Annotated in this window: 45 protein-coding genes and 1 tRNA gene; 6 read left to right on the forward strand and 40 right to left on the reverse strand. The window is 71.1% G+C overall.

Annotation, left to right across the window (positions count from 1 at the left end; genetic code table 11):
* Nucleotides 1–49 precede the first annotated feature (49 nt).
* From nusB to ACFVIU_RS21645, 13 genes are all read right to left on the reverse strand, one after another.
* A complete protein-coding gene (gene nusB / locus ACFVIU_RS21585; protein WP_385844359.1) occupies nucleotides 50–484 on the reverse strand; it encodes a transcription antitermination factor NusB in 435 nt (144 codons plus the stop codon).
* Between the two features lie 2 nt (nucleotides 485–486).
* A complete protein-coding gene (gene efp, locus ACFVIU_RS21590) occupies nucleotides 487–1,053 on the reverse strand; it encodes an elongation factor P (RefSeq protein ID WP_385844360.1) in 567 nt (188 codons plus the stop codon).
* A 49-nt stretch (nucleotides 1,054–1,102) separates the two neighbouring features.
* Nucleotides 1,103–2,206, reverse strand: coding sequence for a M24 family metallopeptidase (locus ACFVIU_RS21595; RefSeq protein ID WP_385844362.1), 1,104 nt, complete (start codon nucleotides 2,204–2,206; stop codon nucleotides 1,103–1,105).
* A 69-nt stretch (nucleotides 2,207–2,275) separates the two neighbouring features.
* Entirely contained in the window at nucleotides 2,276–3,232 is a 957-nt protein-coding gene (locus ACFVIU_RS21600; protein WP_385844363.1) for an AAA family ATPase, read from the reverse strand.
* Nucleotides 3,233–3,390: 158 nt separating this feature from the next.
* Complete coding sequence (aroB, locus tag ACFVIU_RS21605) at nucleotides 3,391–4,482, reverse strand: 3-dehydroquinate synthase (protein WP_385844365.1); 1,092 nt, start codon at nucleotides 4,480–4,482, stop codon at nucleotides 3,391–3,393.
* Complete coding sequence (locus ACFVIU_RS21610; protein WP_385844366.1) at nucleotides 4,479–4,997, reverse strand: shikimate kinase; 519 nt, start codon at nucleotides 4,995–4,997, stop codon at nucleotides 4,479–4,481. The genes aroB and ACFVIU_RS21610 overlap by 4 nt, the downstream gene beginning before the upstream one ends.
* Complete coding sequence (gene aroC, locus ACFVIU_RS21615) at nucleotides 4,994–6,178, reverse strand: chorismate synthase (RefSeq protein WP_385844367.1); 1,185 nt, start codon at nucleotides 6,176–6,178, stop codon at nucleotides 4,994–4,996. Before aroC ends, ACFVIU_RS21610 begins: the two co-directional genes overlap by 4 nt.
* A 165-nt stretch (nucleotides 6,179–6,343) precedes the next feature.
* Complete coding sequence (locus ACFVIU_RS21620) at nucleotides 6,344–7,183, reverse strand: shikimate dehydrogenase (protein ID WP_385844369.1); 840 nt, start codon at nucleotides 7,181–7,183, stop codon at nucleotides 6,344–6,346.
* The gene (gene mltG / locus ACFVIU_RS21625) at nucleotides 7,164–8,843 is read right to left on the reverse strand and encodes an endolytic transglycosylase MltG (protein WP_385844370.1); all 1,680 of its coding nucleotides are present in this window, start codon (nucleotides 8,841–8,843) and stop codon (nucleotides 7,164–7,166) included. The genes ACFVIU_RS21620 and mltG overlap by 20 nt, the downstream gene beginning before the upstream one ends.
* 123 nt (nucleotides 8,844–8,966) lie before the next feature.
* Nucleotides 8,967–9,431 carry a Holliday junction resolvase RuvX gene (ruvX, locus tag ACFVIU_RS21630; protein WP_385844372.1) on the reverse strand — a complete coding sequence of 155 codons (465 nt, stop codon included), beginning with the start codon at nucleotides 9,429–9,431 and terminating at the stop codon, nucleotides 8,967–8,969.
* 15 nt (nucleotides 9,432–9,446) lie between these two features.
* Nucleotides 9,447–12,119, reverse strand: coding sequence for an alanine--tRNA ligase (alaS, locus tag ACFVIU_RS21635; protein ID WP_385844373.1), 2,673 nt, complete (start codon nucleotides 12,117–12,119; stop codon nucleotides 9,447–9,449).
* Nucleotides 12,119–12,487 (reverse strand): hypothetical protein, encoded by a 369-nt coding sequence (locus ACFVIU_RS21640; protein ID WP_385844374.1) that lies wholly within the window; start codon nucleotides 12,485–12,487, stop codon nucleotides 12,119–12,121. Before ACFVIU_RS21640 ends, alaS begins: the two co-directional genes overlap by 1 nt.
* Before the next feature lie 16 nt (nucleotides 12,488–12,503).
* Entirely contained in the window at nucleotides 12,504–12,929 is a 426-nt protein-coding gene (locus ACFVIU_RS21645; RefSeq protein ID WP_385844578.1) for a DUF948 domain-containing protein, read from the reverse strand.
* A 170-nt stretch (nucleotides 12,930–13,099) separates the two neighbouring features.
* On the opposite strand from ACFVIU_RS21645, the gene ACFVIU_RS21650 reads away from it, so the two are divergent.
* Complete coding sequence (locus tag ACFVIU_RS21650) at nucleotides 13,100–15,247, forward strand: ATP-binding protein (protein ID WP_385844376.1); 2,148 nt, start codon at nucleotides 13,100–13,102, stop codon at nucleotides 15,245–15,247.
* A gap of 106 nt (nucleotides 15,248–15,353) precedes the next feature.
* Here the strand turns inward: ACFVIU_RS21650 and rpsD are convergent, their stop codons facing one another.
* From rpsD to ACFVIU_RS21675, 5 genes are all read right to left on the reverse strand, one after another.
* Nucleotides 15,354–15,968, reverse strand: a complete 615-nt coding sequence (gene rpsD / locus ACFVIU_RS21655; RefSeq protein WP_385844377.1) for a 30S ribosomal protein S4 — start codon at nucleotides 15,966–15,968, stop codon at nucleotides 15,354–15,356.
* Nucleotides 15,969–16,286: 318 nt separating this feature from the next.
* Nucleotides 16,287–17,642 carry a replication-associated recombination protein A gene (locus ACFVIU_RS21660; protein ID WP_385844379.1) on the reverse strand — a complete coding sequence of 452 codons (1,356 nt, stop codon included), beginning with the start codon at nucleotides 17,640–17,642 and terminating at the stop codon, nucleotides 16,287–16,289.
* Nucleotides 17,643–17,683: 41 nt separating this feature from the next.
* Nucleotides 17,684–18,340, reverse strand: a complete 657-nt coding sequence (locus ACFVIU_RS21665; protein ID WP_385844380.1) for a vitamin K epoxide reductase family protein — start codon at nucleotides 18,338–18,340, stop codon at nucleotides 17,684–17,686.
* A 271-nt stretch (nucleotides 18,341–18,611) separates the two neighbouring features.
* The gene (gene hisS / locus ACFVIU_RS21670; protein ID WP_385844382.1) at nucleotides 18,612–19,874 is read right to left on the reverse strand and encodes a histidine--tRNA ligase; all 1,263 of its coding nucleotides are present in this window, start codon (nucleotides 19,872–19,874) and stop codon (nucleotides 18,612–18,614) included.
* A gap of 12 nt (nucleotides 19,875–19,886) precedes the next feature.
* A complete protein-coding gene (locus ACFVIU_RS21675) occupies nucleotides 19,887–20,594 on the reverse strand; it encodes an MBL fold metallo-hydrolase (RefSeq protein ID WP_385844383.1) in 708 nt (235 codons plus the stop codon).
* Nucleotides 20,595–20,763: 169 nt separating this feature from the next.
* Between ACFVIU_RS21675 and ACFVIU_RS21680 the strand changes: the two genes are divergently transcribed.
* Both ACFVIU_RS21680 and ACFVIU_RS21685 read left to right on the forward strand, forming a co-directional pair.
* Nucleotides 20,764–21,588, forward strand: a complete 825-nt coding sequence (locus tag ACFVIU_RS21680; RefSeq protein ID WP_385844385.1) for a peptidylprolyl isomerase — start codon at nucleotides 20,764–20,766, stop codon at nucleotides 21,586–21,588.
* A 153-nt stretch (nucleotides 21,589–21,741) separates the two neighbouring features.
* Nucleotides 21,742–22,971, forward strand: a complete 1,230-nt coding sequence (locus ACFVIU_RS21685; RefSeq protein ID WP_385844387.1) for a DUF349 domain-containing protein — start codon at nucleotides 21,742–21,744, stop codon at nucleotides 22,969–22,971.
* Nucleotides 22,972–23,041: 70 nt separating this feature from the next.
* On the opposite strand, the gene ACFVIU_RS21690 is transcribed toward ACFVIU_RS21685, so the two are convergent.
* The 15 genes from ACFVIU_RS21690 to pgsA all read right to left on the reverse strand — a co-directional run bounded on the left by ACFVIU_RS21690 (nucleotide 23,042) and on the right by pgsA (nucleotide 38,841).
* Entirely contained in the window at nucleotides 23,042–25,579 is a 2,538-nt protein-coding gene (locus ACFVIU_RS21690; RefSeq protein WP_385844388.1) for a RelA/SpoT family protein, read from the reverse strand.
* Nucleotides 25,580–25,852: 273 nt separating this feature from the next.
* Entirely contained in the window at nucleotides 25,853–26,392 is a 540-nt protein-coding gene (locus ACFVIU_RS21695) for an adenine phosphoribosyltransferase (protein ID WP_385844390.1), read from the reverse strand.
* Entirely contained in the window at nucleotides 26,389–27,498 is a 1,110-nt protein-coding gene (gene secF, locus ACFVIU_RS21700) for a protein translocase subunit SecF (protein ID WP_385844392.1), read from the reverse strand. Before secF ends, ACFVIU_RS21695 begins: the two co-directional genes overlap by 4 nt.
* 3 nt (nucleotides 27,499–27,501) lie before the next feature.
* Complete coding sequence (secD, locus tag ACFVIU_RS21705; RefSeq protein WP_385844579.1) at nucleotides 27,502–29,289, reverse strand: protein translocase subunit SecD; 1,788 nt, start codon at nucleotides 29,287–29,289, stop codon at nucleotides 27,502–27,504.
* Nucleotides 29,290–29,430: 141 nt separating this feature from the next.
* Nucleotides 29,431–29,943 (reverse strand): preprotein translocase subunit YajC, encoded by a 513-nt coding sequence (yajC, locus tag ACFVIU_RS21710; protein ID WP_385844393.1) that lies wholly within the window; start codon nucleotides 29,941–29,943, stop codon nucleotides 29,431–29,433.
* Between the two features lie 177 nt (nucleotides 29,944–30,120).
* Nucleotides 30,121–31,191: a Holliday junction branch migration DNA helicase RuvB gene (ruvB, locus tag ACFVIU_RS21715; protein ID WP_385844394.1), complete on the reverse strand. Its 1,071-nt coding sequence runs from the start codon at nucleotides 31,189–31,191 to the stop codon at nucleotides 30,121–30,123.
* Nucleotides 31,192–31,216: 25 nt separating this feature from the next.
* Nucleotides 31,217–31,822, reverse strand: coding sequence for a Holliday junction branch migration protein RuvA (gene ruvA / locus ACFVIU_RS21720; protein WP_385844396.1), 606 nt, complete (start codon nucleotides 31,820–31,822; stop codon nucleotides 31,217–31,219).
* Entirely contained in the window at nucleotides 31,819–32,358 is a 540-nt protein-coding gene (ruvC, locus tag ACFVIU_RS21725; RefSeq protein ID WP_385844397.1) for a crossover junction endodeoxyribonuclease RuvC, read from the reverse strand. Before ruvC ends, ruvA begins: the two co-directional genes overlap by 4 nt.
* 137 nt (nucleotides 32,359–32,495) lie before the next feature.
* Nucleotides 32,496–33,248, reverse strand: coding sequence for a YebC/PmpR family DNA-binding transcriptional regulator (locus tag ACFVIU_RS21730; RefSeq protein ID WP_385844398.1), 753 nt, complete (start codon nucleotides 33,246–33,248; stop codon nucleotides 32,496–32,498).
* A gap of 48 nt (nucleotides 33,249–33,296) precedes the next feature.
* Nucleotides 33,297–33,902, reverse strand: a complete 606-nt coding sequence (gene pdxT / locus ACFVIU_RS21735) for a pyridoxal 5'-phosphate synthase glutaminase subunit PdxT (RefSeq protein ID WP_385844400.1) — start codon at nucleotides 33,900–33,902, stop codon at nucleotides 33,297–33,299.
* Between the two features lie 13 nt (nucleotides 33,903–33,915).
* Entirely contained in the window at nucleotides 33,916–34,821 is a 906-nt protein-coding gene (gene pdxS, locus ACFVIU_RS21740) for a pyridoxal 5'-phosphate synthase lyase subunit PdxS (RefSeq protein ID WP_360744865.1), read from the reverse strand.
* Nucleotides 34,822–34,935: 114 nt separating this feature from the next.
* Nucleotides 34,936–35,478 (reverse strand): hypothetical protein, encoded by a 543-nt coding sequence (locus ACFVIU_RS21745; RefSeq protein ID WP_385844401.1) that lies wholly within the window; start codon nucleotides 35,476–35,478, stop codon nucleotides 34,936–34,938.
* Between the two features lie 632 nt (nucleotides 35,479–36,110).
* Complete coding sequence (locus ACFVIU_RS21750) at nucleotides 36,111–37,274, reverse strand: glycosyltransferase family 4 protein (protein ID WP_385844403.1); 1,164 nt, start codon at nucleotides 37,272–37,274, stop codon at nucleotides 36,111–36,113.
* Nucleotides 37,271–38,179, reverse strand: coding sequence for a phosphatidylinositol mannoside acyltransferase (locus ACFVIU_RS21755; protein ID WP_385844404.1), 909 nt, complete (start codon nucleotides 38,177–38,179; stop codon nucleotides 37,271–37,273). Before ACFVIU_RS21755 ends, ACFVIU_RS21750 begins: the two co-directional genes overlap by 4 nt.
* The gene (gene pgsA / locus ACFVIU_RS21760) at nucleotides 38,176–38,841 is read right to left on the reverse strand and encodes a phosphatidylinositol phosphate synthase (protein WP_385844405.1); all 666 of its coding nucleotides are present in this window, start codon (nucleotides 38,839–38,841) and stop codon (nucleotides 38,176–38,178) included. The genes ACFVIU_RS21755 and pgsA overlap by 4 nt, the downstream gene beginning before the upstream one ends.
* A 294-nt stretch (nucleotides 38,842–39,135) precedes the next feature.
* Between pgsA and ACFVIU_RS21765 the strand changes: the two genes are divergently transcribed.
* Both ACFVIU_RS21765 and ACFVIU_RS21770 read left to right on the forward strand, forming a co-directional pair.
* Entirely contained in the window at nucleotides 39,136–41,337 is a 2,202-nt protein-coding gene (locus ACFVIU_RS21765) for an elongation factor G-like protein EF-G2 (RefSeq protein ID WP_385844406.1), read from the forward strand.
* A gap of 210 nt (nucleotides 41,338–41,547) precedes the next feature.
* Nucleotides 41,548–43,194, forward strand: a complete 1,647-nt coding sequence (locus ACFVIU_RS21770) for a hypothetical protein (protein WP_385844408.1) — start codon at nucleotides 41,548–41,550, stop codon at nucleotides 43,192–43,194.
* Nucleotides 43,195–43,217: 23 nt separating this feature from the next.
* Here the strand turns inward: ACFVIU_RS21770 and ACFVIU_RS21775 are convergent, their stop codons facing one another.
* From ACFVIU_RS21775 to ACFVIU_RS21790, 4 genes are all read right to left on the reverse strand, one after another.
* Complete coding sequence (locus tag ACFVIU_RS21775; protein ID WP_385844409.1) at nucleotides 43,218–43,781, reverse strand: HIT family protein; 564 nt, start codon at nucleotides 43,779–43,781, stop codon at nucleotides 43,218–43,220.
* A 147-nt stretch (nucleotides 43,782–43,928) separates the two neighbouring features.
* On the reverse strand, nucleotides 43,929–45,905 hold the full coding sequence (thrS, locus tag ACFVIU_RS21780) for a threonine--tRNA ligase (protein WP_385844410.1): 1,977 nt from the start codon (nucleotides 45,903–45,905) through the stop codon (nucleotides 43,929–43,931).
* Between the two features lie 98 nt (nucleotides 45,906–46,003).
* Nucleotides 46,004–47,236, reverse strand: a complete 1,233-nt coding sequence (locus ACFVIU_RS21785; protein ID WP_385844412.1) for a hypothetical protein — start codon at nucleotides 47,234–47,236, stop codon at nucleotides 46,004–46,006.
* Nucleotides 47,233–47,799 carry a DUF4365 domain-containing protein gene (locus ACFVIU_RS21790; protein ID WP_385844413.1) on the reverse strand — a complete coding sequence of 189 codons (567 nt, stop codon included), beginning with the start codon at nucleotides 47,797–47,799 and terminating at the stop codon, nucleotides 47,233–47,235. The genes ACFVIU_RS21785 and ACFVIU_RS21790 overlap by 4 nt, the downstream gene beginning before the upstream one ends.
* Before the next feature lie 168 nt (nucleotides 47,800–47,967).
* Here ACFVIU_RS21790 and ACFVIU_RS21795 point away from each other — a divergent pair, with 168 nt between their 5' ends.
* Entirely contained in the window at nucleotides 47,968–48,693 is a 726-nt protein-coding gene (locus ACFVIU_RS21795; RefSeq protein ID WP_385844415.1) for a 3'-5' exonuclease, read from the forward strand.
* 60 nt (nucleotides 48,694–48,753) lie between these two features.
* Here ACFVIU_RS21795 and ACFVIU_RS21800 read toward each other — a convergent pair.
* From ACFVIU_RS21800 to ACFVIU_RS21810, 3 genes are all read right to left on the reverse strand, one after another.
* Nucleotides 48,754–48,825: transfer RNA gene (locus ACFVIU_RS21800), tRNA-Val, on the reverse strand.
* A 39-nt stretch (nucleotides 48,826–48,864) separates the two neighbouring features.
* Nucleotides 48,865–49,314 (reverse strand): SRPBCC family protein, encoded by a 450-nt coding sequence (locus ACFVIU_RS21805; RefSeq protein WP_385844416.1) that lies wholly within the window; start codon nucleotides 49,312–49,314, stop codon nucleotides 48,865–48,867.
* Between the two features lie 225 nt (nucleotides 49,315–49,539).
* Nucleotides 49,540–50,580: an alpha/beta hydrolase gene (locus tag ACFVIU_RS21810; RefSeq protein ID WP_385844417.1), complete on the reverse strand. Its 1,041-nt coding sequence runs from the start codon at nucleotides 50,578–50,580 to the stop codon at nucleotides 49,540–49,542.
* Nucleotides 50,581–51,351 lie beyond the last annotated feature (771 nt).

Below are 51,351 nucleotides of genomic sequence, written 5' to 3' on the forward strand. Positions count from 1 at the left end.
CCGCAGCACAGGCGTGCTGCGGGCCCTCCGGCGTCGGCGTAACGGCTGTTTACGCCTGGTCGCGGCGCAGGGACGGCTTGAGCTCCTTCAGCCGGCCCAGCAGGCCGTTGACGAACGCGGGCGACTCGTCGGTCGAGAACTCCTTCGCCAGCTGCACCATCTCGTCCAGCACGACGGCGTCCGGGGTCTCGTCGACCCAGATCAGCTCGTACGCGCCCAGCCGCAGGATGTTGCGGTCCACGACGGGCATCCGGTCGAGCGTCCAGCCGACCGCGTACTGGGCGATCAGCTCGTCGATCCGCTTGGCGCGCCCGGCGTAGCCCTCGACCAGCTGCATCGTGTACTCGCTGACCGGCGGCTGCCGGGTGTCGGTCCGGGACAGCCGGACCCAGTCGGCGAGGACCGTCAGGACGTCGGCGCCGCGCTGGTCGCCCTCGAAGAGGATCTGGAAGGCGCGCTTGCGGGCCGTGTTGCGAGCAGCCACGGTTAGCTGTTCACCCGGCCGAGGTAGTCGCTCGTGCGGGTGTCGACCTTGATCTTCTCACCGGTGGTGATGAAGAGCGGGACCTGGATCTGGTGGCCGGTCTCCAGCTTGGCGGGCTTGGTGCCACCGGTGGACCGGTCGCCCTGGAGGCCGGGCTCGGTCTCGGCGACCGTCAGCTCGACGGCGGCCGGCAGCTCGACGAAGAGCACCTCGCCCTCGTGCTGGGCGACGGTGGCCTCGAAGCCCTCGATCAGGAAGTTGGCGGCGTCGCCGACGGACTTGCGGTCGACCATCAGCTGGTCGTACGTGTCCATGTCCATGAAGACGAAGTAGTCGCCGTCCATGTACGAGAACTGCATGGTCCGCTTGTCGACAGTGGCCGTCTCGACCTTGACGCCGGCGTTGAAGGTCTTGTCGACGACCTTGCCGGACAGCACGTTCTTGAGCTTGGTGCGCACGAAGGCCGGGCCCTTGCCGGGCTTGACGTGCTGGAACTCGACGACGGACCAGAGCTGGCCGCCTTCGAGCTTGAGCACCATGCCGTTCTTGAGGTCGTTCGTGGAAGCCACGGTTGCGGAATCTCCTGGACTGACGTGGACGACCCCGGGGCACGCACTCCTACAGCGCGAGCAGCTCCTTGGTCGTGATGGTGAGTAGCTCGGGTCCGCCGTCCGCCTCGGGGCGTACGACGAGCGTGTCATCGATCCGGACACCGCCCCGGCCCGGGAGGTGGACCCCCGGTTCGACGGTGACCGGCACGCAAGCGTCCAGTTTACCCATGGCGGAGGGCGCCAACTGCGGGTCCTCGTCGATTTCGAGTCCGACCCCGTGTCCGGTCAGCGGTGGCAGGGCTTCCGCATAGCCCGCGGAGTCCAGTACCTGGCGCGCCGCACGGTCCACGTCACGGTAGGCGGCGCCGGGGGCCAGCGCCTCGCGTCCGGCCCGCTGAGCGGCGAAGACGAGGTCGTACAGCTGGATCTGCCAGTCGGCCGGCGAGGTGCCGATCACGAAGGTGCGGCCGATCTCGCAGCGGTAGCCGCGGTAGGTGGCACCGAGGCAGACCGAGAGGAAGTCGCCCTCCTCCACCCGCCGGTCGGTGGGCCGGTGGCCACGGCGGCCGGAGTGCGGGCCGGCGGCCACGGAGGTGGGGAAGGCCGGGCCGTCGGCGCCGTGGTCGACCAGCCGGCGCTCCAGCTCCAGCGCGAGATGCCGTTCGGTGCGGCCGACCAGGATGGACTCCAGCAGCTCGCCGAGGGCCTGGTCGGTGATCTCGGCGCCGATGCGGAGGCAGGAGATCTCCTCCTCGTCCTTGACGACCCGGAGCTGTTCCACGGCGGCGCCGAGGTCGGTCAGGCGGATCCTCGGGGCCACCGAGGAGAGGGCTCGGTGCCGCGCCACGGTGAGGTGGTGCTCCTCCACCGCCAGCGAGTCGGCGCCCTGCCCCGCGGCCAGGCCGGCCGCCGCGACGGCGGCGTCGCCGCCCGTGGGCACGGTGTGCAGCCGCAGGTGTTCGTCCGGCCTGCCCTCGTAGGGGCGGTCCTCGGGCGGGCCCGCGCACACGAGGAGATCCTCATGTCTGCCGAGGAGCAGGGCGGCGCCCCGCGGGGCCGCGGCCGCGAGGTAGCGCACATTGGCGGGGCGGGTGATGAGCGCCGCCGCGGTGCCGGCCGCGGTGACGTGGTCCCTCAGCCGGGATCGGCGGTTCGCGTACACCTCTGACATGAGATGAGCGTAGGAGTTTTGACCGACTTCTGCTGGTTGGGTGGGTCCGAGTGGGGTTTGGGGCGGAAGTCACCAGTTCGGAGGGCTTGCTATGGCTCTGGCCAGGACGTCGTCCAGGACCTTCGCCGTGCCGGGGACATCGAGCTGGGAGTTGTCGATGATCGGCAGGCCCGAGCCGTACCAGCCCGCCATGCGGCCGTGGATGCGGGCCACCTCCTCGTCGGTGAGGCGGCGGTTGCCGGTGCGCTCGGCGTTGCGCTCCAGGACGATGTCCAGGCCCGGCAGCAGGACGACCGGCAGCAGGCCGGGGCCCACGTGCCGCTTCCAGCCGCCGAGGCCGACCACCGGGCGGTCCGGGAAGACCGCGTCGTCCAGGATGCAGGAGATGCCGTTGGCCAGGAAGTTCCGCGCGGCGAAGCCGCAGGTGCGGCGGGCCAGGCGGTACTGGGCCTCGGAGTTGTCGTTCCACCCGGACTGGGGGTCGGCGAAGCCCGAGCGGACCCATTCGCGGACGTCGTCCAGGCTGATGTGGGCCGTGGGGACGCGCCGGTGGTCCGCCCAGTACTTGGCGACGCTGGTCTTGCCGGCGCCCGCCGGGCCGATCAGCAGCACGGCCAGCGTGGTGGCCGTCGCGTCGGGCAGCGCGGCCTGGGCCGGGGGCGCCATGGGCACGCCGACCGGGCCGCCGGGCGGCAGCGGCACATGACCGGTGGCGTCCGGCGGCGGCGCGGCGGGCGCGTGCTGCACCGCCGGGGGCGGTGCCACCGGGGGTGGCGTGACCGGGGGTGGTGCGACCGGCGGCTGCGTGACGGGGGGCTGGGGCGCCGGGGGCTGCCCGGGTGCGGGAGGGACGGGCCCGCCGGCCGGGGCCGGGAAGCCCGGCGCCGGGGGCACGGGGGCGGGTCCGTGGGAGGCGCCCGGGTGCGGGTGCGCGCCCGGGTGGTGTGCGGCCGCCACCCACCCGGCGTGCGGCGGCTGCCCCGGCTGGTGGGGCTGCGGCAGCGGCGACCCCATCGCGTGCTGCATCCGTTGCCACTCCGTCTCGTACAAGGCAATTGGTGCTGGTGGCGGGCGTGAACACCCGCCGCCTACCGAACGGTACCCTCCCCGGCCGTTCATCGGTGAAACGGCCGGGGGCGACCGTAAGTGCCCGGTATCGAAAGGGAATAGGGCAGGCTGCGGACCTACTGCCCGACCTCGCCGTAGGCGGCGAGCAGCACCGCCGGGTCCGGGCCCTCCAGCACGGTGGGCTTGGCCAGTCCGTCCAGGACGATGAAGCGGAGCAGGTCGCCGCGGGACTTCTTGTCGACCTTCATCGTCTCCACCAGCTTGGGCCACTGGTCGTAGCGGTAGTGCAGCGGGAGACCGACGGATTCGAGGATCGTCCGGTGCCGGTCCGCCGTCGCGTCGTCCAAGCGGCCCGCCAGGCGGCCCAGTTCGGCGGCGAAGTGCATGCCGACCGCGACCGCGGCGCCGTGCCGCCACTTGTAGCGCTCGTTCTTCTCGATGGCGTGGCCGAGCGTGTGGCCGTAGTTGAGGATCTCCCGCAGACCCGACTCCTTCAGATCCGCGGAGACGACCTCCGCCTTCACCCGGATCGAACGCTCGATCAGCTCGGCCGTGTGCGGACCCGCCGGGGTGCGCGCGGCCTCGGGGTCGGACTCGATGAGGTCGAGGATCGCCGGGTCGGCGATGAAGCCGGCCTTGATGATCTCCGCGAGTCCGGAGACGTAGTCGTTCACCGGGAGGGAGTCCAGCGCGGCGAGGTCGCACAGGACGCCGGCCGGCGGGTGGAAGGCGCCCACCAGGTTCTTGCCCTCGGCGGTGTTGATGCCGGTCTTGCCGCCGACCGCCGCGTCCACCATCGCCAGGACGGTGGTCGGGACGGCGATCCAGCGGACCCCGCGCAGCCAGGTGGCGGCCACGAAGCCCGCGAGGTCCGTCGTGGCGCCGCCGCCCACGCCGACGACGACGTCGGAGCGGGTGAAGTGGGACTGGCCCAGGGCCTTCCAGCAGTAGGCGGCGACCTCCGCGGTCTTGGCCTCCTCCGCGTTGGGCACCTGGATGGCGATCGCCTCGTACCCCTGCCCGGCCAGGTCGGCGCGGAGCGCGTCCCCGGTCTCGGCGAGCGCCTCCGGGTGGATCACCGCGACCCGCTTGGCCTTCGGCCCGACCAAGCCGGCCAGCTCGCCCAGGAGTTGCCGGCCGACCAGCACCTCGTAGGGGTCGGTGCCCGCGGTGCCGGCGACCTGGATCCGGGTGACTGCCTCGCTCATGCTTCCTTCAACTCCAGTGCGTCCAGCGCTGCTCGGGTGACCTCTTCGGGGGTGCGGCCGTCGGTCGGTACGACGGCGGTGGCGACCTCCTCGTACAGGTGCCGCCGGGCCTCCATCAGCTCGCGCCACTGCTTGCGCGGGTTGACCGCGAGCAGCGGGCGGGCCACGTTCAGGCCGGTGCGCCGGACGGCCTCCTCGACGTCCATGGAGAGGTAGACCACCCGGTGCCCGGTGAGCAGCGCGCGGGTGTCCGGGTCGAGGATGGCTCCGCCGCCGAGCGCGAGGACGCCCTCGTGCTCGGCGAGGGCCGTGTGCACGGCCCTCTTCTCGATCGCGCGGAAGGCGGGCTCGCCGTCCTCCACGAAGATGTCGGCGATGGTGCGGCCCTCGGCGGCGACGATGTCGTCGTCGGTGTCCCGGTAGCCGACGCCGAGGCGCTCGGCCAGCAGTTGCCCGACGGTGGACTTGCCCACGCCCATCGGCCCGATCAGCACGACCGCAGGCACGGCGCTCACCGGATCCGCAGGTTGTCGAGGTAGGACTGCACGTTGCGGCGGGTCTCCGCCACGCTGTCGCCGCCGAACTTCTCGGCGACCGCGTCCGCGAGGACCAGCGCGACCATGGCCTCGGCGACGATGCCGGCGGCCGGCACCGCGCAGACGTCGGAGCGCTGGTGGTGGGCCTGGGCGGGCTCGCCGGTGACGACGTCCACGGTCTGGAGGGCACGCGGGACGGTCGCGATGGGCTTCATCGCGGCGCGGACGCGCAGCAGCTCGCCGGTGGTGAGGCCGCCCTCGGTGCCGCCGGAGCGGCCGGAGGAGCGCTTGATGCCCTCGGCGGTGGTGAGGATCTCGTCGTGCGCCTTGGAGCCGGGCACCCGGGCCAGCTCGAAGCCGTCGCCGACCTCGACGCCCTTGATCGCCTGGATGCCCATCAGGGCCCCGGCCAGCCGGGCGTCCAGGCGCCGGTCCCAGTGGACGTGCGAGCCGAGGCCCACGGGTACGCCGTAGGCCAGCACCTCGACCACACCGCCGAGGGTGTCGCCGTCCTTGTGGGCCTGGTCGATCTCCGCGACCATCGCCTTCGAGGCGTCCGCGTCCAGGCAGCGCACCGGGTCGGCGTCCAGCTTCTCCACGTCGGCCGCGGTCGGGTAGACGCCGTAGGGGGCCTTCGCGGAGGCCAGCTCGACCACGTGGGAGACGATCTCGATGCCGGCCGTCTCCTTCAGGTAGGAGCGGGCGACGGCGCCGAGCGCGACGCGGGCCGCGGTCTCCCGGGCGGAGGCGCGCTCCAGGATGGGCCGGGCCTCGTCGAAGCCGTACTTCTGCATGCCGGCGAGGTCCGCGTGGCCGGGCCGGGGGCGGGTCAGCGGGGCGTTCCGGGCGAGCCCGGCCAGCACCTCGGGATCGATGGGGTCGGCCGCCATGACCTGCTCCCACTTCGGCCACTCGGTGTTGCCGACCATGACCGCGACCGGCGAGCCGAGCGTGAGTCCGTGCCGGACGCCACCCAGGAAGGTGACCTCGTCCCGCTCGAACTTCATCCGCGCACCGCGGCCATAGCCGAGCCGCCGCCGCGCGAGGTGGTCCGCCACCATGTCGGTGGTGATCGGCACGCCGGCGGGAAGGCCCTCCAGCGTCGCGACAAGTGCGGGACCGTGGGACTCCCCCGCGGTCAGCCAACGCAGCCTGCTCAACGGTGCTCCTCAGTGTTCGCGCCCGGCACTGCCCGCCGTACCCGCGTAAGCCTGGACGGCGACGGCGTGACCGGGTGCGCGACCCCGGCCCGCCACCTCCGATCCTCCCACGTCCCCGGCCGTTTCCCGGCCGCCGGTCCAGCAGTCGGACGCGCGAGTGGAGCCTCAGCGGGCGGCGAGCGCCTTCTCTCCGGCGTGGCGCATGGCCTCCAGCGGGGCCGGGGTACGGCCGGTCATCTGTTCGACCTGGAGGACGGCCTGGTGGACGAGCAGGTCCAGGCCGCCGACCACGGCGCCGCCGAACATGGACCAGCGGGCCGCCAGCTCGGTGGGCCACGGTTCGTAGAGGACGTCGAAGAGGGTGGCGGGGCGCTCGGGTACGGCGGCGGCGAGGGCGTCGGTGGTCCCGGCGGGCGTGGTGGCGATCACCAGGGGGGCGCGCAGGGCCTCGGCCGCGTCCGCCCAGTCGGCCGTACGGACCTCGACGTCCAGCCGCTCGCCCCACTGCCGCATCTCGGCGGCCCGGCCCGCGCTGCGCACATAGGCGACGACCTCGCCGGTGCAGATCCGGGCGAGGGCGGCGAGGGCGGAGGAGGCGGTGGCACCGGCGCCGAGGATCGCGGCCGAGTCGACCTGTTCGATGCCGTGCTCGCGCAGGGCCGCCACCATGCCCGGGATGTCCGTGTTGTCACCCAGGCGTCGGCCGTCCTCGGTGAAGACGACCGTGTTGACCGCGTCCACCGAGGCGGCCGTCTCGCTGATCTCGTCGACCAGCGGGATGACCGCCCGCTTCAGCGGCATGGTCAGCGACAGCCCCGCCCACTCCGGTCCGAGCCCGTCCAGGAAGCCGGGCAGTTGGGCCTCGTCGACCTCGAAGCGCTCGTACGACCAGTCGGTGAGCCCGAGTTCGTCGTACGCGGCCCGGTGCAGCACCGGGGAGAGCGAGTGGGCGATGGGCCGACCGAGCACGGCGGCCCGGCGGGCGTCAGTTGCCCGAGGTGGCATTGAACTTGTCCTTGAGCTGCTTGAATTCTTCGTAGGTCTTGGCGAATTCGGTATTGCTTTGGCCGTCGGTCGCCACGAAATAGATCCAGCCGTCGTGCGTCGGATTCAGCGCCGCCATGATCGCTTCCTCACCGGGGTTGCCGATGGGGCCGGGCGGAAGTCCCTTGTGGGTGTAGGTGTTGTACGGGTTCTGGTTGCTGTTGATCTCCTTCTCGGAGATATGGATGTTGCTCGTGCCCTTGAGGTAGTTGTAGGTCGAGTCGAACTGCAACAGCTGGTTGGTCTCGGTGTTGGTCGGCTTGAGACGGTTGTAGACCACCTCCGCCATCTTGCGGAAGTCCTCGTGCGTCTTGCCCTCGGCCTGGACCAGGCTCGCGACCGTGACCAGCTCGAACGCGTTCTGCAGCCCCAGCGCCCGGGCCTTCGCGGTGAGGCCGTAGGCGTCGTACTTGGACTTCGCCTGGGACACCATCTGCTTGAGGACGACGTCCGGCTTCATGCCCTTGGCGGCCGGATAGGTACCCGGGAAGAGGAAGCCCTCCAGCGGGTCCTTGATGTCGCTGCTGTACGGCGTGTTCTGCGCCCAGAGCGGCACACCGAGGCTCTTGTACTCCTTCTCGGCGGCCTTCCTGGTGGTACCCGCGGAGAGTTCGAGTTTCGCGTCGATCGCCTCGTAGACGCGCGCGTTCCGCTCGCCCGGAGTCACCATGACATTGTTCTGGCTCTTCGGGTCCAGCATCATTTTCACGGCGCTGACGGCGGACATCTCCTTCTTCAGGAGATAGGCGCCGGCCTGGATGGAGTCGCCGCCCGAGACCTGGCCCTGGGCATGCACGAACGCCTCGGCGCTCTTGACGACACCGGCCTCCTTCAGACGGCGGCCGATCTCCCAGCCGCCCACACCCTTGGGGATCTCCACGGTGACGGCCTGGCCGGTGCCGTTGCCCGTGTAGTCCGGGGCCGGGGCGAAACGATTTTGGTAGAACGTGTAGCCGTAGTAGCCGACCCCGGCGAGGCCGCCGCCGAAGACCAGGACGACCACCATGCAGGCGCAGCCGGTGCGCCGTTTCTGGCCCTTCTTGGCGGGTTTCTTCCCTTTGCCGCGCCGCTCGCGGCGGCTCTGGAGCTCGTGCTCCTCGTCGTCGTCATCCCCGCCGCCCGCGAAGAAGGCGTGCTCCTCCTCGGCGGGCGCGGTCTCCGGCTCCGGTTCGGCGACCGGCTCGGGACGCCTGCGGCCGGGCGGCTCCGGTGGCGGGTAGGCGTCCTCGGTGCCGTAGAGATCGGGCTGCTCCCCGCCGTAGGCCACGGGCTGCTGGCCGTAGGGGTCGCCGGGATCGGCCGCGTACGGCACCTGGCCATGGGTGCCGGTCGCGTCCCAGCCGCCCTGGTGGTACTGCTGCTGGGTCTGGCCGGCGTACCCCTGGTCGTACGGAAGATGGCCCTGGTCGTCGTAGTACTGGTGCTGCTGTCCGTCGTATCCGGGCTGCTGCTCGTGGCTCCAGTCTCCGTACTGCGGCTGCTGCGGGTAATGCTGCGGCTGGCCGCCGTAGGCAGACTGCGGGCCGACGTGCGCCTGCTGCCCTTCCCATCCGCCGTCCCCGTACAACGGGTCCTGCGGATGCCACGGTTCGGGGCCTGCGCCCCGGCCATACTCAGTCATCGATCCCCTAGAGCCGCGAGGCCGAGCGGTCACGCGGCCGGTGGGCCGGTTGCCGTTCCGCCTCTTGCTGTGCCCCGGCTGTTCGAACACCGGCGCATCGCGCGGAACGTTACCGTATCGCGATCAGATGACCACTTCGACGCCCTCGCCGGGTGCTCTGCCTGACACCCGTTCGGATTCCAGGGCCTGCTGGAGGATGATGACGGCCGCCGCCTGGTCGATGACGGAGCGGCCCTTCTTGGCCTTCACCCCCGAGGCGCGCAGCCCCTGGGAGGCGGTCACGGTCGTCATCCGCTCGTCCACCAGGCGGACCGGCACCGGCTTGATGCCCTTGGCCAGTTCCTGGGCGAAGGCGCGGACCTTGACCGCGGCCGGACCCTCGCCCCCCTTGAGGGAGCGAGGAAGGCCGACGACGACCTCGATCGGCTCGTACTCCTCCACCAGTTGACGCAACCGGCGGTGGGCGGCGGGGACGTCCCGGCCCGGGACCGTCTCCACCGGTGTGGCGAGGATCCCATCGGGGTCGCACGAGGCGACCCCGATCCGGGCATCCCCGACGTCGATCGAGAGTCGACGTCCTCTGCGCATATTCCGACCGTTTCCTTACTTGGCGGTTTCGGCTACGAGACGCTCGACGGCCTCGACGGCCTCGCCGACGGCAGCCGGGTTCTGACCGCCGCCCTGGGCGACGTCCGGCTTGCCGCCACCGCCGCCACCGAGCGTCTTGGCGGCCGTACGGACCAGGTCACCGGCCTTGAGACCACGCTCGCGGGCGGCCTCGTTGGTGGCGATGACCGTCAGCGGCTTGCCGCCCGTGACGGTGAACAGGGCCACGACCGCGGCCCGTCCGCCCTGGATGCGGCCGCGCACGTCGAGGACCAGCTTGCGCAGGTCGTCGGGGGTCGTACCGTCCGGGACCTGGCCGGTCACCACGGCCACACCGCGCACGTCCCGGGCGGACTCGGCGAGGCCGGCGGCGGCCTGGAGCACCTTCTCCGCACGGAACTTCTCGATCTCCTTCTCGGCGTCCTTCAGCTTGCCGAGCATCGAGGAGACCTTCTCCGGCAGCTCCTCCGGGCGGCCCTTGAGCAGCTCGGTCAGCTGGTTGACCACCGTGTGCTCACGGGCGAGGAAGTGGTAGGCGTCCACGCCGACCAGGGCCTCGATACGGCGGACACCCGAACCGATGGAGGACTCGCCGAGCAGCTTCACCAGACCCAGCTGGGCGGTGTTGTGCACGTGCGTACCGCCGCACAGCTCCTTGGAGAAGTCGCCGATGGTGACCACGCGGACCCGCTCGCCGTACTTCTCGCCGAACTCGGCGATGGCGCCCTGCTTCTTGGCCTCGTCGATGCCCATGACCTCGGCGTGCACGTCGAGGTCACGGGCGAGCACCTCGTTGATCTTCTGCTCGACGTCGGTCATCACGGCCGTCGGCACGGCGGACGGCGAGCCGAAGTCGAAGCGGAAGCGGCCGGGCTGGTTCTCCGAACCGGCCTGGGCGGCCGTCGGGCCGAGGGCGTCGCGCAGGGCCTGGTGGGTCAGGTGGGTGGCCGAGTGGGCGCGGGCGATGGCCTTGCGGCGGCGGGAGTCGATCGAGGCGTGGGCCTTGGCACCGACGGTGACCTCGCCGACCTGGACGACGCCCTTGTGGACGTACACGCCCGGCACCGGCTTCTGGCAGTCGCGGATCTCGATGACGGCACCGGTGTCGGCCTTGATCCGGCCGGTGTCGCCGATCTGGCCGCCGCCCTCGGCGTAGAACGGGGTGCGGTCCAGGACGATCTCGACCTCGTCGCCCTCGGTGGCGGCCGGCGAGGAGACGCCGTCGACCAGGATGCCGACGATCGTGGTCTCGCCCTCGGTGTCGGTGTAGCCGATGAAGTCGGTGGCACCGGCGGAGTCGGCGATCTCCCGGTAGGCGCCCATGTCGGCGTGACCGGTCTTCTTGGCCTGGGCGTCGGCCTTGGCGCGCTCCCGCTGCTCCTTCATCAGGCGGCGGAAGCCCTCCTCGTCCACGGCGAGGCCCTGCTCGGCGGCCATCTCCAGGGTGAGGTCGATCGGGAAGCCCCAGGTGTCGTGGAGCAGGAACGCCTTGTCGCCGGAGAGGACGGTGCCACCGGCCTGCTTGGTCTCGGTGACGGCGGTGTCGAGGATGTTGGTGCCGGCCTTCAGCGTCTTCAGGAAGGCGTTCTCCTCGGCGAGGGCGACCTTCTCGATGCGCTCGCGGTCGGTGATCAGCTCCGGGTACTGCTGGCCCATCATGGCGATCACGGTGTCGATCAGGTCCTTGACGACCGGACCGGTGGCGCCGAGCAGACGCATGTTGCGGATGGCGCGGCGCATGATGCGGCGCAGCACATAGCCGCGGCCCTCGTTGCCCGGGGTGACACCGTCGCCGATGAGCATCACGGACGTACGCATGTGGTCGGTCACCACGCGCAGGGAGACGTCCGAGTCGTGCGCGTCGCCGTAGCGGACGCCGGTCAGCTCGGTGGCCTTGTCGATGACGGCCATGGAGGTGTCGATCTCGTACATGTTCTGCACGCCCTGCAGAATCATGGCGAGCCGCTCCAGGCCGAGGCCCGTGTCGATGTTCTTGCTCGGCAGGTCCCCGAGGATCTCGAAGTTGTCCTTGCCGATGCCCTCGCCCCGCTCGAACTGCATGAAGACGAGGTTCCAGATCTCCACGTACCGCTCGTCGTTGACGGCGGGGCCGCCCTCGACGCCGAACTCGGGGCCGCGGTCGTAGTTGATCTCGGAGCAGGGGCCGCACGGGCCGGGGACGCCCATGGACCAGTAGTTGTCCTTCATGCCGAGGCGCTGGATGCGCTCCTTCGGCACGCCGACGACCTCGTGCCAGATGCGCTCGGCCTCGTCGTCGTCCTTGTAGACGGTGATCCACAGACGCTCGGGGTCGAGGCCGTAACCACCCTTGTCCTGGGGCGTGGTGAGCAGCTCCCAGGCGTAGGTGATGGCGCCTTCCTTGAAGTAGTCGCCGAAGGAGAAGTTGCCGCACATCTGGAAGAACGTGCCGTGGCGCGTGGTCTTGCCGACCTCTTCGATGTCGGGCGTGCGCACGCACTTCTGCACGCTGGTGGCGCGCGGGAACGGAGGCTTGACCTCACCCAGGAAGTAGGGCTTGAAGGGCACCATGCCGGCGGGGACGAGGAGCAGAGTCGGGTCGTCCGCGATGAGCGACGCCGAAGGGACGACGGTGTGCCCGCGCTCCTCGAAGAAGCTCAGCCAGCGGCGGCGAATCTCGGCCGACTCCATCAGTGGTCCTCATTCCGGTTGTACGAGTACATCGGGGCTTCGATGTACTTCGGTGTGCTGTTGTCGCCGCGGTGGTCGCCGCGGGGGTTCTCGATGGCGGCGTACCGCGTGGGTGCCGGAAGCTCGGGGCTCTCGTGGATGCCCAGAGCCTCTTCCAGCTCGGCCTCCCGCTGGGCCATGTTGTCGCGGACGTCGAGCGCGAAGCCGACCGCGCGCTCCTTCAGCCGCTGACCGGTCTCCAGGGCCTTGTTCGCCGCGGTCGCGGCCAGGCTCTCCGGGGTCAGCTGCTTCAGCTTGCGGTTGACCTTGGTGGTGGCCCACACTCCGGCGGCGACGCCGGTGGTGAACCAGAACGTACGGCGGAACATCGCTCGGTCTCAGTCCTTACTTCCGCTTGCGTCGTGCGGCGGGGACCGTGCGGCCCACGATCACGGTACGCCGGGGCGACTTGGCGGGCACGTCCTCCTTGCGGCCGCCGAGCGCCCGGCGGACGCCGTAGCCGAAGGCGGCGACCTTCACCAGGGGGCCGCCGAAGGTGGACGCGACCGTGCTCGACAGCGCGGAGGCGTTCGAGGTGACCTCCTGCACGTCGGAGGCGATGGCGTCGACCCGGTCGATCTGGGTCTGCGCGGACCGCACCGCCTGGGAGGCGTCGGCCAGCAGCGGGACGGCCTGGTCGGTCACGTCCGCCACGAGCTTGGTGGTCGCCTTGAGCGTCTGGGCCAGCCTCGCCAGCGCGACGGCGAGGAAGGAGACCAGGATCGCCCAGAAGACGGCCACCAGGATCCCGGCCACCTCTCCACCGGACACTGTGCGCACCCGCTCCCTGAAACGTGCCTGAGCATCGAAAAAGTCGTGTCCCGAGCCTATCGCGCCGGGGCGGAGGCTCCGTACCGGATTGACGGTGGGGGCCGTGGAATCGGCCGGGTTACGGGAAGCGATTGTACGCATTGCACACGGTTCAGTACGCTCCGTGTCCCATGCGAGGTCATCAGCGCCCAGATCCCTTTTCCGGCGGTGTTCCGCCCCTTGAGCTGACCGGTTTCGTCGGGCGCTCGGCCGAGCTGACCGAGCTGGCCGCGGCGGTGCGGCAGGCCCGGCTGGTGACGGTGACCGGGGTCGCCGGCGTGGGCAAGTCCCGGCTGGCCGGCCGGGTCGCGGCGGCCTGGGGCACCGGGCACGGGCGGGTGGAGCTGGCTCCGGTGTGCGACCCGGAGTTCGTGGAGTACGCGGTCGCCGAGGCACTGGGGCTGACCGACCACACCGCCCGCACCCCCCGCGAGACGCTGCTGGAGCAACTGGCCGGCCGGCCCGCCCTGTTGCTGCTGGACGGGGTCGAGCATCTGGTGGAGGCCTGCGCGGATCTGGTCGCGGAGCTGCTGCGCAGGCTGCCCGAGCTGCGGGTGCTGGCCACCGGCCGGCGTCCGCTGGGCCTCGCGGGCGAGCGGCTGTTCGCGCTGGCACCGCTCGGTACGCAGGAGGCGGTGGAGCTGTTCGCGGAGCGGGCCCGGGAACAGGGGCTGTCGGTGTCCGACGGGCCCGAGGTGCGGGAGCTGTGCCGCCGTCTGGAGGGCATCCCGCTGGCGCTGGAGCTGGCGGCGGGCCGGCTGCGGGCGCTGTCCCCGGCCCAGGTACTCCAGCGGCTGGACGACCGGTTCCGGCTGCTGACCGGCGGCAGCCGGGACGGACTCGCCCGGCACCAGACGCTGCGCACGGCGATCGGCTGGAGCCACGAGCTGTGCACGCCCGCCGAGCGGCTGCTGTGGGCACGTCTGTCGGTGTTCGCGCAGACCTTCGACCTGGAGGCCGCCGAGTACGTGTGCAGCGGGGACGGGCTGCCCGCCGAGGACGTCCTGGACGTGGTGGCGGAGCTGGTCGCCCAGTCGGTCATCGCCCGCGAGGAGACGCCTGCGGGTCCGCGCTACCGGATGCTCGACACCGTACGGGCCTACGGCCGGGACTGGCTGGAGGCGACCGGGGACGCGGTCCGGCTGCGCCGGCGGCACCGGGACTGGTACCTGGGGCTGGCGACCTGGTGCGAGCTGGACTGGTTCTCACCCCGGCAGCGGGAGGTGGCCGCCCGGGTCGAGGCGGAGCTGCCGAATCTGCGGGCCGCGCTGGAGTTCTGTCTGACCGAGCCGGACGAGGCACATCTCGGCCAGTACCTCGCGGGGTCGCTGTGGTTCTGCTGGGTGGGGTGCGGGCGGCTGGCGGAGGGGCGGCACTGGCTGGAGCGCAGCGTGCAGCTGGCGTCGGGGTACGAGCGGTCCCGGCTGAAGGCGCTGTGGGTGCTCGGCTATGTGGCGATCCTCCAGGGCGACACCGTGTCCGCGCTGGCCACGCTGCACGAGTGCCGTCAGGAGGCGGAGCGGGCGGCCGATGCCACGGCGATGGCGTACGCGGAGCACCGCGCCGGTTGTCTGGCCCTGGTCACCGATGACATGGCCCGTGCGGAAACGCTGCTGCGGTCGGCACTGGACCGCTACCAGGAGATCGGCGAGCTGAACAGCAATGTGCTGATGGGCCAGGTGGAGCTGGCGATGACCCGGGCGTTCCAGGGGGATCTGCCGGACGCGGTGCGGCTGTGCGAGGACGTACGGCGGGTGTGCGAGGACCACGGGGAGCGCTGGGCCCGGTCGTACGCGCTGTATGTGCTGGCGTACGCGGCCTGGCAGGGCGGCGACCCGGGCGGCGCGCGGCGGCTGCTCGGCGACTGCCTGGACCATGCGCACGCCTTCCACGATCTGCTCGGCTCGGTGCTCTCGCTGGAGTTGCTGGCCCTGGTGACCGCGGTCCAGGGCGATCCGGCCGAGGCCGCGGTGCTCCAGGGGGCGGCGGGCCGGATGTGGCCGTCGGTGGGGCTGCCGCTGTTCGGCTCGGCGTACTACAACGCTCCGCACGAGCGGTGCGAGGAGCTCGCCCGGGAGGCGCTCGGCGACGCGCGGTACGAGGAGTGCGTGCGGGAGGGGGCCCGGCTGGACCGCGCGGCGGCGGTGGCCCGTGCGCTGCGGCACGACCGGGTGCCGCCGCCGGGTGCCCCGGGGGCCGAGGGGGCTGCGCGGGGCGCGGGGAACCGGGTGCGGGGCCCCCGCCGGCCGGCCCATCGGCCGGACCTGCCCGCCACCTGAGCGCCGCCGCCCGCGGGGGCCGGGAAACACGAACCCGCCGCCTCCCCGCCCGGCAGGACCGGGACGGGAAGGCGGCGGGCTGAGTGGTGCTGCGCCGGGGCTGGGATCAGCGGGCGTAGTACTCGACGACGAGCTGCTCGTCGCAGATCACCGGGATCTCCTTGCGGTTCGGCTCGCGGTCCAGGCGGAACGCCAGGGCCTTGAGGTTCACCTGGAGGTAGCGCGGGGTCTCACCCTCGGGGGCGAAGCCACCCTCGCGGGCGATCGTGAAGAGCGTCTTCTCCTTGGAGCGCTCGCGGACCTGCACGACGTCGTCCGGGCGGACACGGAAGGACGGCTTGTCGACCTTCTGGCCGTTGACCTGGATGTGGCCGTGGACGACCATCTGGCGGGCCTGGTAGATCGTGCGGGCGATACCCGAACGCAGGACCAGCGCGTCGAGGCGGCGCTCCAGCTCGACGATCAGGGCCTCACCGGTCTTGCCCTGGACCTTGGACGCACGCTCGTAGGCGCGGACCAGCTGGCGCTCGGAGATGTCGTACTGAGCGCGCAGGCGCTGCTTCTCGAGCAGACGGACCTTGTAGTCCGAGTTCTGCTTGCGGCCGCGGCCGTGCTCGCCCGGCGGGTAGGGGCGGGCCTCGAAGTACTTGACGGCCTTCGGGGTCAGCGCGATGCCGAGGGCACGCGACTTCTTGACCTTGGGACGGGACTGGTTCGCCACTGTCTCAATCTCTTTCGTAGTGTTCGGCTTGTCAGGGCTCGCGGGAGGTCGCATCCGCAGCCGGGGAAACCCTCCGGGTCCGCTCGGGACCTGTCGGGCAGCCGCTCCCCTGGTCTGGGCACATACGTGCAGCACGCGAGTGGCCCACCGACCGTCCCGGGACTCCGGGTGGTGGTGGGCTGCCCGCGACACCGATCGACGGTGCGCGACGCTCCTGGAGTCCGTTTTCCCAGGGACTGGCCCCGGGGGCCGGACTCCGGCTGGTTGCCCCGTTCTGACAGCGCGGGACTCAGCACTCCGGCGAAGTCTACAGGGCGCTCAGGACCGGCTGCGACCGAGGTGCTTGCGGGTCCACTCCACCGCGTCCGCGTACCGCGCCTCGGCGCCGTGCCGGGTCGGGGTGTAGTAGGCGCGGTCCTTCAGGGCGTCCGGGGCGTACTGCTGCTGGGCGATGCCCTCGGGCAGGTCGTGCGGGTACACATAGCCCTGGGCGTGGCCGAGTTTGGCGGCGCCCTTGTAGTGGCCGTCGCGCAGATGCGGGGGGACCGGGCCGGCCAGGCCCTTGCGTACGTCCTCCAGGGCGGCGCCGATCGCGGTGGTGGCGGAGTTCGACTTGGGGGCGAGGGCCAGGGCGATGGTGGCGTGGCTGAGGGTGAGCGCGGCCTCCGGGAAGCCGATCATCGCGACGGCCTGGGCGGCGGCGACCGCGATGGGCAGGGCGTTCGGGTCGGCGAGGCCGATGTCCTCGCTGGCGGAGATCATCAGCCGGCGGGCGATGAACCGGGGGTCCTCGCCCGCCTCGATCATGCGGGCCAGGTAGTGCAGCGCGGCGTCCACGTCGGAGCCGCGGATGGACTTGATCAGGGCGCTGGCGACGTCGTAGTGCTGGTCGCCGTCGCGGTCGTACGTCACCGCGGCCCGGTCGACGGTCTGCTCCAGGGTTTGCAGGGTGATCTCGGACTCGCCCTGGTCCAGGGCGGCTCCCGCGGCGGCCTCCAGGGCGGTCAGGGCGCGCCGGGCGTCACCGCCGGCGATGCGCAGCAGGTGGGCCTCGGTGTCCTCGGGGAGGGAGACGGCGCCCTTCAGGCCGCGTTCGTCACCGAGGGCGCGCCGCAGGAGTCCGCGGACGTCGTCGTCCGTGAGGGGTTCCAGGGTGAGCAGCAGGGAGCGGGAGAGCAGCGGGGAGATCACCGAGAAGTACGGGTTCTCGGTGGTCGCGGCGATCAGCGTCACCCAGCGGTTCTCCACCGCCGGGAGCAGGGAGTCCTGCTGGGCCTTGCTGAAGCGGTGGATCTCGTCCAGGAAGAGGACGGTCTCCTTGCCGAAGCCTCCGGTGGCCCGGCGGGCGCCGTCGATGACCGCGCGGACCTCCTTGACGCCGGCGGTGATCGCGGACAGCTCCACGAACCGCTTGTTGGTGGCCTTGGAGACCACGTACGCGAGGGTCGTCTTGCCGGTGCCGGGTGGCCCCCAGAGGATCACCGAGGAGGGTCCGGCGGGGCCGCCGGAGCCCTCGCCGACCAGTCTGCGCAGCGGGGCGCCCGGCTTCAGCAGATGCTGCTGGCCGACGACCTCGTCGAGCGTGCGCGGGCGCATCCGCACCGCCAGGGGGCTGCCTGCCGGGTCCTTCTCCTGGCGATCTTCCGCTGCGGCGGTGAAGAGGTCGGGTTCCACTCTGAAACCCTAAGACACGCCACTGACAACGCGGCCCGGGGTCAGGCCCAGAGCTGGCTGCCCCAGCGGGTCAGGATGAGCATCGCGATGATGCCGCAGTGCGTGACCGGCAGCACCCACGTGAACTCGCCGAGGAAGGACTTCAGCCAGCGGGGGGCCGGCAGGAAGTCGTTGCGGACGTTGAACGAGGTGACGTACCAGAACATGGTGATGGTGGCGACCCAGGCCAGCGAGCACCACAGGCACAGCGCGTTGATCCGGTACAGGGACTCGAACTGGAGCCAGGTCACGAAGCAGACGCCGAAGAGCGTGCCGAAGTTGAAGGTCAGCCAGTACCAGCGCGGGAAGCGGGCGCGGGCCAGCAGGCTCATGCCGACGCAGATCACGATGCCGTAGGCGACCAGGCCGAGCATCGGGTTCGGGAAGCCGAAGACGGCGGCCTGCTTGCTCTCCATGACGCTGCCGCAGGACACGACCGGGTTGACGCTGCAACTGGGCGTGAAGGTCTTGCCGGCGGCCTTGGCCTCGAGGATCTTCAGCTTGTCGATCGTGATGACCCAGGCGGCCAGCAGTCCGGCCGCGCCGGTGATCACCAGCAGCAGGGCGAGGGCACGGCTGCCGCCCACCGCGCGCGGGGCGTCGGCGGCGCGCTCGGGACCGGGATCCGCGGAGACGTCTTTGACTGTCGTCTTGCTCATCAGACCGATTCCGTCACTTGAGAGTTGGACCATCTTCGGGCAGGGCTCATTGTGCCGCACGCGCCTGTGTGCGCACCGTTCGCTGGAGATAAGAGGGCACGCGCGAAGGCCGCGAACCGCCCGGTTCCGGCCGTTTTCATGGGCATGACAGCAGACAGATGAGCGCAGGGCGACCCGACGCCCGCCAGGTTGACATCCACCGGACCGGCGGCCGGAAACGGCAGAGCGCCGGCCACCCCTCGGTGACCGGCGCCCTCCGAGCCGCTGACGGCTAGCCGAGCCGCGCTTCCAGCTCGGCCACGATCTCGTTCACGCCGACCGCCGTCTGTTCACCGGACTCCATGTCCTTGAGCTGGACGACGCCCTCGGCGAGGTCGCGCTCGCCGGCGACGATCGCGTACCGGGCGCCACTGCGGTTGGCGTTCTTCATGGCGCCCTTCAGGCCCTTCCCGCCGTACGAGAAGTCCGCCGCGATGCCCACCTTGCGCAGCTCGGTGATCTTCGCGAACAGCACCCGGCGGGCCTCCTCGCCGAGCGGCACCGCGAAGACGCTGGTCGCCGCGGGGATGTCCAGCTCGATGCCCTCCGCCTCCAGCGCCAGCACCGTACGGTCCACGCCCAGGGCCCAGCCGACGGACGGCAGCGCGGGGCCGCCGATCATCTCGGACAGGCCGTCGTACCGGCCGCCGCCGCCCACCGCGGACTGGGAGCCCAGACCGTCGTGCACGAACTCGAAGGTGGTCCGGGTGTAGTAGTCCAGGCCGCGGACCAGCTTCGGGTCGTCCTCGAAGGACACGCCCGCCGCGCTGATCAGCTCGCGGACCTCCTCGTGGTACGCCTTGCAGGCGTCGCACAGGTAGTCCCGCAGCAGCGGGGCGCCCGCCAGCTGCTTCTGCACCGACTCGCGCTTGTCGTCCAGGACGCGCAGCGGGTTGATGTCGACGCGGGCCCGGGTGTCCTCGTCCAGGTCCAGGCCGCGCAGGAAGTCCACCAGTGCCGCCCGGTACACCGGCCGGCACTCCTTGTCGCCCAGGCTGTTGAGCAGGATGCGGAACTCGCGCAGACCCAGCGAGCGGTACGCCTGGTCGGCCAGGATGATCAGCTCGGCGTCCAGCGCCGGGTCCTCCGCACCGATCGCCTCGGCGCCGACCTGGGAGAAGTGGCGGTAGCGGCCCTTCTGCGGGCGCTCGTAGCGGTACTGCGAACCGGAGTACCAGACCTTCACCGGGAGGTTGCCCGTCTTGTACAGGTTGGCCTCCAGCACCGCGCGCAGCACCGGCGCGGTCGTCTCCGGACGCAGGGCCAGCCGGTCGCCGCCCTTCGTCTCGAAGACGTACATCTCCTTCGTCACGATGTCCGTCGACTCGCCCACACCGCGGGCGAACAGCTCCACGTTCTCGAACCCGGGCGTCTCGATGTAGCCGTAGCCGGAGTTCCTGAGCGGCGCGGCGATGGCCTCACGGACGGCCAGGAACTTGGCGCTGTCCGGCGGCAGCAGGTCGTACGTGCCCTTGGGGGCCTTGAAAGTGCTCACGGAAGTCTCTCGTCACATTCCTCGTCGGGGAGCCGGCGAAGCTCCCTGGCCGGCGGCCACCTGCCGCAGATAGGGGTTGGTGGCGCGCTCCTGGCCGATGGTCGTCTGGGGGCCGTGGCCGGACAGCACCACGGTGGAGTCGTCGAGCGGCAGGCACACGCGGGCCAGCGACTGCACCATGTCCTCCATGGATCCGCCCGGCAGGTCGGTGCGTCCGATGGAGCCGGCGAACAGCAGATCCCCGGAGAAGAACACCGACGGGACGTCGGCGGTCTCGGGCATCCGGAAGGTCACCGACCCCTTGGTATGGCCCGGCGCGTGCGCGACGGAGAACTCCAGCCCGGCCAGCTCCAGCGTGCTGCCGTGCGTCAGCTCGCGGACGTCGTCCGGCTCCCCCACGGTCAGCTCGCCCATCAGCGGCATGCCGATGGACCGGCCGAGCGCCTTCTCGGGATCGCTCATCATGTAGCGGTCCTCGGGGTGGATCCAGGCGGGCACGTCGTGCGCGCCGCACACCGGGACGACCGAGGCCACATGGTCGATGTGGCCGTGGGTGAGGACGACGGCGACGGGCTTGAGCCGATGCTTCTTCAGCGCATCCTCGACGCCTGCGGCGGCCTGGTGGCCGGGGTCGATGATCACGCACTCCTCACCGGCGGCGGGGGCGACGAGATAACAGTTCGTCCCCCAGGCCCCGGCGGGGAACCCGGCAATGAGCACGATCGTCCTTCGTTGTGTCGATTACTGGCGGCTTCGGCTTCGGTCAGAGCCTACCGGCGCTGCCGTTTCCTCAGCGAACCCATATACGGTACGGGGCTACACGCAGCGGTCGGCTCACGAGTACCTACGCGTACCGCCCGACACACGACACGCATGAGGAGAGAACCCGGTGGTCAGCCAGGAGCAGCGGCGGCGTCAGCTCGCCCGGGAGAAGTTCTTGCGGCAGCAGCAGCGGCGCACCGACGCGCGGCGCAAGTCCCGTATGCGCAACTCCGTCATCGCGTCGGTCCTCGGCGTGATCGTGATCGGCAGCGTCGCGCTGTACACGACCGGGGTGATGAAGGGCGGCGACGACAAGAAGACCAACGCGGGCAACCAGGTCAGCCCGAGCCCCTCCGCCCCCAGCAAGGCACCGGACCCGTGCGCGAAGCCGGCCGCGGGCGCCGTGAAGAAGCTGAGCTGGAAGAAGGAGCCGGCGATGACGATCGACACGTCGGCGAACTACACGCTGAAGCTCGCCACGACGTGCGGTGACATCGGCGTCGCGCTGAAGACCGCGGCCGCCCCGCACACGGTGAACTCCTTCGACTTCCTCGCGGGCAAGGGGTATTTCGACCACACCAAGTGCCACCGGCTGACCACCCAGGGCATCTACGTGCTCCAGTGCGGCGACCCGCAGGGCACCGGCATGGGCGGGCCCGGCTACACGCTCCCGGACGAGAACCTGAAGGACAAGAGCCTCGCGAAGCACACCTACCCGGCGGGCACGGTGGCGATGGCGAACACCGGGCAGAAGCACACCGGGGGCAGCCAGTTCTTCCTGGTCTACAAGGACAGCCCGCTGCCGCCCAGCTACACCCCGTTCGGCACGGTCGACGCGGCGGGCATGAAGGTGCTCCAGAAGATCGCCGCCGCGGGCGACAGCACGGGCCAGGGCGACGGCGCCCCGAACGCGACCGTCGTGATCAACAAGGCGACCGTCACGAAGTCCTGACGTCGTCGTAAACCCGAGAACGGCCAACTGCGGAATTTCGGTCGCGCTGGATGCGGACAGGCAACCCGCTGGTCGCCTATGTTGGCCGTGACGAAACTGTGGACGATGCCCGGGGCGCAGAAACCCCCGCAGGCATCATGTGGAGGAGGCGCTGTGAGCAGCGACCCGTGGGGCCGCGTCGACGAGACGGGGACCGTGTACGTGCGTACGGCCGACGGCGAGCAGGTCGTCGGATCCTGGGCGGCCGGCTCCCCCGAGGAGGCGCTTGCCTACTTCGAGCGCAAGTACGAGGGCCTGGTTGTCGAGATCGGCCTCCTCGAGAAGCGCGTGCAGACCACCGACCTGTCGGCGAAGGACGCCCAGACCGCGATCGGTCATCTGCGCGAGCAGGTCGACGCGCACCACGCCGTCGGTGATCTGGACGCGCTGCGCAAGCGGCTGGACAAGCTCGTGGAGACCGTCGAGGCGCGCCGCGAGGAGCGCAAGGTGCAGCGGGCCAAGCAGTCCGACGAGGCCCGCAAGGCCAAGGAGGACCTGGTCGCCGAGGCGGAGCAGCTGGCCCAGTCCGACCAGTGGCGGGCGGCCGGTGAGCGGCTGCGGGCGCTGGTGGACACCTGGAAGGGCCTGCCGCGTCTGGACCGCAAGTCCGACGACGAGCTGTGGCACCGCTTCTCGCACGCGCGGTCGGCGTTCTCCAAGCGCCGCAAGGCGCACTTCGCGCAGCTGGACGCGCAGCGCGAGGACGCGCGCAGGATCAAGGAGCGGCTGGTCGCCGAGGCCGAGGCGCTGTCCGGCTCCACGGACTGGGGTCCGACGGCGGCCCGCTACCGCGAGCTGATGGCGGAGTGGAAGGCCGCGGGCCGCGCCCAGCGGGAGCACGAGGACGAGCTGTGGAACCGCTTCCGCGGCGCCCAGGACGTGTTCTTCGCCGCCCGCAGCTCGGTCTTCGCCGAGCGGGACGCGGAGCAGGCCGAGAACCTGAAGCTGAAGGAGGAGCTGGCCGAGGAGGCCGAGAAGCTCCTGCCGGTCACGGACCTGAAGGCCGCGCGGGCCGCCTTCCGCTCGATCAACGAGCGCTGGGAGGCCATCGGCCACGTCCCGCGGGACGCGCGTCCGAAGGTCGAGGGCCGGATGCACGCGGTCGAGCGGGCGATCCAGGAGGCCGAGGAGGCCGAGTGGCGCCGCACCAACCCGGAGGCACGCGCGCGTGCCGAGGGGCTGACCGGTCAGCTCCAGGCCGCCGTGGACAAGCTGAAGGGCCAGATCGAGCAGGCGCGCGCCCAGGGCAACACCTCCAAGGCCGACAAGCTGGAGCGCGAGCTGGAGGGCCGTCAGGCGCTGCTTGAGCAGGCTCTGAAGGGCCTTCAGGAGTTCGGCGGCTGAGTTCCTCCTGAGCGTCGCACAAGGGCCCCGTACCGGCGGTACGGGGCCCTTCGGCTTGCCTGCCGCGGGGTTACGAGCGGCTGCGTCCCGACGTCACGCGGTAGACGTCGTACACGCCCTCCACGCCGCGGACGGCCTTCAGGACGTGCCCCAGGTGCTTGGGGTCGCCCATCTCGAAGGTGAAGCGGGAGGTGGCCACCCGGTCCCGGGAGGTCTGGACGGCCGCCGACAGGATGTTGACGTGCTGGTCCGACAGCACGCGGGTGACGTCCGACAGCAGCCGGGAACGGTCCAGCGCCTCGACCTGGATGGCGACCAGGAAGACCGAGGACTGGGTGGGCGCCCACTCGACGTCGAGGATGCGCTCGGGCTCACGGGAGAGCGAGTCGACATTGACGCAGTCGCTGCGGTGAACCGATACGCCACTGCCGCGGGTCACGAAGCCGATGATCGGGTCGCCCGGCACCGGCGTGCAGCAGCGGGCCAGCTTGACCCACACATCGTCGACGCCCTTGACGACGACACCCGGGTCCGCGCTGGAGCGGCGCTTGCGGCCGCGGCTGCGGGAGGGCGGGACCGCCTCGTCGATCTCCTCGGTGGCGGCCTCCTCGCCGCCCAGGGCCTGGACGAGCTTCTGCACGATGTGCTGTGCGGAGACATGGCCCTCGCCGATCGCCGCGTACAGCGCGGAGATGTCCGAGTACCGCATCTCGTGGGCCAGGGTGACCAGGGAGTCGCCGGTGAGGATGCGCTGGATCGGCAGGTTCTGCTTGCGCATGGCGCGGACGATGGCGTCCTTGCCCTGCTCGATCGCCTCGTCCCGGCGTTCCTTGGAGAACCAGGCCCGGATCTTGTTGCGCGCCCGCGGCGACTTGACGAACCCGAGCCAGTCCCGGGACGGCCCGGCGCCGGGCGCCTTGGAGGTGAAGACCTCCACCAGGTCGCCGTTGTCCAGGGTCGACTCGAGCGGTACGAGCCTGCCGTTGACCCGCGCTCCTATGGTGCGGTGGCCGACCTCGGTGTGGACGGCGTACGCGAAGTCGACGGGGGTGGCGCCCGCGGGCAGGGCGATGACATCGCCCTTGGGCGTGAAGACGAAGACCTCGTTGCGGGACAGGTCGAAGCGCAGGGACTCCAGGAACTCGCCCGGGTCCTCGGTCTCCTTCTGCCAGTCCAGCAGCTGCCGCAGCCACGCCATGTCGTTGATGGCGTCCTTGTCCTTGGCGGACGACCTGGGCGTGTCGGTGCGGACCTTGGAGGCGCCGGCGACGGCCTCCTGCTTGTACTTCCAGTGCGCGGCGATGCCGTACTCGGCGCGCCGGTGCATGTCGAAGGTGCGGATCTGGAGCTCCACCGGCTTGCCGTTGGGCCCGATGACCGTCGTGTGCAGCGACTGGTACATGTTGAACTTGGGCATCGCGATGTAGTCCTTGAACCGGCCGGGGACCGGGTTCCATCGCGCGTGCACGGTGCCCAGGGCCGCGTAGCAGTCCCTGACCGTGTCGACGAGGACACGGATGCCCACCAGGTCGTAGATCTCGGCGAAGTCGCGGCCCCGCACGATCATCTTCTGGTAGACGCTGTAGTAGTGCTTCGGGCGGCCGGTGACGGTCGCCTTGATGCGGGCGGCCCGGAGATCGGCCTGCACCTCGTCGGTCACTATGGCGAGGTACTCGTCCCGCTTGGGCGCGCGCTCGGCCACCAGACGCACGATCTCGTCGTACATCTTGGGGTAGAGGATCGCGAAGGCGAGGTCCTCCAGCTCCCACTTGATGGTGTTCATGCCGAGGCGGTGGGCCAGCGGCGCGTAGATCTCGAGGGTCTCCCGCGCCTTCTTCTCCTGCTTCTCCCGCTTGAGGTAGCGCATGGTGCGCATGTTGTGCAGGCGGTCGGCGAGCTTGATGACCAGGACCCGCGGGTCCTTGGCCATGGCCACGACCATCTTGCGCACGGTCTCGGCCTGCGCGGCCTCGCCGAACTTGACCTTGTCCAGCTTGGTGACGCCGTCCACGAGCAGCGCGACGGTGTCGCCGAAGTCGCGGCGCAGCTGGTCGAGGCCGTACTCGGTGTCCTCGACGGTGTCGTGCAGCAGCCCGGCCATCAGGGTGGCCGGATCCATGCCCAGCTCGGCCAGGATGGTGGTCACGGCGAGCGGGTGCGTGATGTACGGGTCGCCGCTCTTGCGCTTCTGCCCGCGGTGCCAGCGCTCGGCGACCTGGTAGGCGCGCTCGATCTGGCGGAGCGTGGAGTTCTCGGTCTTGGGGTCGTTGCTGCGGACTATGCGCAGCAGCGGTTCCAGGACCGGGTTGTAGGGGTTCGCGCGCTGGACGCCGAGGCGGGCGAGGCGGGCGCGGACGCGGTTGGAGGAGCCGCTGCGGGTCGGCTGGGCGGCGGGCTGGCGCACCACCGGCGGCTGGGCCGGGCGCTCGGGCGGGGCCGGTTTGGGGCGGGAGGCCTCGGCAGCCTTCTCGACGGGCGCGGACTGGGCGTGCTCGAGCGTCCCGCGGGTGTCGTTCTTCGCGTGGGACGCGTCCGGCGCGGGCTTGGCCGCGGGCGCCGAGGCGGGCTCGGGCTTGGCGGCGGTCAGTGGCTGGGCCTCGTCTGGCAAGAGGGCTCCTCGTGCGCGATCCGGGTCCCCCGGTCAGGCTCCGGATACCCCATGGTAGCGATCCTGCGCCCCGTCATCGCCTCCAGGCGCCCGCAAAGACCGTCTTCCCCTGCAACACCAGGGGCTGCCGTGGGATTCCGCGGAGGTGGACGGCGGGTGTGCGGGAGGTGTCCGGACGCGGGGCGGCTTCCGGACAGGAGCTGCCGGCGTCGTGGAAAACACGAAGCGGCCTCCGGCGAAGCCGGGGCCGCTCGTGTGTCCGCAGATACGCGCTCAGACCTGGAGCAGTGCCTCCAGCGGCGCGCCGCCGAGCGCGGGCTCCAGACGGGTACGGCCCCCGAGGAAGCCGAGTTCCATCAGCACCGCGAGGCCGGAGACCTGGGCGCCGGCCCGCTCGATCAGCTGGATCGCCGCCTCGGCCGTACCGCCCGTGGCCAGGACGTCGTCCACGATCAGGATCCGGTCACCGGAGGTCAGGTCCTCGGCGTGCACCTCGATCTCGGCCGAGCCGTACTCGAGGTCGTACGCCTGCCGCAGGGTGGCTCCCGGCAGCTTGCCCGCCTTGCGGACCGGGATGAACCCCAGGCCCGCGCGGACGGCGACCGGGGCGCCGAGGATGAAGCCGCGGGCCTCCAGGCCGACGATCTTGGTGGCGCCGGTGCCTGCGGCGATCTCGGCGAGCGCGTCGGTGAGCGCCGTGAAGGCCGCCGGGTCCGCCAGCAGCGGGGTGATGTCCTTGAACATCACGCCCGGCTCCGGGTAGTCCGCGACATCGCGGATACGGCTGAGCAGCAGCTCCTGGATGTCGGTCATCGGCGCTTCCCGGAGGTTCGGCCGCGGCCCCGGCTGCGGGACGCGGACTGGTCGCGCGGGCCCACCACAGCGGGGGCCGCGTCGTCGGAGTCCTCGTCCAGCCCGGCGCGGGCGTCGGGGAGGTCCTCCCCGGCGGCGGCCTGGGCACGCTTGGCCGTGATCCGCTTGGTGAGGGCCTTCATCGCGGGCTCGCGCTCCTTGAGGTCCGCGACGAGCGGCGTGGCGATGAAGATCGAGGAATACGCGCCGGCCGCGAGGCCGACGAACAGCGACAGCGAGATGTCGTTCAGCGTGCCGGCGCCGAGGAAGCCGCCGCCGATGAAGAGCAGACCGGCGACCGGCAGCAGGGCGACGACCGTGGTGTTGATCGAACGCACCAGCGTGCCGTTGATCGACCGGTTGGCGATCTCGCTGTAGGTCCAGCGGGTCTGCTTGGTGATGTCCTTCGTCTGCTCCTTGAGGCTGTCGAAGACGACGACCGTGTCGTAGAGCGAGTAACCGAGGATCGTCAGCAGACCGATGACCGTACCGGGCGTGACCTCGAAGCCGACGAGGGCGTAGACACCGGTGGTGATGGTGATGTCGTGGATCAGCGCGACCAGCGCCGCGACGGCCATGCGCCACTCGAAGGCGATCGCCAGATAGATCACGACCAGCACCATGAAGATCGCCAGGCCCTCCCAGGCCTTGTTGGCGATCTGCTGGCCCCAGCTCGGGCCGACCAGGTCGGCGGCGAGCTTCTCGGGGTTGAGGTTCAGGTCCTTGGCCAGGTCCTGCTTGATCTTGTCGGACTGGCCGGTGTCGATGCCGGCGATCTGGATGCGCAGGCTGCCGTTGCCGAGCTTCTGCACGATCGCGTCATGACCGGAGGCGTCCTTGGCGTACGTCTCCGCCTGGCCGACCGAGGTGCTCATGTGGGTGGGCGTGGTGAAGACCGCGCCGCCCTTGAACTCGATGCCCATGTTCAGCCCGCGCACCGCCAGGCCGAGGATGGCCGTGATGGTGATCAGGATGGAGATGCCGTACCAGATCTTGCGCTTGCCGACGAAGTCGTAGGAGATCTCGCCGCGGTGCAGTCGAGCGCCGAGGTTGCCGAGTTTCGACATCGCTCACGCCTCCTTCGGGTCGGCAGAGCCGGTGGCGGGACCGGCGGGACGGCGGGTGCGGCGCAGCGGGGCCTTGGCGCCCAGGCCCTTCGGGTCGAGTCCGGACCACTTGTGGCCGTCCGCGAAGAACTTGCGGCGGGCGAGGAGAGTCATGAGCGGCTTGGTGAAGAGGAAGACGACGACCACGTCGAGCACGGTGGTCAGGCCGAGCGTGAACGCGAAGCCCTGGACCTTGCCGACGGTCACGACGAACAGCACGGCGGCGGCCAGGAAGGACACGAAGTCGGAGACCAGGATGGTGCGCCGGGCGCGCGGCCAGGCCCGCTCGACGGCGGGGCGCAGGGAGCGGCCCTCACGGATCTCGTCCCGGATGCGTTCGAAGTACACGATGAACGAGTCCGCGGTGATACCGATGGCGACGATGGCACCGCAGACGGCCGGCAGGTTCAGCGCGAAGCCGATGGCCGGGCCGAGCAGCGACATGATCACGTAGGTGAGGATCGCGGAGACCAGCAGCGAGGCCATGGCGACCAGCGACAGACCGCGGTAGTAGACCACCAGGTAGATCACGACCAGGGCGAGGCCGATGGCGCCGGCCAGCAGACCGGCGTGCAGCTGCTCACCGCCGAGCGCGGCGGTCACGGTGGTGACGGACTGCTCCTGGAAGGAGAGCGGCAGGGCGCCGTACGACAGCATGTTGGCGAGGCTCTGCGCCTCGGTCTGCGTGAAGCTGCCGGAGATCTCCGCCTGGCCGCCGGTGATGGCCTGCTGGACGTACGGGCTGGAGACGACGTCGCCGTCGAGGACGATGGCGAACTCGTTCTGCGGCTGCTGGTTCTTGGACAGCTTGTCGGTGATGTCCGCGAACTTCTTCGAACCGCTGGAGTTGAAGTTCATCTGGACCTGCCAGCCGGAGGCGCCCTGGGTGTCGAAGACGGCCTGCGCCTTCTTCACCTCGGTGCCGTCCACGGCGACCGGGCCGAGCAGGTACTTGTACCAGACCTTGTTGATCTCGCCGCAGGCCACGGTGGGCTCACCGGGCTTGGCCTTCTTGCCGGCGTTGGCGCGATCGGCGGGCTTGGCGCAGTTCAGGCCCGTGTACTGGGCCTGGAGCGCGGCGGTGCCCGGGTTGCCGGAAGCGGACGCCGACGGGCTGGCCGACGGCTTGCCGTTGCCGCTCGCGGAGGCGCTCGGCGAGGGGGTGGAGCCGGCCTTCAGCGCGTCCGTGACGGCGCGGCCCTGGGAGGTCGCCGATGCCGAGGGGGACGCGGAGGAGGACGAGGAGGCCTTCTGCTGCCCGGAGGCGCTCGCGGAGGGGCTCGGGCTGGTGCTCGGCTTGGAGCCGCCGCTGGAGGAGGTGCTCGGCGAGGGGCTCGGCGCGGCCGTACCGCTGGGCTCGCTGGCCAGGACCGGGCGGAAGTACAGCTTGGCGGTGGTGCCCACCTGCTGCTGGGCTTCCTTGGAGTTGGTGCCCTTGGGGATGTTGACGATGATGTTGTCGGTCCCCTGGGTCTGCACCTCCGCCTCGGAGACGCCCAGGCCGTTGACACGCCGGTTCATGATGTCGACCGCGGTGTCCATGTTGGCCTTGTTGATCGCGGACCCCTGGTCGGCCTTCGCCTTGAGCGTGATGCTCGTACCACCGGCGAGGTCGATGCCGAGACGCGGAGTTTTGTGCCCGGAGGCGAACATCCCTCCGGTGAGCGCCACGATGGCGATCAGGATGAGGGCCAGCAAGCGCCCTGGCTTGCTCTGGGCGCTCGCGCTCCGGCCCCTCTTAGGTGCTGCCACCTTCTCGTACTCCCTCTCGGGCCGCTCGCGCCCGGTCGGCGCGGTCGGCCATGACATGGTGTCGGGCTCCCCTACGGGAACAGACGCGCCCGGTGGTGCGCGGGGCGTGATTATGCCGCCTTGCGCACCACCGGGGCATGACTACTTCGCGTCGGAGTCGCCGTCGGTCTTCTTCGGCTCGTCCTCCGCCTTGGCCTTGGCGGCCTCGGCCGCGTCGGTGCCGTCCCCGGCGGCGTCGGCGTCCTTCTTACCGAGGTCGATCTTGTCGTCGGAGGCGGCGGCAGCGGCGGCAGATCCGTCGGTCTCGTCGGTCTCGGTGAGGGAGGAGGCGTCGTCGGGGACGATGTCGGCGTCGGACTTCAGGTCGTGCTCGATGCCGTGGACGATGCGGTTGTACTCGTCGTCGGTGAGGACGGCGCCGATCGCGTTCTTGGCGAAGAGGAGCTCGACCCCGGGGCCGGCGTCGAGGAGGACGGTCTCCTCGTTGACCTCCTTGACCGTCGCGTAGATCCCCCCGATCGTGCGGACACCGGAGCCGGGCTGCATCTCGTTCCGCATCTGGGCAGCCTGCTGCTGCTTCTTCTTGGCCGAGCGCGTCATCAGGAACATGGCCGCGATGAGCACGATGAACGGGAGAAGGGTAAAGGCATTCACGGGACGGAATTTCCTTCGCGCGACCGCGCGTGTGAGCGGCCTATTGATGGGGGTGTGGTCGGCGCCGCCCGCAAGAGCGGCATCGGCGGAGTCTAAGCGAGTCCGCATGCATGGAACAACGCTCAGCATGGCACCTGGGTTCCTGCGTGGGCCAATGCCCTCGCCGCCGCCGGCCCGTCACGTCCCGAACAGATCCTGCTGTCCGCTTCCCCCCGCCGACGACCTGGGCGGGGTCAGGCCCAGGTGCTCCCAGGCCGCCGGGGTGGCGACCCGGCCGCGCGGTGTGCGGGCCAGCAGACCCTCCCGGACCAGGAACGGTTCGGCGACCTCTTCCACGGTCTCGCGCTCCTCCCCCACCGCGACCGCGAGCGTGGACAGGCCGACCGGGCCGCCGCCGAACAGCTTCAGCAGCGCCTCCAGGACGGCACGGTCGAGCCGGTCCAGGCCGCGCGCGTCGACCTCGTACACGGCGAGCGCCGCGGCCGCGATCTCCCGGGTGATCAGGCCGTCCGCCTTGACCTGCGCGTAGTCGCGGACGCGGCGCAGCAGACGGTTGGCGATACGGGGCGTGCCGCGGGAGCGGCCGGCGATCTCGGCGGCGCCGTCCGGCTCGATCCCGACGTCCAGCAGGTGCGCCGAGCGGTGCACGACCCGCTCCAGCTCACGCGGCTCGTAGAACTCCATGTGCGCGGTGAAGCCGAACCGGTCGCGCAGCGGGGGCGGCAGCAGACCCGCGCGCGTGGTGGCGCCCACCAGGGTGAAGGGGGGCAGTTCCAGCGGGATCGCGGTGGCGCCGGGGCCCTTGCCGACGATGACGTCGACGCGGAAGTCCTCCATCGCCATGTACAGCATCTCCTCGGCGGGCCGGGACATGCGGTGGATCTCGTCGAGGAAGAGGACCTCGCCCTCCTGGAGGGAGGAGAGGATCGCGGCGAGGTCGCCGGCGTGCTGGATGGCGGGGCCGGAGGTGATCCGGATGGGGGCGCCCATCTCGGCCGCGATGATCATCGACAGGGTGGTCTTGCCGAGACCGGGCGCGCCGGACAGAAGTACGTGGTCGGCGGTGGCGCCGCGCGCGCGTGCGGCCCGCAGGACGAGATCGAGCTGTTCGCGGACCTTCTCCTGGCCGATGAACTCGCCGAGGTCCTTCGGGCGCAGCGCGGCCTCGACGGCCTGGTCCTCCCGGTCGGCGGACGCGCCGACGAGCCGCTCGGCGGCGGCGGGGTCGGCCGTGTCGTCCCAGTTCATGTGATGTGCCTCGATGGTCGTCGGGTCAGCGGGCGCGGTTCAGGGTCTGGAGGGCCGCCTTGAGCAGCTGCCCCACCTGCGGGGTGCCGCCGGCCGCCTCCGCCTGGGGGGCCACGGCGGTCACGGCCTCGTCCGCCTCGCGGGTGGCGTAGCCGAGGCCGATCAGGGCCGCGTGCAGCTGGTCGCGCCAGCCCTGGCTGACCGGGGCGCCGACCGCGGGGGCGCCGACGGGCTCGCCGAGGCGGTCCTTCAGCTCCAGCAGCAGCTTCTGGGCGCCCTTCTTGCCGATGCCGGGCACGGCGGTGAGCGCCTTCTCGTCGGCGGTGGCGACGGCCCGGCGCAGCGCGTCCGGGGTGTGCACGGCGAGCATCGCCTGGGCGAGGCGCGGGCCGACCCCGCTCGCGGTCTGGAGCAGCTCGAAGACCTGGCGCTCGTCGTCGTCGGCGAAGCCGTACAGGGTGAGGGAGTCCTCGCGCACGACCAGGGAGGTGTGCAGCTTGGCGGGCTGGCCGAGACGGAGCGTGGACAGCGTGTTCGGCGTGCACTGGACGGCCATGCCGACACCGCCGACCTCGACGACCGCGGCGTCGGGGGCGAGCGCGGCGACCGTGCCGCTGACGAAGGCGATCATGCCGTACGGCCTTTCGTTGCGTGGATCTGCTGCCGGGCGACGGCCTGCTGGAGCCGGTTCTGCGCGGGGGCGCGCCAGATGTGGCAGATGGCGAGGGCGAGGGCGTCGGCGGCGTCGGCCGGCTTCGGGGGTGCGGCGAGCCGCAGCAGCCGGGTGACCATGGCGCCGACCTGCGCCTTGTCGGCACGACCAGTGCCGGTCACGGCGGCCTTGACCTCGCTGGGGGTGTGCAGGGCGACGGGGATGCCGCGCCGGGCGGCGCACAGCATGGCGACGGCGCTGGCCTGGGCGGTGCCCATGACGGTGCGGACGTTGTGCTGGCTGAAGACGCGTTCCACCGCGACGAACTCGGGCCGGTGCTCGTCCAGCCACTCCTCGAGGCCCTGCTCGACGGCGAGCAGCCGGTGGCTGAGGTCGGCGTCCACCGGGGTGCGTACGACCCCGACGCCGATCATGGTGAGCGGGCGCCCCGCGACCCCCTCGACGACACCGACGCCACATCGCGTCAGGCCGGGGTCCACCCCCAGAACACGCACCGCGCCCCTCCCTCTGCCGGCTCGATCACCTGTTTGTGCAGGCTATCGGGTGCCACTGACAACGCCCCGCACCGACGCCGGGAACGCGACGGGCCGACGGGGGGTGTCCCGTCGGCCCGGTCAGCCAGCCGTACGCGTTACGCGTCGACCTTCGCCATGATCTCGTCGCTCACGTCGAAGTTCGCGAAGACGTTCTGCACGTCGTCGCTGTCCTCGAGCGCGTCGATCAGCTTGAAGATCTTCTTTGCGCCCTCCTCGTCCAGCTCGACCTGGACGGACGGCACGAAGCTGGAGTCGGCGGAGTCGTAGTCGATGCCGGCCTCCTGGAGGGCGGTGCGGACCGCGACCAGGTCGGAGGCCTCGCTGATGACCTCGAAGGTCTCGCCGAGGTCGTTGACCTCCTCGGCACCGGCGTCCAGGACGGCGCCGAGCACGTCGTCCTCGGTCAGCTCACCCTTGGGGACGATGACGACGCCCTTGCGGCTGAACATGTACGACACGGAGCCCGGGTCGGCCATGGAGCCACCGTTGCGGGTCATGGCGACACGGACGTCGGAGGCGGCGCGGTTGCGGTTGTCGGTGAGGCACTCGATGAGCACCGCGACACCGTTGGGGCCGTAACCCTCGTACATGATCGTCTCGTAGTCGGCGCCGCCGGCCTCGAGACCGCCACCGCGCTTGATCGCGGAGTCGATGTTCTTGTTCGGGACCGACTGCTTCTTGGCCTTCTGGACGGCGTCGTACAGTGTCGGGTTACCGTCGAGGTCGACGCCGCCCATGCGCGCCGCGACCTCGATGTTCTTGATCAGCTTCGCGAAGAGCTTGCCGCGCTTGGCGTCGATCACGGCCTTCTTGTGCTTCGTCGTAGCCCATTTAGAGTGGCCGGACATCTGCCTGTCTCCTTCGCGTAACCATCTACATAACGAACGCCAGAGATCCTACAAGGACTCCGCCGCCCCGTTGGCGCGCACCATGTCGACGAAGAGGGAGTGCACCCGGTGGTCGCCGGTCAGTTCCGGGTGGAACGACGTGGCGAGCGCGTTGCCCTGGCGGACGGCGACGATGTGGCCCTCGTGCTCGGCGAGCACCTCGGTGCCGACGCCGACGGACTCCACCCAGGGGGCGCGGATGAAGACGCCCTCCACAGGATCGCCCGGGATGCCCCGGACGTCGAGCGCGGCCTCGAAGGACTCGTTCTGGCGGCCGAAGGCGTTGCGGCGCACGATCATGTCGATGCCGCCGATGGTCTCCTGGCCCGAGCGCGGGTCGAGGATCTTGTCGGCGAGCATGATCATGCCGGCGCAGGTGCCGTAGACGGGCATGCCGCTGCGCACGCGCGCGCGGAGGGGCTCCATCAGCCCGAAGAGGACGGCCAGCTTGGAGATGGTGGTGGACTCGCCGCCGGGCAGCACGAGACCGTCGACCTCGGCGAGTTCCTCGGGGCGCCGCACCGGCCTGGCCACGGCGTCGGCCGCGGCCAGGGCGATGAGGTGCTCCCGTACGTCGCCCTGGAGGGCCAGGACGCCTATGACGGGGGTGTTCATGTGATGCAGTGCCTTACCAGCCGCGGTTCGCGTAGCGCTCGGACTCGGGGAGGATGTCGCAGTTGATGCCGACCATGGCCTCGCCGAGGTTGCGGGAGGCGTCCGCGATGATCTTCGGGTCGTCGTAGAAGGTGGTGGCCTTGACGATGGCCGCGGCGCGCTTGGCCGGGTCGCCGGACTTGAAGATGCCGGAGCCGACGAACACGCCCTCGGCGCCGAGCTGGCGCATCAGGGCCGCGTCGGCCGGGGTGGCCACACCGCCGGCGGAGAACAGCACCACCGGGAGCTTGCCCAGCTCGGCGACCTCCTTGACCAGCTCGTACGGGGCGCGCAGCTCCTTGGCGGCGGCGTACAGCTCGTGGTTGTCCAGGCCGCGCAGGCGGGCGATGTCGCCCTTGATCTGACGCAGGTGGCGGACGGCCTCGACCACGTTGCCGGTGCCGGCCTCGCCCTTGGAGCGGATCATCGCGGCACCCTCGGCGATGCGGCGCAGGGCCTCGCCCAGGTTGGTGGCACCGCACACGAAGGGGGTGGTGAAGGACCACTTGTCCGAGTGGTTGACCTCGTCGGCCGGGGTGAGGACCTCGGACTCGTCGATGTAGTCGACGCCGAGGGACTGGAGGACCTGGGCCTCGACGAAGTGGCCGATGCGGGACTTGGCCATGACCGGGATGGAGACGGCGTCGATGATGCCCTCGATCATGTCCGGGTCGGACATCCGGGCCACACCGCCGTCCTTGCGGATGTCGGCCGGGACCCGCTCCAGGGCCATGACGGCGACGGCGCCCGCGTCCTCGGCGATCTTCGCCTGCTCCGGCGTGACGACGTCCATGATCACGCCGCCCTTGAGCTGCTCGGCCATGCCACGCTTCACGCGCGCGGTGCCGGTCTCGGGAGCCTGGTTCTCGATGGTGGACACGGGTGACCTCACTCATGGGAAAAGAAGGTTTCTGCTTCCCCGAGGAAACGTGAGTGGAGCAGGCCACAGCAAGGGCCAATGGCAAGCAGGTGGATCCTTTTCGGCTCGGCGGGCTCAGCTCACCCGTTCCACCAGGGCCGCGGGCGGCTCGTCGTCCATCTCGAAGGCCAGCGGAAACGGCGCGTGTCCGGCCAGCCGGAACCAGCGGACCTTGCGGTGCTCGCGCAGCCGGCGGGCGGCTCCGACGGCGTCGTTGTGGAAGCGGCGCGCCATCGGCACCCTGCGGACGGCCTCCGCCAGCTCCCGGGCGGCCTCCTCGCCGCCCGGGGCCTCCCGTACGGCCTCCACCTGCGCCGGGTCCGCGAAGACCGCGCGCAGCGCCTGGCTCAGCTCGCTCTCGGCGACCTCCCGCTGCTCCTCCTCGGCCTGCCGGGCCCCGTGCGCGGCCTCGTACAGCACGATCGAGGCGGCCGGGTCGAGCACACCCGAGGTCGCCAGTTCCTGGGTCACGGAGGCCCGCCGCAGCAGCTGGGCGTCGAGCGCCGCGCGCGCGGCGTCCATCCGCACATGCAGCCGGTCCAGCCGGCCGGCGGTCCAGCTCAGGTACACGCCGATCGCGACCAGGGCGACAAGGATCCAGATGAGGGTTGCGGTCACGGCCGAAGGCTATCGGCCCACCCGGCCGCACCCCGGCCACCGGCCAGCCCGGCGCCGCCCGGTCATGCTCCGGGGCCCGGAATCCCGTCCAGAAAGCGCCATGGCCCGGAGCCGCCCGCAATGCCGACCCAAACGCGGTCGGAGCCCGGAGCCGCCCCCAATTCCATCCCGAAAACGGTCACGGCCCGACGCCGCCGGGAAACCCGTCCAGAAAGCGGCCGCGGCCCAGCGCCACCCGCAAACCCGACCCGAAAGCGGTCACGGCCCGGAGCCAACCCGAGCCGGAAGGCCGTATCGGCCCGCCGCTTGTCCGAAGCCGAGCCCGAAAGCCGCAATGGCCCGCCACTTGCCTGAAGCCAAGCCCGAAAACCGCAACGGCCCGCCACTTGCCCGAAGCCAAGCCCGAAAACCATAACGGCCGCCGTCCGTCCGAAGCCAAGCCCGAAAACCATAACGGCCGCCGTCCGTCCGAAGCCAAGCCCGAAAGCCATAACCGCCCGCCGTCCGTCCGAAGCCAAACCCGAAAGCCGTCGCGGCCCGCGCCCCTCACACACGCCCGAAGCCCACCCGCACTCCCCTACCGACCCCGCCCCGTCGATCGGCTCGGAGGCGGTGCGGGGCCGGGGCGCGGGTCAGTCGCGGGCCAGGCCGAAGCGGGCTCGTAGGCCTGGGGGGCGGTCGTCGGTCGCGACCGCCGCCGCGCCGGCCGTCACGGTCTCGTAGACGGAGAGGATGTCCGCGCCGACCGTCGACCAGTCGAAGCGCCGCACATGCGCGCTGCCGCGCTCGCGCAGCGCCGCGCGCCGCTCCGGGTCCGCCAGCAGCCGTACGGCCGCCTTGGCGAGCGCGTCGGCGTCCTCGACCGGGAACACCTCGCCCGCCTCACCCTGGTCCAGGACCTGCACGAAGGCGTCCAGGTCGGAGGCGAGCACGGGGGCGCCCGCGGACATCGCCTCGACGAGGATGATGCCGAAGCTCTCGCCGCCGGTGTTGGGAGCGACGTACAGGTCGACGCTGCGCAGCAGGCGGGCCTTGTCCTCGTCGCTGATCATGCCGAGGAACTCCACCCGCGCGCGCAGCTCCCGCGGCAGCTCCTCGACGGCGGCCTCCTCGTCGCCACGCCCCGCGACCAGGAGGCGGGCCCCCGGCCGCGCCGCGAGGATCTCCGGCAGCGCCTTCATCAGCACCGGCAGGCCCTTGCGCGGCTCGTCGATACGGCCGATGAAGCCGATGGTGTCCCCCTGCCACTCCGCCCTGGGCTCGGCCCTGGCGAAGAAGTCGACGTCGACGCCGTTGGGGATGACCACCGCGTCCCCGCCCAGGTGCTCGACCAGGGTGCGGCGGGCGTACTCACTGACCGCTATCCGCGCGCTGATCTTCTCCAGGGCCGCCTGGAGGATCGAGTACGCGGCGATCATGGCGCGCGAACGCGGGTTGGACGTGTGGAAGGTGGCCACGATCGGACCGGAAGCCGCCCAGCAGGTCAGCAGCCCCAGCGAGGGCGAGGTCGGCTCGTGGATGTGGACCACGTCGAAGGCGCCGTCGTGCAGCCAGCGCCGGACCCGCGCGGCGGACAGGAACCCGAAGTTCAGCCGGGCCACCGAGCCGTTGTACGGCACCGGCACGGCACGGCCGGCGGAGACGACGTACGGCGGCAGCGGGGTGTCGTCGTCGGCCGGGGCGAGCACGGAGACCTCGTGCCCCAGCCGGATGAAGTACTCGGCGAGGTCGCGGATGTGGAACTGGACGCCACCGGGCACGTCCCAGGAGTACGGGCAGACGATCCCGATTCTCACGAGGGTCCCTTCGCGGGGTCGAGGTCGGCGAGCCACAGCCGCTGGAGCATGTGCCAGTCCTCCGGGTGGTCGGCGATGCCGGAGGCGAAGGCGTCGGCCAGCGCCTGTGTCATGACAGACGTCTTCTCGGCCCGGCTGCCCGACTCGGGCACCTCGACCGGCGGATGCACCCGGCCCTGGAGGACGGGCGAGTCGTCGTACCAGAGGGTGACCGGCAGCAGCAGCGCGCCGGTCTGCTGGGCGAGCAGGGCCGGGCCCGCGGGCATCCGGGCCTTCTCGCCGAAGAAGTCGACCTCCACGCCGGAGGCGGACAGGTCACGGTCGGCGACCAGGCAGACCAGACCGCCGTCGCGCAGCCGCCGGGCCAGCGTGCCGAAGGCGGAGCCGCCGCTGTGCGGCAGGACCTCCATGCCGAGGCTCTCGCGGTAGGCGACGAAGCGGTCGTACAGCGTCTCGGGCCGCAGCCGCTCGGCGACCGTCGTGAACGGCGTCTCCAGCTTGGTGGTGACCCAGGCACCGGCCAGGTCCCAGTTGGCCAGATGGGGCAGCGCCAGGATCACACCCCGGCCCGAGGCCAGCCCGTCCGTCAGATGGTGCAGGTCCTTCGGGTCGAAGCCCGCCCTGACGCGCTCCGGGCTCCAGGCGGGCAGCCGGAAGGACTCCATCCAGTAGCGCAGGTACGAGCGCATGCCCGCACGCGACAGCTCGGCGAGGCGTTCGGGCGTGGCGTCGGGCACCACGCGCGCGTAGTTGGCCTCCAGCCGCCGCACGCCCTTGCCGCGCCGCTTCCAGGCCAGGTCGGCGATGCCGCGGCCGAGACGGACCGCCACGGGTTCGGGGAGCCTCTTGACGGTGCTCCAGCCGAGCCCGTACAGCGCGTCGGTGAGCCGTTCGGCGGCGCTCACTGCGCGGCCTCTCCGGCACCCTGCCGCGCTGCCGCCTCCGCCTCGGCGGACTCGCGGCGGACCGTGACGACCCGCTGGACCAGCGTGACGAGACTGCCCACGGCGACGATCCACAGAGCGACCGGCAGCAGCCACTGGATGCCCGGCACGCCGAACGTGTGCAGGCCCGCGAGACCGGCCGCGACCAGCGAGATCACCAGCCGCTCGGCGCGCTCGACCAGCCCGTTGACGGCGACCGGCAGCCCGATCGACTCGCCGCGCGCCTTGGTGTACGACACCACCTGGCCGCTGGCCAGACAGAAGATCGAGACCGCGCACAGGGCGTTGTCATCGCCCTGGCCCGCGTACCAGAGCGCGAACCCGCCGAAGATCGCGCCGTCGGCCACCCGGTCCAGAGTGGAGTCCAGGAAGGCGCCCCAGCGGCTGGAGCGGCCCAGCTGACGGGCCATGTTGCCGTCGACCAGGTCGGAGAAGACGAAGAGGGTGATCACGACCGTGCCCCAGAAGAACTCGCCCCGGGGGTAGAAGACCAGCGCACCCGCGACGACCCCGGCCGTGCCGATGAGCGTCACCGTGTCGGGGCTCACGCCCCTCCGGATGAGAAACGCGGCGAACGGTGTGAGGACACGCGTGAAGAATGCACGCGCGTACTTGTTCAGCATGGCCTTCCCGACGGTCGTCTCGCCGTAGCCCTGGTGGCCTCCGGCTGGCCCATCGTAGCCACGCGCGTGCGTCTGTGACGGGTGGGCACCCGCAGCCGTGCCGTGTGCCGGTGTGCACCGGCACACGCGCGGGCGCGCGTGGCGCGATCACGGTGGGCGGACGTCGTTCGTATGGACGCCACGTGACGGGAGTGGAAAGCTCGAATAACCGCGGGCGTCGCCGGAGCCGCCAGTGCACGCGGGTCCCGCGCGACCGCGCCCACAGTGACCTCACCGTGTACGGGAGGCAGGATCATGGGCGACAAGACACAGACACACCACCCCGGGGCCGCCGGCAGTGCTCTGACGGCCGACCAGCCCTCGTCGGTACGGAACGTGGTGCTGGTCGGCCACTCCGGTTCGGGCAAGACAACCCTGGTGGAGGCCCTCGCACTGACCGCGGGGGCGGTGAACCGGGCAGGCCGCGTGGAGGACGGCGGCACCGTCTCGGACTACGACGACATCGAGCACCGGCAGCAGCGCTCCGTACAGCTCTCCCTGGTGCCGGTCGAATGGAACGGCATCAAGATCAACCTCCTGGACACCCCCGGCTACGCCGACTTCGTCGGGGAACTGCGAGCCGGCCTGCGGGCGGCGGACGCGGCCCTCTTCGTCGTCTCCGCCTCCGACGGCGTGGACGGCTCGACCCGCATGGTGTGGGAGGAGTGCGCGGCCGTCGGCATGCCCCGCGCCATCGTGATCACCCACCTGGAAGCCGCCCGCGCGGACTTCGAGGAGATGACCCGCACCTGCGCGGAGGTGTTCGGCGGCGACGACCCCGACGCCGTGCTCCCGCTGTACCTGCCGCTGCGCGGCCCCGAGGGGCCCGACGGACACGCGCCCGTGACCGGACTGGTCGGACTGCTGACACAGAAGCTCTTCGACTACTCGACCGGCGAACGCAAGGAGTCCGAACCCGACGCCGACCAGCTGCCCGGCATCGAGGAGGCCCGCAACCGGCTCATCGAGGGGATCATCGCCGAGAGCGAGGACGAAACCCTCATGGACCGTTACCTCGGCGGCGAACAGGTCGACCTCGACACACTGGTCCAGGACCTCGAGCGAGCCGTCGCACGCGGCAGCTTCTTCCCCGTCCTCGCGGCCGCCCCCGCCGCCGAGGGCGCACGCCAGGGCCTCGGCACGGTCGAGCTGCTCGAACTGGTCACCGGCGGCTTCCCGACACCGTTCGAGCATCCCCTGCCCGGCGTCACCACCATCGACGGCAAGCCGCGCGAGCTGAAGCCGTGCGACATCAGCGGTCCGCTGGTCGCCGAGGTCGTCAAGACCGCCTCCGACCCCTACGTCGGCCGCATCTCACTGGTCCGGCTATTCTCCGGCACCCTGCGCCCCGACCAGACCGTGCACGTCTCCGGACACGGCCTCACCGACCGCGGACACGAGGACCACGACGTCGACGAGAAGGTCGGCGCCCTCTCCATGCCCTTCGGCAAACAGCAGCGCCCGGTATCCCACGCCGTCGCCGGCGACCTGGTCTGCGTCGCCAAACTCGGCCGCGCCGAGACCGGCGACACCCTCTCCGCGAAGGACGACCCGCTGCTGATGGAGCCCTGGCAGATGCCGGACCCGCTGCTGCCCCTCGCCATCCAGGCACACAGCAAGGCCGACGAGGACAAACTCTCCCAGGGCCTGTCCCGGCTGGTCGCCGAGGACCCCACCATGCGCCTGGAGCAGAACCAGAACACCCACCAGGTCGTCCTGTGGTGCCTCGGCGAGGCACACGCGGACGTCGCCCTGGAACGGCTGCGCAGCCGCTACGGCGTCCAGGTCGACGTCGTCCCGCACAAGGTCTCCCTCCGCGAGACCTTCGCGACCAGGGCCACCGGCCGCGGCCGCCATGTCAAGCAGTCCGGCGGACACGGCCAGTACGCCATCTGCGAGATCGAGGTCGAACCGCTGCCCGGCGGCTCCGGCATCGAGTTCGTCGACAAGGTGGTCGGCGGCGCCGTACCCCGGCAGTTCATCCCGTCCGTGGAAAAGGGCGTACGCGCACAGGCCGCCAAGGGCGTCGCCGCCGGATATCCGCTCGTGGACGTACGGGTCACACTGCTGGACGGCAAGGCCCACTCGGTGGACTCCTCCGACGCCGCCTTCCAGACCGCGGGCGCGCTCGCACTGCGCGAGGCCGCGGCCGACGCGAAGATCCACCTGCTGGAGCCGGTCGCCGAGGTGACCGTGCTGGTCGGCGACGACTACGTGGGCACCGTCATGAGCGACCTGTCCAGCCGGCGCGGCCGCGTCCTCGGCACCGAACAGGTGGGCTCCGGACGGACCCTGATCCGGGCCGAGGTACCCGAGTTCGAGATCGGCCGGTACGCCGTCGACCTCCGCTCCCTCTCGCACGGCACCGCCCGCTTCGACCGCACCTACGCCCGGCACGAACCGATGCCGCCCCAGGTCGCGGAGCGCATCCGGGAACAGTCCGGAGACCGCGCCTAGTTCACCGCGCGCCACCCGGTGCGGGGCGGACGGCTTCGGCCGTCCGCCCCCGCCCTGTCGGTGGCGGCGGATACGCTGATCACCTGATCACGTCGTGCCGCAACCGTCCGGTAGTCGTCCGGAATCGGCAGCACGACCGGTCCAACAGGTGTGCGGAGCAAGGAACTCGGGAAGGCCGGAACAGCGACACCGGCGGCGATGGGGGCGGGAATGTCGTTTGGAACGGAGTGGGACGGACCCCAGGTGCCCGTCTCGGGCGACGGAAGTCAGGCGGCGACGGCCGCACTGGCCTCCGCGGCGTACCGGGACAGCCCGATCGAGGAGATCAAGAAGGCCGACAACGAATGGCACCAGTCGGCCGTCAAACCCGGCCGGATCAAGCTGTTCCGGCCGAACCTCGGCGAGGCCTACGCGCGGGCCGTCGTCGACCGCATGCTCGCGCCCGGCCGCAAGCCCCTCATCCAGTCCTTCGGCTCAGAACCCCAGTTCGTCGTCGAACACTGCCTGGCCGCCAACAACATCCGCCGCGAGCGGGACAACCGGCTGACCGCCGTCACCGTCCTGTGCGGCCTGCTGTTCCTGCCCGGACTCCTCGCCTGGCTGCTCGTCTTCCAGCTGCGCACGTTCGTCGCCAAACGCGACGACAGACGAGCCGGACCCCTCGCCACGGCACTGCTCCTCGGCGTCGGCCTGCTCGCCGCACTCTTCCTGATCAAGATGCCGTTCACCGGCTTCTGGGCCTGGTACGCACGCGCGGCCGTCGCCCTGCCCGTACTGGGCTGGTTCCTGGCCAAGCGGATCTGCGAACGCACCGCCCACGACCTGCGGGCCCGCTGGGACGGCCTGCTGTCCGGGACCAGCGTCGGCGCCAAGGTCCCGGAAGCCGTACCCCGCGCCCCCGGCGAGACCGCGGCCGAGGAACTGCGCCAGTCCCTGGCCCGGCTCAGCGCCGAACAGCAGTCCAACTCGGTCTTCTACGCCGGCCCCAAGGGCATACTCGGCATGGGCACCCGCTGGGGCTCCTGGCAACTCGCCGAAGACCTGCTGTCCGCCGACCCCACCCGGGAGATCCACCCCTTCCGCAGCTGGGACGTGATCCGCGCGATCCACGACCAGCTGTCCCTGCTGGAACGCGGCCCGCTGAACACCGGCGGCTTCCCCAAGCCCTCCATACGGCACTGGATCGTCACCCCCATCGGCGAGGGAGCCACCGCCGTGTCCCGCCCCGAGGGCGCCGACGTCGAGGCCTTCCAGGTCAAGCCGCACGCCATACAGGACATCTGCAACAAGCAGCAGTTCGGCAGCGGCGACCGGCACTACCTCGGCGTGCAGTGGACCCTGTGGGACGGACAGCTGGTCATCACCATGCTGATCACGGTCACCGTGCTGCACCAGACCCTGCGCATCGAGGTCACCGGGCACGCCCTCGGCCCGGTGAACTCCCTGTTCACCACCAAGCCGGAAGCCCCGAGCAAGGAGGTCGCCAAGACCCTCAAGCCCTGGGAGACCCGCAAGATCATGCTGCCGCTGGTCACCGCCGACGAGGTGGTACGACTCGCCGCACGCGCCCCGCTGACCTGGTACCCGCCGCTCCTCAACTGGCTCGGCGGCTCACTCGGCCTGCCCGAGCCGTTCGGCCTGCGGCACGCCTGGGCCGACCAGCCCTGGCGGCACCGCTTCATGGCCGACGACGCGCTGCGCGCGGCCACACCGGTCCTGCGGGTGGTGCACTCGGCCGCACTCAAGGTGCTCGCGGACCATGGCGTGGACACCGAGAAGTTCGGCACCCGGTCGGCGTTCCTCAGCTCCCAGGTGCAGGACCCGATGCCGAAGAAGGCCGACCTCTACGACGCGTGAGCCCCGGCGGCCGGCTCAGGCGCTCACGCCGAGGCGGGCCACGCCTCCGCCAGCATCTTCCTGGTGTCCGCCAGGAGCTGCGGCAGCACCTTGGTGTGGCCCACCACCGGCATGAAGTTCGTGTCGCCGCCCCAGCGCGGGACGATGTGCTGGTGCAGGTGGGCGGCGATGCCGGCACCCGCCACGGACCCCTGGTTCATGCCGATGTTGAAACCGTGCGCGCCGGACGCGGTGCGCAGCGCCGTCATCGCCTGCTTGGTCAGCTCGGCCAGCTCGGCGGTCTCCGGGCCGGTCAGATCCGTGTAGTCGGCCACATGACGGTAGGGCACGGTCATCAGATGGCCGCCGTTGTACGGGTAGAGGTTGAGGACGGCGTAGACATGCTCGCCGCGGCGGACGATCAGCGTGTCCTCGTCGGACTTGGCCGGAATCGAGCAGAAGGGGCAGCCGTCCTCGGCTCCGGGACCGCTCGGCTTGTTCTCCCCCTGGATGTAGGCCATGCGGTGGGGGGTCCACAGGCGCTGGAACGCATCCTGCGTCCCGACTCCGATCTGCTGCTCCGGCTCACTCGTCATGCTAGGCAGCATATGGCGTCCGGGTGAGGTACAGGGCAGGGCCCCCGGCGAGATCAAGTCAGTCACCGGGGGCCGACCCCCGCGTCGGCGGGGAGCAGAGCACCTTGTGCGTGTGGGCCTTGCGAATCTTGGGATCACCCCCGCATGCGCGGGGACCCATCACACCTGTACGCGACGCTCCACCACATCAACGAGCTTCGCGATCGCCTCGTCACGCGGAATGCCGTTCTCCTGCGAACCGTCGCGGTAGCGGAAGGACACCGTGCCTGCGTTCATGTCGTCGTCGCCGACAATGATCATGAACGGCACCTTCTGCTTCTGCGCCGTCCTGATCTTCTTCTGCATACGGTCCGAGGAGGAGTCGACCTCGACCCGCAGTCCCTTCTTCCTGGCGTCGGCGGCGAACTTGTCCAGGTACTCGACGTGGGCGTCACCCACCGGAATACCAACCGCCTGGACCGGCGCCAGCCACGCCGGGAAGGCGCCCGCGTAGTGCTCCAGCAGCACCGCGAAGAACCGCTCGATGGAGCCGAACAGCGCGCGGTGGATCATGACCGGGCGCTGCTTGGAGCCGTCCGGGCCGGTGTACTCCAGGTTGAACCGCTCGGGCAGGTTGAAGTCGAGCTGGATGGTCGACATCTGCCAGGTGCGGCCGATCGCGTCCTTGGCCTGGACGGAGATCTTCGGGCCGTAGAAGGCGGCGCCGCCCGGGTCCGGGACCAGCGGCAGGCCCTGCTTCTCGGCGACCTGGCGCAGCGTCTCGGTCGCCTCCTCCCAGACCTCGTCGGAGCCGACGAACTTCTCCGGGTCCTTGGTCGACAGCTCCAGGTAGAAGTCGGTCAGACCGTAGTCGCGCAGCAGGCCGAGGACGAAGGTGAGCGTCTTGTCCAGCTCCTCGGACATCTGCTCACGGGTGCAGTAGATGTGCGCGTCGTCCTGGGTGAAGCCGCGGGCCCGGGTGAGGCCGTGCACGACGCCGGACTTCTCGTACCGGTACACGGTCCCGAACTCGAAGAGGCGCAGCGGCAGTTCGCGGTAGGAGCGGCCGCGCGCGTCGAAGATCAGGTTGTGCATCGGGCAGTTCATGGGCTTGAGGTAGTAGTCCACGCCCTCGTCGAGCTGCATGGGCGGGTACATGCCGTCGGCGTACCAGTCCAGGTGGCCCGAGGTCTCGAAGAGCTTCCCCTTCGTCGCGTGCGGGGTGTAGACGAACTCGTAGCCCTCTTCCTCGTGGCGGCGCCGCGAGTAGTCCTCCATGACCCGGCGGATGATGCCGCCCTTGGGGTGGAAGACGGCGAGGCCGGAGCCGATCTGCTCCGGGATGGAGAACAGGTCGAGCTCGCTGCCCAGCTTGCGGTGGTCGCGCTTCTCGGCCTCGGCGAGGAAGTCCAGGTACGCCTTCAGCTCGTCCTTGGACGGCCAGGCGGTGCCGTAGATGCGCTGGAGCATCGGGTTCTTCTCGCTGCCGCGCCAGTAGGCGGCCGCGTTGCGCATCAGCTTGAACGCCGGGATGAGACGGGTCGAGGGCAGGTGCGGACCCCGGCAGAGGTCCTTCCAGCACAGCTCGCCGGTCTTGGCGTCCAGGTTGTCGTAGATCGTCAGCTCGCCGGCGCCGACCTCGACGTCCGCGCCGTCGTCGTGCGACGCCGAGCCCTTGAGGCCGATCAGCTCCAGCTTGTACGGCTCGTCCGCCAGCTCCTCGCGGGCCGCCTCGTCGGTGACCACGCGACGGGCGAACTTCTGCCCGCGCTTCTGGATCTCCTGCATCTTCTTCTCGATGGCCTTGAGATCCTCGGGCGTGAACGGCTTCTCGACGTCGAAGTCGTAGTAGAAGCCGTCCTTGACCGGCGGGCCGATGCCCAGCTTGGCCTCGGGGAACAGCTCCTGCACGGCCTGCGCCATGACGTGCGCGGTGGAGTGGCGCAGGATGTTCAGGCCGTCCTCGGACGAGATCTCGACGCCCTCGACCTCGTCACCGTCGGACAGTGCGTACGTGAGGTCCTTCAGCTCGCCGCCCACGCGCGCGGCGATGATCGAGCGCTCGCCCGCGAAGAGGTCGGCGGCCGTAGTGCCCGTCGTCACCACGCGTTCTTCCCGCTCGGAATCGCGTTGGATGATCACACGGACGTCTGACACCGGTCTCTCCTGACTGAAGGTGGGTGCGGCGCCATACCAGGAGCGCGCGCACAGGCGATCGTACCGACCCCTCGGCACCGACCGCGAAACGGTCACCCTCAGTCCCCGTCCCCGTACGCCTCGCCACATGCCTCCTCGAAGAAGTCGAGGTTCTCGTGCAGGGACTTCATCAGCCGGTCCCGCTCGGCCTCGTCCACCTGGACGGGGACGACGCCGGAGGCGCCGGTGAGCCGGCGGAAGCCGCCGCGGCGCTCCAGCCGGCCGTGTATGCGCACCGGCAGCCCGACGAGGTGGGCGTGGCCCGCGATGCGGTAGTCCTCCTCGTCCAGGGTGACGCGGACGTGCGGGACCTCGGCTCCGGCGAGGACGCGCAGCCGGACCGTGCCCGGGCCGCCGGGGCCGGCGCGGCGCATGCGGACCACGGCGCCGGTGATCCGGACCGGTACGGAGGGTTCCGCGTGCAGATAGCGGGCGGCGGCCTCGCGCAGGGCGGGCAGGTCGCCGGGCGAGAACTCGACGGGCTCGGCGGAGGCGGCGCAGCCCTCGGGGACGCCGGCGCCGGGCGCCCAGGCGACCGCGATCCGGGCGCCCTCGGTGCCCCGTACGAGGGTGGTGAGCGCTTCGGTGAGTTCCCGGCTGACCCCGGCCTGGACCGCGCCGTCGAAGGCGTCCATGCCGCCGGTGGCCCGCCGGTAGTCGATGGCCTCGCGGGCGGCGTACAGGGCCTGGTGGAGGCGGACGGCGAGGGGGCGGGCGGTGGGTACGGGGGCGAAGACGGTGAGGCGGTGGCCGTCGGTGGCGGGGCCGACGAGGAGGTGTTCCAGGAGGGCGGTCGCGGGGCGGCGGTGGCGGGCGCCGTGGTAGCCGGCCCGGGCGCGGGTGGCGAGGGCGGCAGCGAGCAGCATCTGCCGGGCGGCGGTGTGCAGTTGCTCGTCGGCCGCCCAGGGCGCGGTGCCGGCGGGTCCGCTCGGGGTCTGGCGCCACCAGCGGATCTCGTCGCTGGGTACGGCGAGGGAGATCAGCACCTCGCGTGCGGCGGGGGTGTCGCTGCGGGCGAGGGCGTCGAGGGCCTCGCCGAGCAGGTCGTCGCTGTCGGGGAAGGCACGGTTCTCGGGGACGAGCAGGCTGGTGGCGTGGCCGGCCGGGCCGGGCGGGGTCCAGCGGCCGTACCGTCCGGGGGCTCCGCCGCGCCGCTGCCAGCCGTGCCGGCGCAGCAGGGCGCCGAGGACGGCGGGGTCGACCCCGGCGGGCTCGGGCGGGCTGTTCCAGGGCGGGTCGTCGGGGTGCGGGCGGGCCTGGCGGGGCGGTTGCCCGTACGGACGGCTTGTCATGGCCTGCCTCCCGTCCCGACCCGCGTCATGATCTCGCAGAGCGCGCGGTCGTCGAAGATGCGCGAGGTCGGGATCCGCACGGTGGTCCGCTGCCGCCCGGTGACCGGGTGGCCGGCGAGGTTGACCCAGTAGCAGCAGTGCCTGAGGTCGAGCCGGTCGTGTCCGGCGCGCAGCCACTGGTCCTGCGAGCGCGGGACGATCATGACGACCAGGATCTTGTGGACCGTGACCGGGGTGCGGGCGAGCTTGCGCAGGTGGTCGTTGTCGAGGGTGAAGGAGAAGGAGGGCCCCGGAGGGCGGGGGGCGACCTGGTACGTGGCCTTCAGCTGGACCTTGATCGTGACCTCGTCGTCGACGGTGTGGCCGGGGGCGCTGTGGCTGACGTGCCAGTCGATGCCGTTGTCCGGGAAGGGCTGGGACAGCGAGCAGCCGGCCGCGGCGGCGACCGCGTGCAGATAGCCGACCTGCAAGGTCTCCATGCAGGCGGTGGTGGCGAGCGTGCCGCGAAGGGTGCCCGTGCGATCGGGCAGCAGCCCGCCCCGCTCGGGCTGCGCTATGGCCATGACCAACAGCCTTCCAAGCCAAGTGTTTCCCCGCTGAGGGCCGCTGAACTGCAAAGACCCGTACTCCTGTTGTCTCCTTCCGGCGTACGCCGCAAACGGCCCGGGTATCACCAAACGGGCAGAAGACGGAACGCCATCTGCCGTGGGTGAACGAGGAGTTGGGTTGCGATGACGACCTGGTACGAGGGGCCGTTGGCCGCCTTCGACACGGAGACGACGGGCGTCGACGTCGAGACCGACCGGATCGTGTCGGCCGCCGTCGTCGTCCAGGATGCGCCGGGGACCCGGCCCCGGGTGTCCCGCTGGCTGGTGAACCCGGGTGTGCCGGTGCCCCAGGCTGCGACGGACGTGCACGGGCTGACGGAGGAACACCTGGCGCGCAACGGCCGCTGGCCGGCGCCGGTCATGTACGAGATAGCCGAGCAGCTGGCGGAGCACGCGGCGCTGGGCTGTCCGCTGGTGGTGATGAACGCGCCGTTCGATCTGACGCTGCTGGACCGGGAGTTGCGCCGGCACCGGGCGTCCTCGCTGGACCGCTGGTTCCGGTCGGTGCCGTTGCGGGTGCTGGACCCGCGGGTGCTGGACAAGCACCTGGACCGGTACCGCAAGGGGCGGCGCACGCTGACCGACCTGTGCGAGCACTACGGGGTGGCGCTGGAGGGCGCGCACGACGCGGGCGCGGACGCGCTGGCCGCGCTGGAGGTCGTACGGGCGCTGGGCCGGCGTTTCGCGACCCGGCTGGAGCGGCTGTCCCCCGGCGAGCTGCACACGCTCCAGGCCGGCTGGCATGCGGCGCAGGCGCGGGGGCTCCAGGCGTGGTTCGCGCGCAGCGGTTCGGAGGAGACGGTCAGCACGGAGTGGCCGCTGCGGCCGGAGCTGCCGGCGGCGGCGTAGGGGCGGAGCGGTCGGGCAGCAGAAGAGCCGGTCCGCTGCTGCGGACCGGCTCTCTCCCGGTGGGCGATACTGGGTTCGAACCAGTGACCTCTTCGGTGTGAACGAAGCGCTCTCCCACTGAGCTAATCGCCCGGGAACGCACTGAACAATACAGGTCCGGGCGCCGTTCGTTCAAACCGCCCGCAGATGGCGCAGCAGTCCGCGGTGTCCGGCCCGCATCATCAGCCGGTGGTTGAGGCGGAAGAGGGGCCGCCCGGGCACGGCGAGCCGCCTGAGCAGGGGCTTGCGGACGTCGACCTCCTGCTCGTACCGGACGAGGGTGCCGGTGCCGTCGGGGGTGACCGTCCAGCGTGCCCAGCCTTCGATGTCGCCGGACAGGGTGACCTCCAGGGTCCCGGTGGCGGGGTCGCGGCGGGCGGTGCGCAGGGTGCAGGTCATGGCGTAGGGCAGCGCGGAGCGGATGGTGATCACGCCGGTGTCGGCGTCCAGCCTGGTGACCGACCGGACCTGTGGCCACCAGCGCGGATAGTCCTCGGGCCGCTCGAGTACGGCGTACACGGTGTCCGGCGTGGTGGCGGGCAGGGGCCATCGGCTGAGGAAGCGGTAGTGCATCCAGTCCATGGACGGAGTCTGCCCGCGCGACGGCGCACGGAAGTGATCCGGGGTCAGATTACCTGCCGATGCCGGGGACTTGAGGTCGAGAAGAATTCCACGCTTGTCGTACTTCCGAAGAAATGTGACGGTGTTTTGGAAAACGTCCGGTGGATTTCCGCCCGCGGCCTGCGTCGGCAACTTCTCCCAGAACGACAGATACGTCTCGAAGACCCCACCAGTAGTAACGGATCGTCACTGGCGGGGTGAGCAGGACCGGGCGGGCAGGGTGGCGAGCCAGTCGACGAGGATTCGATTCGTCTCGTCCGGGCGTTCCTGCTGGACGAAGTGGCCGCAGCCGTCCAGCAGGTGCGAGCCGAGCAGGCCCGGCAGGGTGTCGGGGAACGCCCGTACGGCGTCGGCCAGCCAGCCGAGGGACGCGTCCTGGGCGCCGGCGACGAACAGTGACGGCTGGGTGAGCGGGGCACCCCGGTGGGGCGCGAGGTCCGCCCAGTCCCGGTCCATGGAGCGGTACCGGTTCAGCGCTCCGGTCATCCCGGTCCGCTCGAACTCACCGGCGAAGACGTCCAGGTCGCGCTCGCTGAGCCAGACGGGCCGGCGCCCGGCGGGGAAGCGTTCGCGCAGGGTGCGGTGGGGGTGGGCGAAGTAGGGGCTCGGGGCGGTGGCTGTGTCGACGTCGATGGCCATGTGGACGTCGGTGTCGGTGCCGTTGTCGAGGGGCATCGGAACGGTCTCCGGGGAGAGGGCCGCGTAGAAGCCGGCGAGCCAGCCGCGGACATCGGGCTCGATCTCCGCCTCCGCGCGGCCGGGCTGCTGGAAACGGGAGACGTAGAACTCCTCCTCCCCGCCCATCCGCGCGAACACCTCACTGGGCCGCGGTCCACCGGGCGGGGTGTACGGCACGCTCAGCAGACCCACCGCGTGGAAGACGTCGGGCCTGGTCAGCGCGGAGGTGGCGGCGATCGTGGCACCCCAGTCGTGCCCGACGACCACCGCCGACCGCTCCCCCAGCGCCTCGACCACGGCGACGTTGTCCGCCACCAGCTCGAGCATGCGGTAGGCGTCCACGGCCGTCGGCCGGGAGGATCGGCCGTAGCCGCGGACGTCGACGGCCACGGCGCGGTAGCCGGCGGCGGCCAGCGCGGGCAGCTGGTGGCGCCAGCTGTACCAGCACTCCGGGAAGCCGTGGAGCAGCAGCACCAGCGGGCCGCGGCCCTCCTCCACGAGGTGGACGCGGCCGGCGGGCGAGCGCACCAGACGGTGTTTCTGCGGCATGGGGCCTCCTGAGGCGGGGCCTACGGCGGCGGACGGACCGAGGAGCCTCGGGGCATGGGCCCGCCGGATTGCGACCCCCTGTTGCCGACCGCCGCGTCGGCCTGGTCTGCGGGAACACCGGTCACGACCGGCTGGGGCCCATGCTCCGGCGAGGAGCCGCGAGGACACGAGCGATATTGCCGTTCCGGCAAAACACCGTCCACTGCGGGACGGGGTGCCAGTCGGGGGCGCCAGTACGGCGGGACGGAGCTGCTCAGTGGGGGGCCAGTGCTGCGGGCCGGGACGCCGGGGGCCGGGGTGGCTCTGCCGCGCGCCAGGGTCACAGGGCGGGGCAGGGGCCCCTCGGACGCGGTTCAGAGGCCCCCCTCGATCCGGGGCGACGGCCACGGTGCCCGCCCCCAGAATCCGGGCGACGGCCACGGTGCCCCCGCCCCCAGAATGGAGCCGGGAGGGCCGGAGCATCCCCCCGGCCACCGCAACCGCGAGAGCAGCCCCACGCCAGCCGCCACAGCCCCAGCCGCCCTCGACGCCGACGGCCGCACAGCCTCAGCCCTTAAGGGCTGAGGCCTGCACCGCACGGGTGGGGGCGATGTGGTCAGGTCGGCGGCCTCGAGGCCCTTCGTGTGGTTCGCCGCGTTTCACTGCCGGAGCAGCTGGGCTCGCAGGCACTCGCACCGGGGGCGGGAACGCCGACGGCGGCGGCCGGGCGGGGGAGGGGGGGGCGGGGAGGGGGGGGGGGTGGGTGGGTGGTGGCAAACTTAGAATAGGGGT

It is taken from the genome of Streptomyces sp. NPDC127190, from assembly GCF_042672505.1.
In the GTDB taxonomy this organism is placed as follows: domain Bacteria; phylum Actinomycetota; class Actinomycetes; order Streptomycetales; family Streptomycetaceae; genus Streptomyces.

Bases quoted from the DNA above. Each gene is read 5' to 3' on its own strand.
- ACFVIU_RS21595 (WP_385844362.1), bottom strand. From the start codon at position 2,206: ATGTCAGAGGTGTACGCGAACCGCCGATCCCGGCTGAGGGACCACGTC.
- ACFVIU_RS21600 (WP_385844363.1), bottom strand. From the start codon at position 3,232: ATGCAGCACGCGATGGGGTCGCCGCTGCCGCAGCCCCACCAGCCGGGG.
- aroB (WP_385844365.1), bottom strand. From the start codon at position 4,482: ATGAGCGAGGCAGTCACCCGGATCCAGGTCGCCGGCACCGCGGGCACC.
- ACFVIU_RS21620 (WP_385844369.1), bottom strand. From the start codon at position 7,183: ATGCCACCTCGGGCAACTGACGCCCGCCGGGCCGCCGTGCTCGGTCGG.
- mltG (WP_385844370.1), bottom strand. From the start codon at position 8,843: ATGACTGAGTATGGCCGGGGCGCAGGCCCCGAACCGTGGCATCCGCAG.
- ruvX (WP_385844372.1), bottom strand. From the start codon at position 9,431: ATGCGCAGAGGACGTCGACTCTCGATCGACGTCGGGGATGCCCGGATC.
- alaS (WP_385844373.1), bottom strand. From the start codon at position 12,119: ATGGAGTCGGCCGAGATTCGCCGCCGCTGGCTGAGCTTCTTCGAGGAG.
- ACFVIU_RS21640 (WP_385844374.1), bottom strand. From the start codon at position 12,487: ATGTTCCGCCGTACGTTCTGGTTCACCACCGGCGTCGCCGCCGGAGTG.
- ACFVIU_RS21650 (WP_385844376.1), top strand. From the start codon at position 13,100: ATGCGAGGTCATCAGCGCCCAGATCCCTTTTCCGGCGGTGTTCCGCCC.
- ACFVIU_RS21665 (WP_385844380.1), bottom strand. From the start codon at position 18,340: ATGAGCAAGACGACAGTCAAAGACGTCTCCGCGGATCCCGGTCCCGAG.
- ACFVIU_RS21695 (WP_385844390.1), bottom strand. From the start codon at position 26,392: ATGACCGACATCCAGGAGCTGCTGCTCAGCCGTATCCGCGATGTCGCG.
- secF (WP_385844392.1), bottom strand. From the start codon at position 27,498: ATGTCGAAACTCGGCAACCTCGGCGCTCGACTGCACCGCGGCGAGATC.
- ruvB (WP_385844394.1), bottom strand. From the start codon at position 31,191: ATGAACTGGGACGACACGGCCGACCCCGCCGCCGCCGAGCGGCTCGTC.
- ruvA (WP_385844396.1), bottom strand. From the start codon at position 31,822: ATGATCGCCTTCGTCAGCGGCACGGTCGCCGCGCTCGCCCCCGACGCC.
- ACFVIU_RS21730 (WP_385844398.1), bottom strand. From the start codon at position 33,248: ATGTCCGGCCACTCTAAATGGGCTACGACGAAGCACAAGAAGGCCGTG.
- pdxT (WP_385844400.1), bottom strand. From the start codon at position 33,902: ATGAACACCCCCGTCATAGGCGTCCTGGCCCTCCAGGGCGACGTACGG.
- pgsA (WP_385844405.1), bottom strand. From the start codon at position 38,841: ATGCTGAACAAGTACGCGCGTGCATTCTTCACGCGTGTCCTCACACCG.
- ACFVIU_RS21765 (WP_385844406.1), top strand. From the start codon at position 39,136: ATGGGCGACAAGACACAGACACACCACCCCGGGGCCGCCGGCAGTGCT.
- ACFVIU_RS21770 (WP_385844408.1), top strand. From the start codon at position 41,548: ATGTCGTTTGGAACGGAGTGGGACGGACCCCAGGTGCCCGTCTCGGGC.
- ACFVIU_RS21775 (WP_385844409.1), bottom strand. From the start codon at position 43,781: ATGCTGCCTAGCATGACGAGTGAGCCGGAGCAGCAGATCGGAGTCGGG.
- ACFVIU_RS21785 (WP_385844412.1), bottom strand. From the start codon at position 47,236: ATGACAAGCCGTCCGTACGGGCAACCGCCCCGCCAGGCCCGCCCGCAC.
- ACFVIU_RS21790 (WP_385844413.1), bottom strand. From the start codon at position 47,799: ATGGCCATAGCGCAGCCCGAGCGGGGCGGGCTGCTGCCCGATCGCACG.
- ACFVIU_RS21795 (WP_385844415.1), top strand. From the start codon at position 47,968: ATGACGACCTGGTACGAGGGGCCGTTGGCCGCCTTCGACACGGAGACG.
- ACFVIU_RS21805 (WP_385844416.1), bottom strand. From the start codon at position 49,314: ATGGACTGGATGCACTACCGCTTCCTCAGCCGATGGCCCCTGCCCGCC.
- ACFVIU_RS21810 (WP_385844417.1), bottom strand. From the start codon at position 50,580: ATGCCGCAGAAACACCGTCTGGTGCGCTCGCCCGCCGGCCGCGTCCAC.